Raw genomic sequence first — 57,671 nt, forward strand, 5'->3', positions numbered from 1 at the left:
GCCGCCGAACTGCACGATCACGCCAACCGGCTTTTCAACCGCGACGATCTCAAGGATGTCCTCGAGGGTCAGGGGCTCGAAGTACAGGCGATCGGAAGTGTCGTAGTCGGTGGACACGGTCTCCGGGTTGCAGTTGACCATGATGGTCTCGTACCCGTCCTCACGCATGGCCATGGCCGCATGGACACAGCAATAGTCGAATTCGATGCCCTGGCCGATCCGGTTCGGACCGCCACCCAGCACCATGATCTTCTTGTTGCTGGTGGGCTGCGCCTCGCACTCATCCTCGTAGGTTGAGTACAGATAGGCGGTGGACGTGGCGAATTCCGCCGCGCAGGTATCGACGCGCTTGAACACCGGGCGTACGCCGGCGGCATGACGATGCAGGCGCACGGAGGTTTCATCGGTGGCCAGCAGTTTGGCGAGGCGGCGGTCGGCAAAGCCCTTGCGCTTGAGCTCGCGCAGCTCGACGGCATTGATCCCTTTCAGGGAACGGCCGGTCAGGGATTTCTCGGTCTTGATGATGTCTTCGATCTGGACCAGGAACCAGGGGTCAATGCGGGTCAGCGCATGCACCTGCTCCAGGCTCATGCCCTCACGGAAGGCCTGGCCCACGTACCAGATACGCTGGGCACCCGGATCACCGAGTTCCCGCTCGAGGTCGTCCTGGTCGGCTTCGACCTCATCCAGGCCATACGCGCCGGTCTCGAGACCTCGCAGCGCTTTCTGGAAGGACTCCTGGAAGGTACGTCCCATGGCCATCACCTCGCCCACCGACTTCATCTGGGTGGTCAGGCGATCGTTGGCCATCGGGAACTTCTCGAAGGCAAAGCGCGGGATCTTGGTGACCACGTAGTCGATGGACGGCTCGAAGGACGCCGGGGTCGCGCCACCGGTGATGTCGTTCTTCAGCTCGTCGAGGGTGAAACCCACAGCCAGCTTGGCCGCCACCTTGGCGATCGGGAAGCCGGTGGCCTTCGACGCCAGGGCAGACGAGCGGGACACGCGCGGGTTCATCTCGATGACGATCATGCGACCGTCCGCCGGATTGATGGCGAACTGCACGTTGGAGCCACCCGTATCCACGCCGATCTCGCGCAGCACGGCGATCGAGGCGTTACGCAGGATCTGGTATTCCTTGTCGGTCAGGGTCTGGGCCGGGGCAACGGTGATGGAGTCGCCGGTATGCACGCCCATCGGATCGAGGTTCTCGATGGAACAGACGATGATGCAGTTGTCCGCCTGGTCGCGGACCACCTCCATCTCGTACTCCTTCCAGCCGATCAGGGACTCTTCGATCAGCAGTTCGTTGGTCGGGGACGCTTCGAGACCACGCTTGCAGATCTCGACGAACTCTTCGGAGTTGTAGGCGATGCCGCCGCCGGTACCGCCGAGCGTGAAGGACGGGCGGATGATCACCGGGAAGCCGATCTCGACCTGGGCTTGGTGCGCTTCTTCCATGCTGTGAGCAATGGCGGAGCGCGCCGAGCCAAGACCGATCTTGGTCATGGCATCCTTGAACTTGAGGCGGTCCTCAGCCTTGTCGATGGCCTCTTCCTTGGCGCCGATCAGCTCAACCTTGTACTTGGTCAGCACGCCATGACGGGCCAGGTCGAGGGCGCAGTTCAGCGCGGTCTGGCCACCCATGGTCGGCAGCACCGCGTCGGGGCGCTCCTTCTCGATGATGCGCTCGACCACCTGCCAGGTGATGGGCTCGATGTAGGTGACGTCGGCCGTTTCCGGGTCGGTCATGATCGTTGCCGGGTTGGAGTTCACCAGCACGACCTTGTAGCCCTCCTCGCGCAGGGCCTTGCAGGCCTGGGCGCCGGAGTAGTCGAATTCACAGGCCTGGCCGATGATGATCGGGCCGGCGCCAATGATGAGGATGGTCTTGATGTCTGTACGTTTGGGCATGGTTCTTCAGGGGCAGTAAAGCGGATGAGCGGAAAAAGGCGCGCACTGGCGCGCCCGAGCGACGATCTGCTTCAGCCCTTCGCCTCCATCAGCGCAATAAATCGATCGAACAGGTAAGCCACGTCATGCGGACCGGGGCTGGCTTCCGGGTGACCCTGGAAGCAGAAGGCCGGCACATCGGTGCGCGCCAGGCCTTGCAGGCTGCCATCGAACAGGGACACATGGGTGGCCCGCAGGTTGGACGGCAGATTCGCCGTATCCACCGCGAAACCGTGGTTCTGGCTGGTGATCAGCACCTGGCCGGAGTCCAGATCCTTCACCGGATGGTTGGCACCGTGGTGACCGAACTTCATCTTCAGCGTTTTCGCACCGGAGGCCAGGGCCAGCAACTGGTGCCCCAGGCAGATGCCAAAGGTCGGGATACGCTTGGCCAGGATTTCCTGGATGGCTGTGATGGCGTAGTCACAGGGCTCCGGATCACCAGGGCCGTTGGACAGGAACACACCATCCGGATTGAGTGCCAGCACCTCGGCGGCCGACGTCTGGGCCGGCACGACGGTCAGGCGGCAGCCGCGCTCGGCGAGCATGCGCAGGATGTTGCGCTTGACGCCGAAATCGTAGGCGACCACGTGGAAACGCGGCGCCGTCTGCTCGACATAGCCTTTGTCGAGCTGCCACTCGCCTTCGGTCCAGGGATAGGACCCGGCGGCCGAAACGACCTTGGCCAGATCCATGCCGGCAAGCCCGGGGAAAGCGCGAGCCTGGGCCAGCGCGGCCTCGACGTTCAGCTCGGCTGCCGTCGCTGCAGTGACGATACAGCCACTCTGGGCACCCTTTTCACGCAGGATGCGGGTCAACTTGCGGGTATCAATCCCCGCGATGGCGACGATGTTCTCGGACTTCAGGTAGGCATCCAGGCTTTGCTCACAACGCCAGTTGGATGCCAGCAGCGGCAGATCGCGAATCACCAGGCCGGCAGCATGGACCTTGCCGGCTTCGCCGTCCTCGGCGTTGATACCGGTATTGCCGATATGAGGATAGGTGAGCGTGACGATCTGGCGACAGTAGCTCGGGTCGGTGAGGATTTCCTGATAACCGGACATGGAGGTGTTGAACACCACCTCACCGGTCGTCGCTCCTACCGCCCCGATGCCTTTACCGTAAAACACCGTCCCGTCGGCAAGGGCAAGAATGGCGGGCGGGAAAGCTGACACGGCGAACTCCTCGAATCTTGTGATTGGACATCAGACATGCGCATCGGACTGCACCGGACTACACATGAAAAACGGGATCAGCCGCTATGGCTATCCCGCTGAGAAACTTTCTAATTATAGCCCGAGACGCGCTTTCGGGCAAACCAGTCACCACTCCGCTGACAAGACGCTGACAACGACACTCAGGAAGTCCTGGCCCTGCGCAGCACTCCAGCGAGCTTTCCGAGCTCATCCATCAGTACCGGAAACTCCCGGCGCACGGCCGCCACATCCGACTCCTTCCCTGCGATCTCGAGGCGCTGTGCCGACGCCACGACAGCGACCGCATTGAAGACCCCTGCAGCCCCCTTGATCGAGTGCGCGACATTGCGCACACTGGGACAGTCCTCGGTCCGCACAGCCACCTCCAGGGTCTTCCGGTTGCGATCCAGGTCGCCGAAAAACAGGCCGATCAGCTGCTGCAAGGCAACCTCGTCACCATCCAGCAACTCCCGCGTCGCCTGCAGATCAGCAATGGAGGTATCCGCGCCGAAGTCGATCACCGACTCCCGGCCGGCCTCTTCCGGAGCCTCGTCATCCGATCCGCCAGCCACCCGATCTATCACGCCGTACAACTCCACGGGCTTGATCGGCTTGGCGATGTAGTCGTCCATGCCCGCCATCAGGCATCGATCACGATCACCCTGCATCGCATGCGCAGTCATGGCGACGATCGGCGTCGCCCGCCACTGCCCTCCGGCAGCCCAGCTCCTGCGGGCTTCCCGCGCCCGGATGGCCTGTGTGGCCTCGAGCCCGCCCATGACAGGCATCTGCACGTCCATCAGGATGAGGTTGAAGCGCTCCCTGTCGAAGAACTCGATCGCCTCCTGCCCGTTGGCGGCCACCGTCACCGCATGCCCGGCCTTCTCCAGCATCTTCACCGCGACAGTCTGGTTGACCGGATTATCCTCGACGAGCAGGATCTTCAGCCTCTGCGCCGCCCTGGACAGGGACTGACGGGACGCTTGGGTCACCTCCGCCTCGAAGGCCAGGAAGCGCGCCTCATCCCCGGCCGTTCCGTGGAGGGACAAATTCAGGGCCTCGGCCAGGTCATTGCGGGAAAACGGCTTGATCAGCCGCGCCCCGACCTTGAGGCGCTCGCACTTGGTCGCATCACCCCGCTGGGTATTGGCATCAAGCAGCATGATCACCCGATCCAGCCTGGGCCACCCTTGAAAGAGCCTCTCGGCCAGCGCATAACCGCCCGGAGCAGGCATCGCCGTCTCCATGAGAATCCAGTCGAAGGGCGTGTTCGCCTTGCCCGCCGCAGCAAGCTTCTCTTCCAGCGCCACCCCTCCATCTGCCTCCTTTACCTCGAGCCCGATCTCACGCAACTGGCCAGCCAGCGAACGCCGGAGCGCCTGGTTGCGAACACCCAGCAAGGCCCGCCGCTTGCCCAGGATCGGCGAACGTGCAACCTGCCCCTTGCCGATACCCACGCGAACACTGAAGCGGAAGACACTCCCCTCCCCCGGCGCACTCTCAAGCGATATCACCCCCCCCATCAACTCGACGATTCGCCGGCTGATGGCCAGACCCAGCCCGGTACCACCATATTTTCGGGTCGTGGATTCATCCGCCTGGGAAAATGCATCGAAGACCGTGGCATGCTTGTCGGCGGGAATTCCGACACCGGAGTCGCGCACCGAAAACTGCACGGCCAGCTCCCCCCCCTCCTCGCGACCACGATCGACGCGAAGCTCGACCTCCCCGCTGTCGGTGAACTTGATGGCGTTCCCGACCAGGTTCGTCATTACCTGCCGCAGACGCGTGGGATCACCGATCAAGACAGGCGGCACGTCAGGGCCTACGGCATAGAAGCACTCCACCCCCTTCTGGTAGGCCCGCAGGGCCAGCGACTTCATCGTATCGCCCAGCAGGTCAGCCAGCGAAAACTCCACCTGCTCGAGACTGAGGTGCCCCGCCTCGATCTTCGAGAAATCCAGGACATCATTGATGATGCGCAGGAGAGAATCTGCCGAGCGCTTGACGGTCAGCAGGTACTCCTTCTGCTCACCATCCAGCTGTGTATCGAGGGCCAGCTCGGTCATCCCGATGATGCCGTTCATCGGGGTACGGATCTCGTGGCTCATGTTCGCCAGGAAGTCACTCTTGGCACGGTTTGCAGCTTCGGCCTGCTCTTTGGCGTTGAGGAGCTCCAGCTCCGACTCCTTGGTATGGGTGACATCCCAGTAGGTGCCCACCATCCGCGCCCAGCGCCCGTCCGCTCCGCGGCTCGACGCCTTGCCCCGGATCAGCATCCAGCGCCAGCCGCCCGACCTGGGAGCGACCCGGAACTGCGACTCGAAATACTCCAACTCGCCGTGAAAATGACGGATCAGCTGCTTGCGCACCTGCGCCAGATCTTCTGGATGAACCAGCGGTAGCCACGAAGAGAATTCGCTCGAACACTCCTCTGGCGAATACCCCAGACTCCGCCGCCAATAGTCGTCAATGACGATACCGCCCCCCACCAGATCCCAGTCCCACAGACCACCCTCAGTGTTCTGCAGGGCCAGCTCCAGACGCTCGCGGGTCTCCCGCAAGGTACGCTCGGTCTTGTCCCTGTCGGCAAGCTGATCCTCGATGAAGGCGATCAGCGCTGCAGGCTCCCCGACCCCGCCCGAGAATGTTCCGGGGCAACGCCCGTGCTCCGCCAATCCGGCCACGAGGACCCGCAGAGCCCTGCCAAGCTCGGCATCGGCAGACGAAACAGGATCAGGGGAATTCACTCGGGGTGCCGGACTCAAAGGTAGGAATGAAACAAGGCGCGCCAAACCCCGGCGCGCCTGCCTGGAGACACCCCTTCAACGGCATCCCCAAAATCATCTTGAGCGCCCACGAGCACTCAAACTCGGCTCACTTCAAGCCAAGCACGTCCTGCATGTCGAACAAGCCTGCATCCCGCCCCGCCAGGAAACGGGCCGCCCGCAGGCTGCCTGTGGCATAAGACATGCGGCTGGAGGACTTGTGAGTGATCTCGATACGCTCGCCGATCCCCGCGAAGAGCACGGTATGGTCGCCAACGATGTCGCCGCCCCGCACCGTGGCAAACCCGATGGTCTGCCCCTCACGCTCGCCGGTCACCCCCTCGCGGCCATAGATGGCGCACGATTCGAGGTCGCGCCCGAGCGCTTCGGCCACCACCTCGCCCATGCGCAGCGCGGTGCCCGACGGCGCGTCCACCTTGAGACGGTGATGCGCCTCGATGATCTCCACGTCGTAGCCCTCATTGAGAATGCGCGCGGCCATGTCGAGCAGCTTGAAAACCGCATTAACCCCGACAGCCATGTTCGGCGCAAACACAACCGGGATCTCACGGGCGGCGTCGGCGATGGCGGCCTTGCCCTCTGCCGAAAAACCGGTCGTACCGATGACCACCGCGCACTTCGCCTGGCGGGCCAGGGCGATGTGCTGCAGGGTTCCCTCGGGGCGGGTGAAATCGATCAGGCAATCCGCCTTCGACAAGCCCTCGAGCACATCGCCGGTAATGGGCACACCGCAAGAGACACCGGCGAATTCACCTGCATCGCGGCCGATGAACGGGCTTTCAGGATGCTCGAAGGCTGCGACCAGCAGCATGTCGTCCGCCTTCATGGTGGTTTCGATGAGCATGCGGCCCATCCGGCCGGAGGCTCCGGCAATTGCGATACGAATTTGACTCATTGTTACCCCGGAATTGATCTGGTGATGCTTGCAGCCCGCCACACGCGCAGCCCTCAGGGCTTGGCGGCGGGCGCCTTCTGCTGGGCAGGAGCCGCCTCTTCAGACTGGACATCCCCCTCTAGGCGAGCCAGCTTGCCATCCTCGAAAACCACTGCCAGCTTGCGCTCCTGCAGCGCCCCCTTGCCCGGCTGGAAGCGATAGACGTAATCCCAGCGATCGGCATGAAAGACGTCCGACAACAGCGGAGCCCCAAGCACGAATCTCACCTGATCCCGGCTCATCCCGGGCTTGAGCTGGGAAACCATCTCCTGGGTCACGTAGTTACCCTGACGGACATCGATCCGGTAGGGCTTCACGAAATCGGTTACTGTGGAACAGCCGCCCAAGGCGGAAATCAGGATCGCTGCTGAGAAAAGTGTGCGCATGACGTCTCGGGAAGGAGGAACCAGCCACAAGGGCCGCATTCTCAACGAAGGTCGGAAACTATATCATACGGGGCTGGCCACACTTTTGGCCTGCTTCTCCAGTTCTTCGGGGCTTCCATGTCCAGCAACTCTCAAAACCTCAAAAGCATCGGCCTCAAGGCGACCTTTCCGCGACTCAAGATTCTCGACCTGTTCCAGAAAGCCGAGAACCGCCACCTCACTGCGGAAGACGTGTATCGGCTGCTGATCGCCGAGGAAATGGACATCGGCCTGGCCACCGTGTACCGCGTCCTGACCCAGTTCGAACAGGCCGGGCTGCTCGAGCGCCACTACTTCGAGTCTGGCAAGGCGGTTTTCGAACTCAATGAAGGCCATCACCACGACCACCTAGTGTGTCTGCAGTGCGGTAAGGTCGAAGAGTTCTTTGATCCTGAAATTGAAGAACGCCAGAACCGCATTGCCACGGAACGGGGCTTCAGTGTGCGCGAACACGCCCTCTACCTCTACGTGGACTGCAAGAAGACCGACTGCCCGGGCAAGCCGGGCAACAGCTCCAGCTAGGCTTCCAGCCCCAGCATCTCGGCCGCGTGCCGGCGGGTGGTGTCGGTTATCTGCACCCCCCCCAGCATGCGGGCGATCTCCTCGATGCGCCCCCCGTCATCCAGGAGCGAAACCCTGGAGAGGGTTTCACCCTCGCGGGTCTCCTTGGCGATCGACCACTGCCAGTCGGCCTGCGCGGCAACCTGCGGCAAGTGGGTCACGCACAGCACCTGGCGGTCCTGGCCGAGCTGGCGCAGGAGGCGCCCGACGATCTCGGCAACCCGGCCGCCGATACCCACATCCACCTCATCAAAGATCAGCGTGGGGGTCGCCCCGTTGCGGCTGGTGATGACCTGAATGGCCAGCCCGATTCGCGACAGCTCGCCCCCCGAAGCCACCTTCGCCATCGGGCGCAGAGGCTGGCTCGCGTTGGCCGTCACCAGGAAATCAGCCAACTCCAGCCCCGAGCCACAACCGCCTTCCACGTCCTTCAGCGCAATCTCGAAGACCGCGCCGGCCATGGCGAGGGACTGCATCGCCTCGGTGACAGCGGCCGACAGTTCGGCGGCCACGTGACGACGGGCGCCGGACAAACGCCGTGCCACCTCCATGAAAGCCTCCCTCGCCACTGACTCTTCCCGCGCCAGGGCCTCGGGGTCCGACTGACGCACCAATCGTTCAAGGCGGCCGCGGCTTTCCGCCAGCAGCTCAGGCAATTCATCGGGTGCCACCCGGTACTTGCGGGCGGCTGCCGTCACGCCATTGATGCGCTGATCGATCTCGGCCAGGCGCCCCGGATCCAGGTCCAGCCTGTCCCGGTATCGCCGCAGGGCATGTACGGCCTCATCCAGCTGGATACCCGCCCCGCTCAGCAGCTCCTGGATATCGGACAGCTGCGCATCATGTCGCGCCATGTCGGCCGTCCGGCTGAGCAAGCGCTCAAGGCGAGGCAGAATGGCGTACTCGCCATCGGCAAGATCCTCCAGCACCTCCGCCCCACCCTCGAGCAGGCTGGCCGCGTGAGCCAGCCGGGCCTGCTCCTGGTTCAGGGCCACCCAGTCATCGGCGTTGAAGGCCAGCTCTTCGAGCTCCTTGACCTGCCAGCCCAGCAGCTCCCGCTCCCTTTCGGTTGAAGATGCGCCTTCCTCGGCCGCTTCGCGGGCACGCCGCCGGGCAGACCATTCACGATACAGGCCGGACACCTCCCGCGCCATCGGCAACAAGCCGCCATGGGCATCCAGCAGGGCCAGTTGCGCTTCGGTGCGCAGCAAGGCATGGTGGGCATGCTGACCATGGATGTCGGCCAGGAAATCACCTGCGGCCCGCAGCTGGGCAAGCACTACCGGCGTACCGTTGATCCAGGCCTTGGAGCGCCCCCCGCTTTCGACGACACGGCGCAGCAATACGGTCTCATCCTCCACCGCCAGGGCTTGTTCGACCAGCCACTGACGCAGCGGGCCATCGGCAGGCAGATCGAACTCCGCCACGATCTCGGCCCGAGCGCGGCCCGAACGCACGGCGCCAGCTTCGGCCTTGCTGCCCAGGGCGAGCCCCAATGCGTCAAGCAGGATGGACTTGCCCGCCCCGGTTTCTCCGGTAAGGGTGCCGAAGCCCGGCCTGAAATCCAGCGCGAGCTGGTCGACGATCACAAAATCGCGGATGGAGAGATGACGCAACATGGCGGGAAACGAGGTGAAAGACGCAACCGGTCAGGTATGCCGGGGCGTGGAACTCCAGTGCAGCTTTTCGCGGAGCATGGCGAAATAGCTATACCCCACCGGGTGGAGCAGGCGCACCCGGTAAGGCGAGCGGGTGATCTGGACAGTGTCGCCCGCGCGCGTGTCATAGCGGGTCTGGCCATCGAAATGGACCCGTGAATCGTGGGGCGGCAGCAAGACGATTTCGATGCGGCAGCGATCCGGCAGCGTGATCGGCCGGGCCGTGAGGGTGTGCGGACACATGGGAACAAGCGCGATGCCATCGACACTGGGGTGCAGGATCGGGCCGTTGGCAGACAGCGCGTAAGCGGTGGAGCCGGTTGGCGTCGACACAATCATGCCGTCCGAGCGCTGGGTGTACACGTACTCGCCGTCGATGCGCAGATCAAATTCGATCATGCGCCCCAGGTCGCCCTTGTTAACGACCACGTCGTTCAACGCCACGGTATGGAAGACCCTGCGCCCGTTACGCAGCACCTCTGCGTCGAGCAGCACGCGGGTTTCCTCGGTATAGCGGCCTTCGAGAATCTCCCCGACCTTCTCCAGCGCCACATCCCGCGAGATGTCAGTGAGAAAACCCAGCCGCCCCTGATTGACGCCCACCAGGGGCACATCGAATTCGGCCAGTCGGCAGGCGCTATTGAGAAGTGATCCGTCTCCCCCCAGCACGATGGCCAGATCGGCTCGCACGCCGATCTCCTCATAGCTGGCCACTGTGAAGCCGGATGTCAGCCCCGTGGAACTGGCCGTCCCTTGTTCGATCAGAACAGACAAGCCCGAGCCACGAAGATAGCTTGCCAGGCGCAGCACCGCTTCGGCCACCTCCTGGCTCTGGTATTTGCCGATCAGCGCAATGGTATTGAACTCGCAGGTCATGTGAATGATTAAACCACATTCTTTATTAAGACCGTGCGCCGCACCGGCAAAAGCGCTCATTCAGGTACTCTGGCGCTTCTCAGCGCGGCCTGCCTTCCTTAGAATCCGGTGGTAGCCCTGAATATAAAACCATGACCAGCCTCGACCAACGCTCGCAAATCCTGCTCAAGACCCTGGTGGAGCACTACATCGCCGACGGCCAGCCCGTGGGCTCGCGTGCCCTGTCCCGCCATTCGGGCCTCAAGCTCTCTCCGGCAACGGTACGCAACGTCATGTCGGACCTCGAAGAGCTCGGCTACATCACCAGCCCGCACACATCTGCTGGACGGATTCCGACCTCTCTGGGCTACCGTTTCTTCGTCGACAGCCTGCTGACCGTGCAACCGCTGGGTGTAGGCCAGATGCAGGAGATCAAGGGACACATCCAGCCAGGCGAACCCCAGCGGGTCATCAGCGCCGCGTCCCAGCTCCTTTCCGGGCTGACCCACTTTGCCGGCGTGGTCGTCTCTCCCAAGCAGGACGTCACCAAGATCCGCCAGATCGAATTCGTCAGCCTTTCCGAGAAGCGGGTGCTGCTGATCCTGGTCACCACCGCCGGTGATGTCCAGAACCGCATCCTGTTCACCAAGCGGGCCTACTCCGCCTCCGAACTCGTCAGCGCTGCCAACTACCTCAACCAGCATTTCGCCGGCCTGGCCTTCCCCGAGATACGCAACCGCATCCAGGACGAACTCAAGCAGTTGCGCACGGACATGACCGAACTGATGAGCGCGGCAGTCGAGGCCAGTTCGGAAGCCCTGGAGGAAACCCAGAGCACCTACGTCATCTCGGGTGAAACCAACCTTCTCGACGCAGAAGACCTCTCGTCCAACATGGCCCGCCTGCGCGAGCTGTTCAAGCTCTTCGAGCAGAAGACGGGACTGATGCAACTGCTCGACATCTCCAACCGCGCCCAGGGCGTCCAGATCTTCATCGGCGGAGAGAGCGGGCTGAGCCCGCTGGACGACTGCAGCGTCGTCACCGCCCCCTACGAAGTGGATGGCCACCTCGTGGGCTCGATCGGCGTCATCGGCCCCACCCGCATGGCCTACGAGCGTGTCATTCCCATCGTCGATGTCACGGCACGGCTCCTCACCAGCGCCCTGTCGGGCCAGAACACCTGACCCCGGAAGTTCATCCATGACACGATTCTGGCAAGAGCCAGCGTATACCCATGGCACGCCGCCCCGCACGGGCGTGCTGCTGGTCAATCTCGGCACACCGGCCGCCCCCACGGCGGCCGCGGTACGCCCCTATCTCAAGCAGTTCCTGTCCGACCCCCGGGTCGTCGAGATCCCCCGTCTGGTCTGGTGGCCCATCCTCAACGGCATCATCCTGCGCACCCGGCCGGCCAAGTCGGCAGCGAAGTACGCCAGTGTGTGGACCACCGAGGGCTCTCCACTCAAGGTTCACACCGAAAAGCAGACGAAGCTGCTGGCGGGCTTCCTGGCCCACGCCGGCCAAAGCACGCTGCTGATCGACTCCGCCATGCGCTACGGCGAACCGTCCATCCGCAGCCGCCTCGACGCCATGAGGGCTGCCGGATGCACCCGCATTCTCATCGTTCCGCTGTACCCACAGTTCGCGGCGAGCACCACGGCCACCGTAATGGATGAAGTCGCGGACTGCCTGCGGCACTGGCGCAACCTGCCAGAAATCCGCTACATCCGCAGTTTTGGCGACGACCCCGGCTACATCCAGGCGCTGGCCGCCTCGGTACGCGAGCATTGGCAGCGCAACGGCCAGGCCGACAAGCTGGTGCTGAGCTTCCACGGCATTCCCCGGCGCTCCCTCGACCTGGGCGACCCCTACCACTGTGAATGCCACAAGACAGCCCGCCTGCTGGGCGAAGCCCTGCAGCTACCCAAGGAACGCCTGATCGTCAGCTTCCAGTCCCGCTTCGGCAAAGCCGCTTGGCTGCAGCCTTATACGCAGCCCACCCTGGAGGCCCTGGGGCGCAAGGGCACGGCCTCGGTCGACGTGATGTGCCCCGGCTTCGTCTCCGATTGCCTGGAAACCCTCGAAGAAATCAACATGGAATGCCGCGAGGCCTTTCTTCACGCCGGGGGCAAGCGCTTCGAATACATCCCCTGCCTCAACGAACGGGAAGACTGGATCCACGCCCTGACCCGACTCAGCCTGAGCCACCTGGGCAACTGGTTGTCGGATGCCCCTGCCAGCCCGGAGGAAAGCGAACTTCAGCGACTGCGAGCCGTCGAACTCGGCGCTGCCCGCTAGACACACCGGACACAAGGGAAGGAAAGAAACGTGAGACTGATCCTGCGCTGGATCCTGAACGCCATCGCGCTGATGCTGATTCCCGGAATCCTCAGCGGCATCCAGGTCGAGAGCTACACCGCGGCCCTGTTCGGCGCAGTGCTGCTGGGCTTTGTGAACGCCATCATCCGGCCGGTTCTGATCCTGATTACCCTGCCGATCACGCTGCTCACCCTGGGCCTGTTCACCCTGGTGATCAACGCCTTGATGTTCTGGAGCGTATCCGGGATCGTCCAGGGATTCGTGGTACAGGGCTTCTGGACGGCTTTCTGGGGAGCCCTGATCTACAGCATCCTGACCGGCCTGGTCAGCCTTGCCCTCGGCGAAAAAGACTGAGGGACCGAGGGACCGAACACGAGCCGGCCGGCATCTCCGGTCAGCCTCAACCGCCGACAGCCGCAACCGCAGCCCGACGGCGAGGTGTGCGGCGCCGCACCGCCCCCGGATCAAAGGCGCCGACCAGCTTGCCCAAGGCCGACGAGCGTGCATCCATGGCCATGCGGAAGGCGCCGTCCTCACCGTACTTCTTCACCGAGAACTTGACCCGTTTGCGCCGGCCATCCGGCAGCGGCCACGAGGCCACCCAGAACCAGCGCTGCTTTTCTTCCGGCAAGTCGCGGGTTTCCGACGCGCAATAGCGGCACACACCAACCACGCCCGAACGGTTGTTCTTTTTGACGATGTTGGAGTACTCCTGCATCGACAAGGGAGGATGCTCGGCGATGATCTGGTCCCGGTACTCCTTGGCCGCGGCGAACGAACGCTGCTTGCCGCCGAAGATGCCATCACTGAAATGCTTGCGGTAGATCACGCCGCGCCGCTGGATGGTAACGAGCCACCCGTGAGTCCGACTGGTTTCGTTATCGACCCGGCTGATTCCATACGTACTGCCTCGGCTCACAGGCCACCTCCTGTCCGCTCCGCGAAGGCCTCGCGGCTTCAGGGGAGATTTCGGCCGTCCCGCGGGAAACTTTAGACAGATTCCGAGGGCGGCCAGGCTTCCGCAAGCTCGGATCACAAGGCCTTGAAAGCGGGTCAGGCGACCCCATGATGATCTCCACCCCCCTTTGCCACGGAAACACCATGAACCAGCCCCTGCTCGTGCCCTGTCCCCACTGCCATACCTTGAACAGGGTACCGGCGGAACGCCTCCAGGACGGAGGACACTGCGGACGCTGCAAGGCAGCTCTCGTTGTCGGCAAACCCTTGGCGCTGGACGACCAGCACTTCGACATCCACGCCCATCAGGGCGATCTGCCGCTGCTGGTCGACTTCTGGGCCCCCTGGTGCGGCCCCTGCAGGAGCATGGCACCGGCCTTCGAAGCCGCCGCCGCCGCCCTCGAACCCCGGGTCAGGCTGGCAAAGGTGAATACGGAAGAAGAGCAGCAGCTCGCTGCGCGGTTCGGGATCCGCAGCATTCCAACCCTCGTGCTGATCCACAAGGGCCGGGAGCTGGCCCGACAGAGCGGCGCCCTCGGACAGGAGCAAATCGTGCGCTGGGCGGAGGCCCACCTTCCCCGGCAGAGCTGAAAGCGGCAGCTCCGGCCGGTGTCGCGCTCAATTGTCGACCAGCTGGAGCTCCATGCCAAAACCGCTCACGGTGATGCGCTCCGCCGGTGGGCCATCCTTGGAGAGCTCCCGGTAAGCCTGCCCCAGGCGGCGGGCCACGATCGTGACCAGGCGGCTCCGGAAAGCCTCCTGGCACTCGTCCGTCGCCAATGACAGAGCGGCGGGATTGATCTCGAGATATACCGTTCCGGTCGTTGCAACCGAGGTACTCACCTGGCGATGATCCTGCTGGTCGAGATAGGCCAGTTCGCCGAAGACATCGCCGTAGGCCAGCTCGCAGACCCGGTGTCCATCCACCGACACCTCGACCCGCCCGTCGACGATGATGCCGAAGCGCTGGTCTGCATCCCCCTCCCGCACCAGCAGGGTGTTCGCCTCAACCTTGCGCCAACGGGAAATCCGCAGGATCTCCCAGATCTCCACATCCTCGAACTCGACGAAGAAGGGCATCTTGCGCAGCACCGCGAAGCGCGCCGTATCCACCGGCACCAGCTTGTCATCGAGGATCTTGTAGCGGACCGCGGACAAGTCCTTGGCAAAGTCTGCGCCATTCTTGTAGCGGGAATACAGGTCCTTCTCGAGCGCCCGCCGGATGACCCCGTCGAGCTGCTCCGGCAGCTCCGAGTTGATCTGCGAAACCTGCGGTGGCTCTGTGTTGATGATCTTGTAGATCAGCTGGGCGGGGTTCTTGGCCCGGAAAGGCAGACGCCCGGTCAGCATGTGGAAGAGCACCACCCCCAGCGAGAAGAGATCTGTCTTCTGGTTGAGCGGATAGCCCTTGATCTGCTCCGGGCTCATGTAGGCCGGAGAACCCACCCCCATGATGAAGGTCGAGTCGGAGGCGCTCTTCTTGCTGATGTTCAGCGCCAGCCCGAAGTCGGTGATCTTGACGTTGTCCTGCTCGTCGACAAGGATGTTGGCCGGCTTGATGTCCCGGTGCACGATCCCCTGCCGGTAGGCGTAATCCAGTGCCATGGCACATTTGAAGATGATGCCGATGACCCGGTGCAGCGGCAGCAGGTTCTGGAAGCCGCAGTACTGCTCTAGGGTTGTCCCCGGGAAGTACTCCATGACGATGTAGGCGTAGTCCTTCTCGATCGTGGAGTCGAAGATCTTGATTATGTTCGGATGATCGAGCTTGCTCGAGACGTCCTGCTCGGCCCGCAGCAGCTTCATCAGGCGCCGGTTCCACTTGGCCTCGTCCTTGGCCTTGTCGTCGAAGCGGATCAGCTTGAGGGCGACCGGCTCCGGATACTGGGGATGCTCGGCAAGATAGACCGTGGCCGTCGCACCGCGACCGACCTCACGGATCAGCTTGTACTTGCCGACTTTGTCTGGCGCCTTGTCCATTCCAGTTTCGCACCACAAAGATTGCACCGAAGGCCGGACTCAGCCCGGCAAACCCCGATTCTACACATGCCCGAAAGCGCGCCTTTCCGACTGCGCGCCTCCCCCCTTGAAATCTTACATTGCGCCCCCAGCTAGGGCGAGTCAAAAAACGGAGTCCTTACCCATGCAACAGCAAGACACCCCCCTGGGCACCGAAGGCACGACCGCGCCGGAACTCGTGGAGAGCATCTCCGGCACCGGCACCGGCGCCGACACCGCAGCCCCCGTCACCGACACCCCGGAAGCTGACATCATTCCGAGCCTCGCCGAGCAGCTCCGCAGCGCTGAACTCAAGGCCGCCGAGCACCACGACGCATGGCTGCGTGCCAAGGCAGAGACAGAGAACGTTCGCCGCCGCGCCCAGGATGACATCGCCAAGGCGAGCAAGTTTGCCGCCGAGAAATTCGCGCAGTCCATGCTTCCGGTCAAGGACAGCCTGGAAGCAGCCCTGGCCACCGAAAACGCCACCCTTGAAAGCCTCAAGCAAGGCGTTGAACTGACGCTCAAGCAGCTCGTCTCCGCCTTCCAGAGCGCCAATGTCACCGAAGTGAGCCCCGTGGGCGAGAAGTTCGATCCCAACAAGCATCAGGCAATCAGCGCCATCGAGGCCGACGGCGAACCCAATACCGTGATCAACGTGCTGCAAAAGGGCTACCTGCTCAACGAGCGCGTCATGCGCCCGGCCCTGGTGGTTGTCTCCAAGGCCAAACCTGCCGCTTGAAACCGGCGACAGCATCCCCATATCGGTAACAAGTGACAGGGCAGAGCACCTCCGCCCGACCGAACAACAGAATTCGAACTGAAGGAAAACTCATGGGCAAGATCATCGGCATCGACCTCGGCACCACCAACAGCTGCGTTTCCGTGATGGAAGGCGGCAAGCCCAAGGTCATCGAAAACTCCGAAGGTGCGCGCACCACCCCGTCCGTCGTCGCCTACGCCGACGATGGCGAGATCCTGTGCGGCGCCCCCGCCAAGCGCCAGGCCGTCACCAACGCCCGCAACACCCTCTACGCGGTCAAGCGCCTGATCGGCCGCCGCTTCGAAGAGAAGGAAGTGCAGAAGGACATCGACCTGATGCCCTTCACCATCACCAAGGCCGACAACGGCGACGCCTGGGTTGAAGTGCGCGGCAAGAAGATCGCCCCGCCGCAGGTCTCCGCCGAAGTGCTGCGCAAGATGAAGAAGACCGCCGAAGACTACCTCGGCGAAGAAGTCACCGAAGCCGTCATCACGGTGCCGGCCTACTTCAACGACAGCCAGCGCCAGGCCACCAAGGACGCCGGCCGCATCGCCGGCCTGGAAGTCAAGCGCATCATCAACGAACCGACCGCGGCCGCCCTCGCCTTCGGCATGGACAAGAAGCCCGGTGACTCCAAGATCGCCGTGTTCGACCTTGGCGGCGGCACCTTCGACATCTCCATCATCGAAATCGCCGACATCGACGGCGAGCACCAGTTCGAAGTGCTGGCCACCAACGGCGACACTTTCCTGGGCGGTGAAGACTTCGACCAGCGCATCATCGACTACATCGTCACCGAGTTCAAAAAGGAACAAGGCGTCGATCTGAAGAACGACGTGCTGGCCCTGCAACGCCTCAAGGAAGCTGCCGAGAAGGCCAAGATCGAGCTGTCCTCCGGCCAGCAGACCGAAATCAACCTGCCCTACATCACCGCTGATGCCACCGGCCCGAAGCACCTGGCGCTGAAGATCACCCGCGCCAAGTTCGAATCCCTGGTGGAAGAGCTGGTCGAGCGCACCATCGAGCCCTGCCGCGTGGCCCTCAAGGACGCCGGCGTGAAGGTCTCCGACATCGACGACGTGATCCTGGTCGGCGGCCAGACCCGCATGCCCAAGGTCATCGAAAAGGTGAAGGAGTTCTTCGGCAAGGATCCGCGTCGCGACGTGAACCCCGACGAAGCCGTGGCTGTCGGCGCCTCCATCCAGGGCGGCGTGCTGCAGGGCGAAGTCAAGGACGTGCTGCTCCTCGACGTGTCCCCGCTGTCCCTCGGCATCGAGACCCTGGGCGGCGTGATGACCAAGCTGATCCAGAAGAACACCACGATCCCGACCAAGGCATCGCAGGTCTTCTCCACCGCCGACGACAACCAGAACGCGGTCACCATCCACGTGCTGCAGGGCGAGCGCGAAATGGCCTCCGGCAACAAGAGCCTCGGCCAGTTCAACCTCTCCGACATCCCGCCGGCCCCGCGCGGCATGCCGCAGATCGAGGTCACCTTCGACATCGACGCCAACGGCATCCTTCACGTGTCCGCCAAGGACAAGGCCACCGGCAAAGAGAACAAGATCACCATCAAGGCCAACTCCGGCCTGTCGGATGACGAGATCCAGCGCATGGTGCGCGACGCCGAGGCCCACGCCGAAGAGGACAAGAAGGCCCACGAACTGGTCGATGCCCGCAACCAGCTCGACACCCTGGTGCACTCCGTGAAGAAGGCCGTGGCCGAACACGGCGACAAGATCGGCGACGACAAGGCCAAGATCGAAGCCGCCATCGCCGAAGCCGAGGAAGCCATCAAGTCCGGCGACAAGGCCGCCATCGATGCCAAGAGCGAAGCGCTGGCCACCGTCAGCCAGAAGCTCGGCGAGCACATCTACGCCCAGGCCCAGGCCGAAGCGGGTGCGGCCGGCGGCGCAGGTGCCGGGGCAGGCTCTGCCGGCAGCTCCAAGGCCAACGACCCTGACGTGGTGGATGCAGAATTCACCGAAGTGAAAGACAAGAAGTAAGTCTGTCCGGCCGAAAGCCGACCTGACCGACCCGGCCGAGCCATGCCGGCGCCACGTGCGCCGCTCGGCTCGGCCTTTCCGCAATATAGCCAGGGCACCCAAACATGGCGAAAAGGGATTTATACGAGATCCTCGGCGTCAATCGCGACGCTTCCGAGGACGAACTGAAAAAGGCCTACCGCAAGCTGGCCATGAAATACCATCCGGACCGTAATCCGGACAACAAGGAAGCGGAAGAGAAATTCAAGGAGGCCAAGGAGGCCTACGAGATCCTCACCGACGCCAACAAGCGCGCCGCCTATGACCGCTACGGCCACGCCGGCGTGGACCAGTCGATGGGCGGCGGCGGCGGTGGCGGCCAGGGCTTCGACGGCTTCGCCGACGCCTTCGGCGACATCTTCGGCGACATCTTCGGCGGTGGTGGCGGTGGTCGCGGGCGCTCCAACGTCTACCGCGGTGCCGACCTGCGCTACAACCTCGAGATCTCCCTTGAGGAAGCGGCAAGGGGCGCCGAAAAAACCATCCGGATTCCGGCCCTTGAGGAATGCGACAGCTGCCATGGCAGCGGCGCCAAGCCCGGCACCCAGCCCAAAACCTGCCCCACCTGCGGTGGCGCAGGCCAGGTTCGCATCCAGCAAGGCTTCTTCTCGATTCAGCAGACCTGCCCGAAGTGCCACGGCAGCGGCCGCGTCATCCCCGAGCCCTGCACCTCCTGCGGCGGCGCCGGCCGGGTCAAGCGTCAGAAGACCCTTGAGGTCAAGATCCCCGCCGGCATCGACGACGGCATGCGTCTGCGCCACAGCGGTCATGGCGAGCCCGGCGTGAACGGCGGCCCGTCCGGCGATCTCTACGTGGAAATCCACATCAAGCAGCACCCGGTCTTCCAGCGTGACGGCGACGACCTGCATTGCGAGATGCCGATCAGCTTCAGCACCGCTGCACTCGGCGGGGAAATCGAGATTCCGACCCTCGACGGCGCAGCCAACATCCGCATTCCCGCAGAGACCCAGAGCGCCAAGGTATTCCGCCTGCGCGGCAAGGGCATCCGCAATGTGCGCAGCCACGCCCCGGGTGACCTGATGGTGCATGTGGTGGTTGAAACGCCGGTGAAGCTCACCGACAGGCAGAAGGAACTGCTGCGGGAATTCGAAGAGATTGCCGCAGGCAATGCCGAGCGCCACAACCCCAAGGCAAAATCCTGGATGGATAAAGTGAAGGACTTCTTCAGCGCCTGATCCTTACGCAAACTGCTGCATTGCAACAACAAATTACTGGCCGGCCCTGTTTTGGGGCCGGCCAGTATGCTTTCCGAAACCCCTTCCTTTTGTCCTATACTCGCCCCGCTATTCCCACCGACACAGACAGAAGAACGAAACCCATGCTCAGCCACGCCATGAAGTCTCTGCTCGTCAACCTGGGGGCAGGAATGCTGTTTGCACTCGGCAATCCTGCCATGGCCGCCGATCCGGGCATCAGCGACAACACCATCACCCTGGGAATGTCCGCACCGTTTTCCGGACCCAACGGTGCCTACGGAAAGGAAATGAAGGAAGGCGCCCTGGCCTATTTCGCCCAACTCAATGCCAGCGGCGGAATCAATGGCCGAAAGGTAGAACTGGTGACCCTGGACGACGGCTACGAAACTGAAAAGACCGTCGCCAACACCCGCAAGCTGATCACCGAAAACAAGGTCTTCGCCTTGATGGCTTATTACGGTTCATCGCCAACCACCGAAGCCATGAAGGTCTTTTCGGAGGCCAAGGTCCCCCTGATCGGTACCATCAGCGGCGCCGGCACCCTGCGTACACCGGCAAACCGCTACATGTTCCACCTGCGTGCCAGCTATGCCGACGAGACGGAGGCCATCGTCAATCATCTGGTCGGCCTCGGCATCAACCAGATCGCCGTCTTCTACCAGAACGACGGTTTCGGAAAGTCCGGCCTCGATGGCGTGATCGCCACTCTCGCCCAGCACAAGCTCAAGCCAGTGGCAGTGGGCTCGGTCGAGCGCAATTCGCTGGACGTCGGCAACGCAGTCGCCCAGATCGCCAAGGCCACCCCCCAGGCAGTAATCATGGTGACGCTCTACAAGCCAACAGCGGAGTTCATCCGGCAGATGCGCAAGGCCGGCCAGATTCCCCAGTTCTCGACCCTGTCGCCGATCGGCGCGGATCTCCTGATTGCGGAGATGGGTGCAAAGGAAGCGCACGGCATCGGCATTTCCCAGGTGATGCCCTACCCGTGGAACGACACACTCCCGATCACCAAGGAATACCACAAGGCCCTGCAGACCCATGCGAAACACGGCAATTACAGCTATTACGGGATCGAAGGCTTCATCAATGCCAAACTGGTGGCGGAAGCCCTCAAGAAAGCCGGGCGCGACCCCAGCCGGGAGAAAGTCGTCTCCGCGCTGGAATCAGGTGCCTTCGACCTCGGCGGGTACAAGGTGAATTACTCGCCGGCCAATCACAATGGCTCGCGCTTCGTGGACCTCACCGTGCTTGGGCGCGACGGCAAGGTCCTGCGCTAGGCCATCGAGTTCAATCAGGCACGCCGCCAGATCGTTCCCTGCGGCGTGTCCTCCAGGGCAATTCCCTCCGCCAGCAACTCGGCCCGGATGCGGTCCGCCTCCGCGAAATCCCTGGCCTTCTTTGCCTCGATGCGAGCGGCGATGCGGGCTTCGATGGACTCTTCCTCGTCGCCCCCGGTGGCATCGGCCACCCCGCCCTGCAGGAAGCTCGTCGGATCCTGCTCGAGCAGGCCCAGCACCCCCCCCAGGGCACGCAGCAGCGCTGCCGCCTCGGCCGAGCGCTCACGGTTCACCTCGCCGGCCAGATCAAAAAGCACCGACAGGCCTTCAGCCGTGTTGAAGTCGTCATCCATGGCCAGCTTGAAACGCGCCGCGTAGGGCGAATTCCAGTCCACCCCCCCGCTCTCCCCGGCCGGCGGCGCATTGCGCAAGGCCGTGTAGAGGCGCGACAGGGCATTCCGCGCATCCACCAGGTGGGCGTCCGAATAATTCAGCGGGCTCCGGTAATGCGCACGCAGAATGAAGAAACGCACCACTTCCGGGGCGTATTCCTTCAGCACATCGCGGATGGTGAAGAAATTGCCCAGGCTCTTGGACATCTTCTCATCGTCCACCCGCACAAAGCCGTTGTGCATCCAGTAATTGACGAAGGTGCATTGATGGGCGCCCTCGCTCTGGGCGATCTCGTTCTCGTGGTGCGGAAACTGCAAGTCTGCCCCACCGCCATGGATATCAAACTGGGAGCCGAGCAGCTCCGAGCTCATCGCCGAGCATTCGATGTGCCAGCCAGGACGCCCTGTGCCCCAGGGAGACGTCCATTTGACCTCTTCCGGCTCATCGGCCCGCGCGCGCTTCCACAGCACGAAATCGAGCGGATCATGCTTGCCTCCCGCCACCTCAACCCGCTCGCCCGCACGCAGCTCGTCCAGCGACTTGCCCGACAGCTTGCCGTAGCCCTCGAACTTGCGCACTGCGTAGCAGACATCCTCGTTGTCCGCCTTGTAGGCAAGGCCGTTCTCGATCAGGGTGCCGATCAGCTTCTGCATCGGCGCCACGTATTCGGTGGCTCGCGGCTCGTGGTCCGGACGCAGCACGCCGAGGGCATCGGCATCTTCATGCATGGCCCCGATGAAGCGGTCGGTCAGAGCGCGGATGCTCTCGCCGTTCTCACCGGCCCGCCGGATGATCTTGTCATCGATATCAGTGATGTTGCGCACGTAGGTCACGTCATACCCATCCGCCCGCAGCCACCGCGACACCATGTCGAAGACCACCATGACCCGCGCGTGCCCCAGGTGACAGTAGTCGTACACCGTCATGCCGCACACATACATGCGCACCTTGCCAGGCTCGATGGGTTTGAACTGCTCCTTCTGACGGGACAGGGAGTTGTAAATTTTCAGCATGGGAGTGACCGAAATGAAGCGTTTGACGACGAACCACCCTCGCAGGCGGCCGAAACAGTAGGATTAACGCCGGACAAACGGGGAACGCTCATGGCCGGCGGCAGAGCTTCTTGATAAAATGTGGCGCTGGAAATCAACTCGGACCTGATCGCCTCAGCGTGCCCGTGCGCGCCGGCGGATGATACCACATGTCAAAACGCGCCCTGGCCGTAACCCTGCTCGTTGGAAGCCTGTTCTGCAGCCCCTTGCGGGCCGATCCCCTTCAGGACCTGCAAGCCCTCGTCAAGCAGGGCCAGTTTCCACAAGCCCTCGAGCGCGCAGACCAGATGCTGGCGAGCAAGCCCCGGGACGCCCAGGTCCGCTTCCTCAAGGGCGTGGTGCTGTCGGAGCTCAACCGCGGCAGCGAGGCCATCACCGTCTTCCAGAAGCTGACCGAGGACTACCCCGAGCTTCCCGAGCCCTACAACAATCTGGCCGTGCTGTACGCTCAGCAGCGCCAGTACGACAAGGCCCGCAACGCCCTCGAGATGGCCATCCGGACCCATCCAAGCTATGCCACGGCCCACGAGAACCTCGGCGACATCTACGCGCGCCTGGCCAGCCAGGCCTACGACAAGGCCCTGGCGCTGGACTCCTCCAACCTCACCGCCCAGAACAAGCTCGCGCTGATCCGGGAAATGATCAGCGTCGGTGGCAAGAGCGTGCGCCCGGTCACCCCGGCGGTTGCAGCCGCTCCGGCGCCCGCACCCGCGACAAAGCCGGCCCCGGCCCCGGCCCCGGCTGTAGCCAGCGCCCCGTCCGCACCCGCCAAGCCCGTTGCCGTCGCCCCTGCACTCGTGCCCGCCCCGGCACCTTCCGCCGCCAAGCCGGCGCCTGCAGCGCCCCCCGCCACGCCCGCTGCTGCCGTCGTCGCCGCAGCAAAGCCGGCCACGCCTGTCCCGTCCCCGGCACCGGCCGCTCTTGCACCCAAGGAAGAACCCAAGCCCGCCAAGCGCCCCGAGATCAGGGATGAAGTGCCGCCGCAGGCTGCCGCCGTCGCCAAGGCCGTGCAGAGCTGGGCGGGCGCCTGGTCCCGCAAGGACGTCAAGGGCTACCTGTCACACTATGCCCGCGAGTTTGAAACGCCCAAGGGGCTCAATCGCAAGGCCTGGGAAGAAGAACGCTCCCAACGCCTGACCAAGCCCGGCAACATCGAAGTCGAACTCGAGAACGTCAAGGTTGTCTCGGTGGAAGGCAACCGGGCCACCGTCAAGCTTCGTCAGCACTATCGCTCGCTCAACCTGTCCACCTCGTCCAACAAGACACTCAACCTCATCAATCAGGACGGCAAGTGGGTCATTCAGCAGGAGCGGGTTGGCGGTTGATGCGTGGCCTGTTGCAAGCAGCCAGCCGGGCCCTGCTCGTGCTGGCGTCCTCCTGGGCATGTCTCGGCATCGCCGCCGCGCCGCCAACCGCGCCGGCCACCGGCGATCCTGATCCCGCCTTGGCCGCGGTCATCCGTGACATCGAGGACGGCAGGCTCGACACCGCGCTCAAGAAGGTGGATGCGCTCATCGAGCGCTTTCCCAATTTTCGCCTGGCCCACCTGATCCGCGGCGACCTCCTGCTGGCACGGACACGCCCCATCGCCGCCTTTGGCAACCTGCCGGGCGCACCGGCCGACAAGCTGTCCGACCTCCGCGACGAGGCCATCGTCCGCCTCAAGGCCTATCGCAACCGCCCGCCGAGCAACTATGTACCCCGCTACCTGCTGCAGATGGAGCAGGAGCAGAAGTACGCCATCGTCGTCGACACCCAGCGCTCCCGTCTCTACATCTACCAGAACGACGCCGGGCGCCCGCGCTTCATCGCCGACTACTACGTCGCCCACGGCAAGCTCGGTGCAGAGAAGACCCGCGAGGGTGACAAGCGAACCCCGATCGGGGTCTACTACGTCACCGCCAACCTGCCCCGCCAGAAACTGTCCGACTTCTACGGCAGCGGCGCCTTTCCAATCAGCTATCCGAACGAATGGGACCGCCAGCAGGGGCGCAACGGCCATGGAATCTGGCTGCACGGGACGCCGAGCGACACCTACTCCCGCCCGCCACGGGCCTCGGACGGCTGCGTGGTACTGACGAACCAGGACTTCGACGCCATCGCCGGCTACATGCAGATCGGCCTGACACCCGTCATCATCAGCAACACCATCGAGTGGCTGAGCCTCGACGACTGGACCGCCGAGCGCACGGCCCTCAGCCGCCAGATCGAGGCCTGGCGCAAAGACTGGGAAAGCCGCGACGTCGAACGCTACCTGTCCCACTATTCCAAGTCCTTCCGCAACAACGAGGGAGACCTGGGCCAATGGGCCCGCCAGAAGCGCCTGGTCGGCGCGGGCAAGACCTGGGTCAAGATCGAACTGAGCAAGATGAGCGTCTTTCGCAACCCGGGTAAACAGGACATGATCGTGGTCACATTCGAGCAGGACTACCGCAGCAACAACCTCTCCAATGTTCTCCGCAAGCGCCAGTACTGGATGAAGGAAAGCGGACAATGGAAGATCATCTACGAAGGCTTCGCCTGAGTCTCAACCCCACGGAATCACCATGAAAAAATTCATTCTTGCCGCAATCCTGGCCGGCCAGGCGCTTGTCGCCGCGGCAGCCAACCCCCAGGTCGAACTGAAGACAAGCGCGGGCAACATCGTGCTGGAGTTGTATCCCGAAAAGGCCCCCAAGTCGGTGGCCAACTTCCTGGAATACGTGAAGAGCGGCTTCTATGACGGCCTGATCTTCCATCGCGTCATCGATGGCTTCATGATCCAGGGTGGCGGCATGAACACCAAGATGGAAGAAAAGCCCAAGCTGCGCCCGCCGATCGAGAACGAGGCCAAGAACGGCCTCAAGAACGACGCCGGCACCATCGCCATGGCCCGCACCCAGGACCCGCATTCCGCATCGGCCCAGTTCTTCATCAACCTCGAGGACAACCGCGCCCTCAACTCGCCCTCCCCGGACGGCTGGGGCTATGCGGTGTTCGGCAAGGTCACCGAAGGCATGGAGGTGGTGCGCAAGATCGGCAAGGAGCCGACCACCACCCGCGGCTTTCACCGGGATGTGCCCGCCACGCCGATCATCATCCAGTCCGCCCGGCAACTGCCTGAAAAGGCTGCCAAGTAAGACTGCAGCCCGCACATCCACCCACACCCCAATCCCATCAGGAGCACTCAAATGGCAGTCAAACTCACCACCAACCACGGCGACATCGTTCTCGAACTGGATGCCGAGAAGGCCCCCGAAACGGTCAAGAACTTCCTCGCCTACGTGGAGTCCGGCCACTACGACAACACCGTCTTCCACCGGGTCATCAACGGTTTCATGATCCAGGGCGGCGGTTTCCAGCCCGGTATGAAGCAGAAGCCGACCCTGGATCCGATCAAGAACGAAGCCGATAACGGCCTCAAGAACGACGCCGGGACCATCGCCATGGCCCGCACCAGCGACCCCCACTCCGCCACCGCCCAGTTCTTCATCAACGTGGCTGATAACGACTTTCTCAACCATCGCTCCCCCGACATGCAGGGCTGGGGCTATTGCGTCTTTGGCCGCGTCAGCGAAGGCCAGGACGTGGTTGAGAAGATCAAGGGCGTCAAGACCGGCTCCAGCGGCTTCCACCAGGATGTGCCCAAGGAAGACGTGGTCATCGAACGTGCCGAAGTGATCTGACCCCCGTGGGAAGGGCGTCCAGCGCATGCAAGTCCATTTCATCTCCGATCTGCACCTGACCGCTGATCGTCCTGCCCTGACCGTCGTCCTGGAGCGCTACCTCACGGGAAGCGCCAGGACGGCGGCGCATGTGTACATCCTCGGCGACCTGTTCGAATACTGGACAGGCGACGACGACACAGAAGACCCGCTGAACCACCACGTTGCCGACCTTCTGGCGGCGCTGGCCAGAACGGGTACGCAGCTCCATTTCATGCCGGGCAACCGGGACTTTCTCCTCGGTCGCGAATTTGCAGCCCGAGCCGGCCTTGAGATCCTGCAGGAGCCCACCCTGATCGATCTGGACGGACAGGCCGTCCTGCTCTGTCATGGCGATGCAGAATGCACCGACGATCTGGCCTACCAAGCCTTCCGGTCGCAGGTCCGCAGCCCCGCCTACCAGGCCCAGTTCCTGGCTCAACCCCTGGCTGCCCGCAAGCAGTTCATTGCGGGCGTACGCATGAAGAGCGAGCAAGCAAAGGCCGGCAAGCAGGCGGAAATCATGGATGTGAATGCCGCTGCGATTGCAGAACTGCTGCGGCAAAACGGCTATCCACGCCTGATCCATGGACACACTCACCGCCCGGCCCTGCACATCCACGAGGTGGACGGACATTCCTGCGAACGTTGGGTGCTGTCTGACTGGCGGGAAGACTCCCGCGGCGCTCATGGCGAAGTGCTGATCTGGGAAGACGGTCGCCTGAACCGGCTGCCTCTTGACTGAAGGGAAATGCTCCCTGCCCGCCATCAAGGCAGGCAGGGTATCGGGCACATCAGATGCGGGCCAGTCCCCGGGCCAGATCGGCCTTGATGTCCTCGATGGACTCTAGCCCGACGGCAACACGCAGCAGGCTTTCACGAATGCCGGAAGCTTCCCGCGCTTCGGGAGAAATCCGGCCATGGGTCGTGGAAGCCGGATGGGTCAGGGTCGTCTTGGTATCGCCCAGATTGGCGGTAATCGACACGATTTGCGTCGAATCCACCACCCGCCAAGCCTCCTCACGACCGCCCCTGACCTCGAAGCTGACGATCGCCCCGCCGCTGCCCTGCTGGCGCAGCGCCAGTTCATGCTGCGGATGAGACGGCAGGCCCGGGTAATACACCCGCGCCACCTGGGGCTGGGCCTCGAGCCAGGAGGCCAATTGGAGGGCGGCAGACGACTGGGCATCCATGCGGATCCGCAGGGTCTCCAGCCCCTTCAGGATCACCCAGGCATTGAAGGGCGAGATGCAGGGCCCCGCAGTACGCAAGAACTTGAAAACCTCATCCACCAGCTTCTTGCTACCACACACCGCTCCGCCCAGCACCCTGCCCTGACCATCCAGGTACTTGGTGGCCGAGTGGATCACCAGGTCGGCGCCCAGCTTGAGAGGCTGCTGCAGGGCCGGCGAACAAAAGCAGTTATCCACGGCCAGCAGCACGCCAGCGTCGTGGGCGATGGCTGCAACTGCCGCGATATCGACCAGTTCGGTCAGCGGATTGGACGGTGATTCAACAAAGATCAGCTTGGTCTTCGGCGTGATGGCAGCGCGATAGGCATCCAGATCGGTCGCCGGCACGAAAGTCGTCTCGATGCCAAAGCGGGACAGGATGTTGTTGAACAGTTGCTGGGTGGCGCCAAACAGGCCGCGGGAGGCCACCACGTGATCGCCCGCACTCATCAAGGCCATGACCATGGACATGATGGCCGCCATGCCGGACGCGGTGGCCACACAGGCTTCGGCCCCTTCGAGAGCGGCCAGACGCTGCTGCATCGCTGTAACGGTCGGATTGGTGAACCGGGCGTAGACGTTGCCGTCCTCCTCACCCGAGAAACGCGCGGCCGCCTGGGCTGCGCTGCCAAACACGAAACTCGAGGTCAGGTAGAGCGCCTCGGAGTGTTCGTTGAACTGGCTGCGCTCAATACCGGCGCGCACAGCCTGGGTGTCCAGGCCGAGTTCATCCATGGGCTGCATGCTCAACTCTCGCTCCGAGAGACCAGATTGAGATCCATCTGCCCCTGCCCGTCCTCGGTGGCCGACTTGCTGGCGGCGTCGTTGCGCTGCGTCTCGACGCCGGTCAGGTACTCGGCGGTAACGTCACCAGTCACGTAGGTGCCATCGAAACACGAGGTCTCAAACACCGAGATCGACGGATTGAGCGCCTTGACGGCCTGTTTGAGGTCGTCGAGGTCCTGGTAGATCAGGGCATCGGCGCCGATCTCGGCACAGATTTCCTCTTCGGTCCGGTCGCTGGCGATCAGCTCGCCCTTGGTGGGCATGTCAATCCCGTAGACGTTGGCATAGCGCACGGGGGGCGCGGCCGACGCCATGTAGACCTTGGTGGCACCGGCATCGCGGGCCATCTGGACGATTTCCCGGCTGGTCGTGCCACGCACGATGGAGTCATCCACCAGCAGCACGGACTTGCCCTTGAACTCCTGGTGAATCGTGTTGAGCTTCTGACGCACCGACTTCTTGCGGATCGACTGGCCCGGCATGATGAAGGTACGCCCGATGTAGCGGTTCTTCACAAAGCCTTCGCGGTACGGCACGTTGAGCTGGTGCGCCATTTCCATGGCGGAGGGGCGGCTGGAATCCGGAATCGGGATGACCACGTCGATCTTCAGGTGCGGCATGGTCGCGCGCAGCTTGCGGGCCAGGAACTCGCCCATCTTGATGCGTGCGTCGTACACCGAGATGCCGTCGATCAGTGAGTCGGGGCGGGCCAGGTAGACAAACTCGAACATGCACGGGGCGTGCAGGGTGTGGTTGGCGCACTGGCGACTATGGAAACGCCCTTCAGTGTCGATCAGGATCGCCTCACCCGGGGCCACGTCACGCACCAGCTTGAAGCCCAGCACATCCAGCGCCACGCTTTCTGAGGCGACCATCCACTCGGTGCCCTTGGGGGTGTCATTGCGGCCGATGACCAGCGGGCGGATGCCGTAGGGGTCGCGGAAGGCCAGCAACCCGGTGCCCGAGATCATCGCCAGGGTGGCGTAGGCGCCACGACAGCGGCGATGCACGCCCGCCACGGCGGTGAACACCGTCTCTTCGTCCAGCCGGAAGCCCTTGGCGGCGGCTTGCAGTTCATGGGCCAGCACGTTCAGCAACACCTCCGAATCGGAGTTGGTGTTGATGTGGCGCAGGTCCGACAGGAACATCTCGCGCTTCAGCTCCTCCGAATTCGTGAGGTTGCCGTTGTGGGCCAGCATCAGGCCGAAAGGCGAATTCACATAGAAAGGCTGCGCCTCCTCGGCTGCCGAAGCAGACCCGGCGGTCGGATAGCGCACATGGGCGATACCCCAGTTGCCCGGGAGATCACGCATGTTGCGGGTGCGGAACACGTCACGCACGAGACCCGAGGCCTTGTGCATGTGGAAACGCCCGCCCTCCGTCGTGGCAATCCCTGCCGCGTCCTGCCCCCGATGCTGCAGCACCTGGAGTCCGTCATAAAGGAGCTGATTGACGGGTGATGTCGCTACTACGCCAAGAATCCCACACATTTCAAACCACCTATCGGTATCTAAGTCTTTGTCCAACGAGCTCAGGAAGCCACGGTCGCGATGCCATCACCGCTGTCTCGAGGGGCGCCGCAACCTGCGCCTCCCGCCACCACGCTTCCCGGGCAAAGCCGCCGATGCCGACGAGCAATGCCACAACGAAAACAATTACACCGCCTCTCAGGATGCCAAAGCACGCTCCCAGGAAACGGTCCGCCACGCCCAGCCCAGCCGCCCGGATCAACTCACCGAGCAACCAGCGCACAAGCGCAACCATGATCAGTACGACAACAAAAATCGCCAGAAATGCCGCCACGCCCTGAAGAGCCGGCTCGCTCACCCAGCGCGCAACGACAGGCTGCACCTCACCCGTGAAGCTGCGGGCGGCAAAGAACGCCAGCACCCAGGCCGCCAGTGCAAGAACCTCCGACAAGAGGCCCCGCCAGAACCCCAGCAATGCGGAGAGCCCCACCAGGCCGACAACGATGTAATCCAGGATGCTCAAGGCTGCAGGATCACGACTTGGGCGAAACCGATGCGGCCACGCCAAGCACCTTGCTGATCCGGGCCGCAGCCTTGTCCGCCGCCGCCTTGTTCGGGAACGGCCCCGCCCTCACGCGGATCTTGTCGCCCAAGGGCTCGACGTAGGAAGAATAGCCCTCAGCTTTCAACTTTGCGCGCAGGCCGGCCACATTGGAGGCCTCCCGGTAGGCGCCGAGCATGACCACATGGGGAGCATTCGAGCCCCCCTCCTTAGCCGGAGCGCCGGCCAGCAGGGCCTTTGCCCGCTCGGCCTCGGCCCGCTCACGCTCGGCCTTTTCCTTTTCACGCTCCTTCTCCTTCTCCTTTTCCTTCTCCCGCTCCTTCAGCTTGGGATCAGGCTTCGGCTCAGGCTTGGGTGCCGCCTTGGCTTCCGGCTTCGGATCAGGCTTGCGGGCTTCCGCGCGCAGCTCGGCCTTCGGCGCATCGCCCTTGCGGGGCGGAGGCAGGAGCTCCTCGCCCGGCTTGAAGATCGGGGCGTCGACATCGGGATCCAGCTTGCCACGCTTCGGCGGCAGGTCATCCTGCTCCGGCGGCGCGCTCTCCTCGGCCACTGCACCGGCCACCGGTTGACTGGGCACCGGCCCCTTGCCGGTGATGACCCGGGAGGTGAAATTGCTGCCTTCCTGGCCGGGAATGCGGATCTGCACGTCTTGCGTCGGCGTCCGGGGCTCATGGTCCATCACCATCGGAAGGACGATGACCGCCGCCAGCGCCAACGCGGCCGACCCGACAAGGCGCCGACGGGCGCGCTTTTTCAGGTCGTCCTGGGAATCGTTATCCGCCATCTTGAAGCTATACCTGTTACGACGTCTTCCGCGCGGCGAGCACGTCCGCCACGGTCAGGAAAGAGCCAAAGACCACGATTCTATCACCCTCGGCAGCCCGCTCATGAGCCAGCCCGTAAGCCGCCTGTGCCGAATCGCACTCGACGATATCGCCGGACACGCCGCACTCGCGGATGATCTCCGCCAGCCGGGACGCCGTCAGGCCACGGGGTCCCGGCAGGGTGCAGGCCACCCAATGATCCACGCGGTCCCGCAGGAGGCGGATCACGCCGGCCACATCCTTGTCGGCGAGCATCCCGATGACCGCCCAGGTCTCGGGAAAGAAGCCCATGCTGGCCAGGTTCTCGGCCAGCACGCCGGCGGCCTGGGGGTTGTGGGCCACATCCAGGACCACCGTGGGACGCCCCGGCAACACCTGGAAGCGCCCGGGCAGATCCACCAGCATGAACCCCTGGCGGATCGCCTGCATCGGCACCGGCAGGATGTCGCGCACAGCCTCGCACGCCGCCATCACAGCCGCGGCATTGAGGAGCTGATTGACGCCACGCAGGGCGGGGTAAGCCAGGCCACCTCGGCGACTGCCGCCAGCCAGCCAGAACGCCCACTGCCCCTGATCCCCCGCAAAACCGAAATCCCGGCCACTGACCGACAAGCGGGCACCAATGGCTTCCGCATGCCGGACCAGGGTTTCGGGCGGCTGGGGGTCGCTGCAGATGGCCGGCTTGCCAGCCCGGAAGATCCCGGCCTTCTCGAAGCCGATGGCCTCCCGGGTGTCCCCCAGAAAATCCATGTGATCCATCGCCACACTGGTCACGATGGAGCAATCGGGCTCAAAGACGTTCACGGCATCCAGCCGGCCACCCAGGCCGACTTCGAGGATCACGGCATCCACGCCCGCCCGGCAGAAGGCCGCCCAGGCTGCCAGGGTGCCATGCTCGAAATAGGTCAGCGGCACCTCGCCGCGCGCCCGCTCGACCGCCTCGAAGGCTTCGACGAGGGCTTCATCGGAGGCATCGCGACCGTTGATATGAACACGCTCGTTGTAGCGCACCAGGTGCGGCGAGGTATACAGCCCGACCCGATAGCCGGCCGCCAGCAGCACGGCCTCCAGCATCGCGCAGGTGGAACCCTTGCCGTTGGTGCCTCCGACGATGAACACCGGGCAGGTCTGGGGAAGACCCAGGGCATCCCTGACTTTCCGCACACGATCGAGCCCGAGCTGGATTGCCTGGCCATGACGGGCCTCGAGCAGGCCCAGCCAGCCTTCCAAAGTTTCCGGCAGTTGCATGTCAGGCCACGGTCGCCACGGAAGCCTGCCGGGACAGCAAGGTCAGGACTTCGGACAGGCGGTCACGCAGTTCGCGCCTGTCGATGATCATGTCCAGCGCGCCCTTCTCGAGCAGGAACTCGGAACGCTGGAAGCCCGCCGGCAGGGTCTCGCGCACGGTCTGCTCGATCACCCGCGGGCCGGCAAAGCCGATCAAGGCACCCGGCTCGCCGATCACCAGATCACCCATGAAGGCAAAGCTGGCCGACACACCGCCCATCGTCGGGTCGGTGAGCAAGGTTATGAACGGAAGCTTGCGCTCGGACAAGCGGGTGATGGCCGCCGTGGTCTTGGCCATCTGCATCAGGGAGAAGAGCCCTTCCTGCATGCGGGCACCGCCGGTGGCCGTGATGCAGATGAAAGGCAGGCGCTGCTCGAGAGCAGCCTTCACGCCGCGCACGAAGCGCTCGCCCACCACCGAACCCATCGAACCGCCCAGGAATTCGAACTCGAAGCAGGCCACCACCACCGGCACGGTCTTGATCGCTCCCTGCACGACAACCAGCGCGTCGGCTTCGCCGGTGTCTTCGTTGGCCGCGGCCAGACGTTCCGGATAACGCCGGGAATCCTTGAACTTCAGCGGGTCAACCGGCACCACTTCGGCGCCGATCTCGAAACGGGCTTCCGCATCAAGCAGATAGTCGATACGCTGGCGGGCCCGGATGCGCTGGTGATGCCCGCACTTCGGGCAGACGTTGAGATTGCTCTCGAGGTCGGAGCGGTAGAGCACCGCCTCGCAGGCCGGGCACTTGCTCCACAGACCTTCAGGAATGGACTTTCGGGCCGATGGGGTATCCCGCTTGATCTTGGGTGGCAGGAGCTTCTTGAGCCAGCTCATCGGGCACCTCCCGCCGCATCCATGGCCTCACGCACTCCCCGCAGAAAGGCCGTGACCCGGGACGGAGCTTCACCCGGCGCGCTGCTTTCAATCTCTTCAATGATCCGGCTGCCGATCACCACGGCATCGGCCAGAGCGGCAATCTTTGCCGCCGTGGCACCATCGCGGATCCCGAAGCCCACCCCGACCGGCATGCCGACCTTCTCGCGGATGGCCGGGATGCGCCTGGCCACCTCATCCAGATCGAGGGTTGCGGAACCGGTCACGCCCTTGAGGGACACGTAGTAGATATAACCGCCACCCACTGCCGCGACATCCTCGAAGCGCTTCTCGGTGGAGGTCGGCGCCAGCAGGAAGATCGGATCGAGCCCGCCTGCCCGGCAGCTCTCGGCAAAACCCCGGCACTCCTCGGGCGGATAGTCCACCACCAGCACGCCGTCCGCCCCTGCTTCGGCAGTCGCCTTGACGAAGGGCTCGACGCCCATCGCCTCGATCGGATTGGCGTAGCCCATCAGCACCACGGGCGTCTGATCGCCGGTTGCGCGGAAGCTGCGGACGATATCGAGCACCCGCCGCATGCTCATCCCTGCCGCCAGGGCACGTTCGGAGGCACGCTGGATGGTGGGCCCGTCAGCCATCGGGTCGGAAAACGGCACGCCAAGCTCAATGATGTCGGCTCCCCCTGCCACCAGGGCCTGCATCAGCGGCAGGGTCATTTCCGGATTGGGGTCGCCAGCCGTGATGAAGGGAATCAAGGCCTTGCGCCCTTCCCCTGCGAGCCGCGTGAAAGTCTGTTGGATTCTGGACATGGGTATGTACGAATGGTCGGCGGCCCCGCCGGACTGACCGACGGGGCCGCGATGAATCAGAACTGGATGCCGGACTTCTCGGCGACGGTGTGCATGTCCTTGTCGCCACGACCGGACAGATTCACCAGAAGGACCTTGTCCTTCGGCAGCGTCGGAGCGAGCTTGGCCGCATAGGCCAGAGCGTGGGACGACTCCAGCGCGGGAATGATGCCCTCGAAGCGGCACAGGTTATGGAAGGCCTGGAGCGCCTCGGCATCGGTGATGCCGACATATTCGGCGCGCTGGATGTCCTTCAGCCAGGCGTGCTCGGGGCCGACCCCCGGGTAATCGAGACCGGCGGAGATCGAGTGAGTCTCGATGATCTGGCCATCCTCGTTCTGCAGCAGGTAGGTCCGGTTACCGTGCAGCACCCCCGGGCGCCCCGCGCTCAGGGAAGCGGCGTGCATGCCGGTTTCGATACCACTGCCGGCAGCCTCCACGCCGATCAGGCGCACATCCTTGTGCTCGATATACGGGTGGAAGATGCCCATCGCGTTGGAGCCGCCGCCCACACAGGCGATCACGTAGTCGGGCTGGCGACCGACCATCTCGGGCATCTGCTCGATGCACTCCTGACCGATGATTGCCTGGAAATCACGCACCATCATCGGATAGGGATGAGGACCGGCCACGGTACCAATGATGTAAAAGGTGTTGCCGATATGGGTGACCCAGTCACGCATGGCTTCGTTCAGCGCATCCTTGAGGGTCCGGGAGCCACTCTCGACCGGCACCACCGTAGCCCCGAGCAACTTCATGCGGTAGACGTTGGCCGCCTGACGGCGCACGTCCTCGGAACCCATGTAAACCACGCACTCCATGCCATAGCGCGCCGCCACGGTGGCAGTGGCGACCCCGTGCTGGCCGGCCCCCGTCTCCGCGATGACCCGGGGCTTCCCCATCCGGCGCGCCAGCATGGCCTGGCCGATGCAGTTATTGACCTTGTGGGCACCGGTGTGATTCAGATCTTCCCGCTTCAGGTAGATCTGGGCGCCACCGAGGAGCTCGGACCAGCGCTTGGCGTGATAGATCGGACTTGGACGGCCCACGTAGTGCTTGAGTTCGTAGTTGAACTCGGCGGCAAAGGCCGGATCAGCCAGCGCTGCCTCATAAGCCTGCCGCAGCTCGGTCAGCGCCGGGATCAGCGTTTCTGCTACAAAAACGCCACCATAGGGCCCGAAATGGCCGCGCGCATCAGGAAAATCGTAGGGGGCATCAGCCATGTGCATGTTCAACTCCGGCAACAAAATCGGTGATCAGGGCAGCGTCCTTGATGCCCTTCGCTGACTCGACGCCACTGGACACGTCCACCGCCCAGGGCTGTACCCGCCTCACGGCCTCTCCCACATTGGCCGCATTCAGACCGCCAGAGAGGATCAAAGGCATCGGCAGCCTGTCAGGGATCAGAGACCAGTCGAAGGTTTCGCCACCACCACCATAGCCTTCCACGAAGGCATCCAGGAGAAGCCCCTGGGCACCCGGGAAAGAAGCCGCGTATTTTAACAGATCAAGCCCCTGCCGCATCCGCGCCGCCTTGATGTAAGGCAGCCCGAAACCCAGGCAATCCGCCTCCGTTTCATCACCGTGGAACTGCAGCACCTGCAAGGGCACCGACTGCAGCGCAGTTTCGACGAAGTTCCGCCCCGGCTCGACGAACAGGCCAACAGTCGTCACAAAGGGCGGGATGAGGCGCGCCAGCTGTGCGGCCCGCTCGAACGGGACGAAACGGGGGCTGGGCGGATAAAACACGAAGCCGATAGCGTCGGCGCCGGCATTCACGGCTGCGCGAACATCCTCTTCGCGGGTCAGGCCACAGATCTTGATTCGGGTGCGATGCACGGCGCCTCGGGTATCAACAGTTGGGGAGGCGCGATGATACGCCCGCCGCCGGGCAGCGACCACCTCGGCGGATACTCCACACCGCAAAGATACAGGCCGTCAGGGGCAAAGGTCGGCGCGGCCAGGCTGCGATTGCGCAAGGTCAGCAGTTCCGCCATCCAACCAGGCGGCTGACGCCCCTTGCCCACGTAAACCAGCGCTCCGACCAGATTTCGGATCATGTGGTGCAGAAAGGCGTTGGCATGGAAATCGAACATCACCACATCGCCATGGCGCCTCACCTGGATGGAATGCATCGTCCTCACGGGTGATCTGGCCTGGCACTGGGCCGCACGGAACGAGGTGAAATCATGCTCACCCAGCAAGTCTCCCGCCGCCTGCGCCATCAGCGCCTCATCCAGGGCACCATGAATCCACCCGACCCGGCCAGCCAGGATTGCCGGCCTGACCCTCCGGTTCAGAAGAACATAACGATAACGTCGGGATTCTGCGCTGAAGCGAGCATGGAATTCGTCATCGACCTCCACCGCCCACAGCACCGACACGCCTGGCGGGAGATGGCTGTTGGTTCCACGCACCCAGGCCTCCAGAGGGCGTTTGGCGCAGGTATCGAAATGCACGACCTGTGCCGTGGCATGCACGCCGGTATCGGTCCTCCCGGCGCACACCACGCTGACAGGCGCCTGCGCCACAGTGGAAAGCGCCTGCTCGAGGCGATTCTGCACCGTCCGGCCATGCGGCTGGATCTGCCAGCCCTCGAACAACTCGCCGGAATACTCGACACCGATTGCGACCCTCACCAGCCCTCCCAGAAAGCAATCACCAAACCCGTCACCGCCAGGCCTGACAGCAGCCAGTCCCGCCAGCACCAGGGCAACTGGCGAATGGCAGGAACATGCTGATCCGGCGGCAGCGCCGAATCCTGCAATAAAGCACGCCAGCCACCGGCCGGCGGATTTTCCACGTATTGAAAAACGAGAAGAAATCGGACGATCAGGCGCTCCGGGGAGACGCCTGTCCAGCCCAGAGGCCGACAAAGAAGATCAATTCCGGCGGCCAGGGCTGATGCGTCGAGACCTTCAAGCAGGATGGCCGCCAGCACCACCACCAGAATCAGCCGGCCACCATGCACTGCGGCCAGCACAAGACCTTCAAGACTTGGACTGCCGGGAAAACCCGAGAACAACAGTTCTCCCGGCGTAAACCACGCAAACAGCACCAGCAGCACCAAGAGCAGGTAACGCACGCGGCGCAACAGCCGCCGGACGCGCTGGTGGGCACAGAAAACGGCAACCAGGCCTATCACCAGCCCAAGCCACAGCAACCCCTGCCCTCGCATCAACTGGACAGCCAGAACGAGGCTACCCCAGACGATCAGCAGCGACGCGGGATGAAAACGGAAGCGCGCCCCTGCCCCAGACAAAGCCCGGTGAATCAACAAGCCCCTCAGACGAGGCGGGCGAGAATGGCCTGGGCTTCGTCCTTCTGGCGCCCGTTACCTTCCTTCAACACCTCCTCGACCAGCTCCCTGGCGCCATCCTTGTCGCCCATTTCCTCATAGGCCCGCGCCAGTTCAAGCTTGGTCGCCACCTCCTGATGCAGGTCGAGATCGAGGGGAGGCTCGGTCGGCGGGCCTGGATCCGGCAGCTCGAGCTCGAACGGCGCCGCCGCAGACTTGCCAAGTTCCAGGTCGATGGAGTCCAGGGAGGAGATCGGCGCCATCGGTCGGGTGCTCGTCAACTCCTCACCCGCCTTGTCGTCGAGTTCGAAATCGAAATCGAGCAGGCTGCTGTCAAAGCTGGTTTTCTCGAGATCGACGGTTGCCGTGTCAACCGGCATGCCAATGGCTTCATCAGCCAGCGTTGCAGTGAGATCCACATCAACCGTGGGTTCAGCACGTGCGATGGGCTGATGCTCACCAAATTCGGAGCTGATCTCAAAATCGAGATCGCTGGGATCAGGCAGGCTGAAATCGGCACCAACCCGCGGGGCCTGGGTCGACGTGGCCTCGAGATTCAGGGGAAAGTGATCCCCCGCCACCACCGTCGCCCCAAGAGGCGGCTGCTGGGCGGACGGCATGTCGAAGCCGAGATCGAAATCGAGGCCTCCACTGGCCGCCTCACCCACCGAGGTGGGCTTGTTGGCCGATGCCGCCTCGACGGTACCCGCTGCACTCAGGTCCAGATCGAAATCCAGAACAGAGGTATCCGGCATGGCCGGAGAAATGGTGGCCGGGCCGGACGAGGCAACCGCCCTGTCAATATCTTCAAGGCTTGCATACTGATTGAGTTCGCCAGGCAGCGCCCATGTATCCTTGAGCTGGGACGGAGACTCCAGCGGATCATCGCTGAGGGAGGCCGGCATGGGATCGCGGACCGGCTCCAGCGGCGCCGGCCGGGCTTCGGCCTGAGCAAAGCTGGCTGCCGCCGCAACTGCCGGCGCAGCCGCTGCGACAGGCGCAGCTCCCGGCACCGGAACGCGGTACAGCGGACTGTCTGGATCAAACTTGCGCCCGAGGGCTGCCGCTTTCTCCCAATCGGGGCCATTGCCGCCGGTCAGTGAATACAGCTCGGTTGCCGTGGTCTCGAACTGCTTGAGGTTCTTGCGCTGAGCATAGATCTCGAGCAGCTTCAAATGCACCCCGGTACGACCGGGATCGGTCTTGAGCGCATCGAGCAGGATCTCCTCAGCCTGGGCATCGCGCCCGTAAGCCATGTAAACATCGGCCTCTGCAACCGGATCCACACCTTCATCCGTATCGATGGACGACAGGCCCGACTGGCTGAAGTCGGTCTGGATCAGGCTGCTGCTTCCGGTATCCACGCTCTGCCCGCCCGCGCTGCTGAACACGGAGTTCGCGCCTTCATTGAACTCGGACAGCACAGGCGTGGTGGTCGGAGCTCCGGCCGCATTCCGGCGCTGCCGGAACTTGTAGGCGCCCCAGCCCAGCAGCAGGGCCAGGATCCCGCCACCGCCGAACAGCAGGGACATGTCCTCTGGCGCGGCAGCCGGGGGCTCGGGGGCCTTCGGCGGCTCGGGAGGCGGCACCGGCTTGGGCTCGGGGGCAGGCTTGGGATCGGCAGCCGGCGCCTCGACGGGCTTCGGAGCTTCGGCTTTCTCGGGGGCCTCGGCAGGCGGCTGAGCAGCCGCCGGAACCGGATTCGCAGCAGCCGGAGCAGCGGCAGGAGCTGCAGCCTCGGGCTGGATCTGGGCCAGCCCCTGGCTCTTCAATTCGACGAGACGCTGGAGCTCCTTGATGCTCTTTTCCAACTCGGCCAGACGGGTGTTCGCTTCACGCAGGGCCTTGTCGCGTGAGACAAGATCTTCCTCAAGAGCCTGCAGACGCGCACCGGACTTGTCGCTGCCCGCAGCAGCGCCGGACTTGCCCCCCTCCTCGCTCTTGGAGACCTTGAGCTGATCGGAGGCGCCCAGCACGGCGGGCGCCCGGTCTTCAACCTTGGCGCCGATACGGCCCCCGCTACCCTGCTGCGCCGGCGCTTCCTTGGCCGGAGCGGCAGCCGCCTGCTCGGCCAGACGGCGGCGATAACGCCCGAAATCAGCCGAATGTGCAACGACCTGCTGCCGGGAAGCATCACCTGCCACCTGCCGGACGGTGTCGGCATCGGGAATCCGGAGGATCTTGCCCGCCTGCAGGCGGTTCATGTCATCGGCTTCGAAGGCCCCGCGATTACCCTGGAACAGTGCCAGGAGCATCTGCTCCATCGAGACACCTTCGGGGCGATTCTCGGCCGCGATCCGGTTGAGGGTATCCCCCACCTGCACGGTGTAGGAGCGCCCTCCGGCAGGCCCCTGGGCTGCAGGCCTTGCCACGCGGGGAGCTGTCGCCCTCGCAGGCCGTGCCACCGGCATAGCCTGCGGCCCCTGGCGCAGCTCGGGACTCGCAACCGGTACAGCGGCCACCCGCCCACCACCCACATCGGGAGGATCGAGCAGGAATGTATATTCGCGAATCAGGCGACCCGCCGCCCAATTGAGTTCGACCAGCATATCGACGAAGGGCTCATTGACCGGTCGTTCACTCGTGACCCGGACAATGGCACCACCCGCCCGCCGCTCGATTGACATGCGCAATCCGCTGACGGATGGCGAGAAATCAATACCGGCCTGCCGGAAAGCCTCTGAAGACGCCAAGCGCGCCGTCATGTTCTGAAGTTCTTCCGGCGTGGCAGAGATTTCGACCTCCGCCCGGAGCGGCTGTCCCAGCCCGCTGAGAACAGTGATTTTCCCTAGGCCAGCGGCATGGGCGCCCAAAGAGAGCGCACCGATGGAAGCCGCGAGGAGGGTGCGTTTGAGCCGACTTTTCACAAGGTTCTTATGCACGAATGCGGGTCATCGAAATCGAGTTGGAGATGAACATAACATCATGGGTTTGGGGAGGCAAGTTCAAGGTATTTTTGAAGTTCCCCACCAACGCGAAATAAATTAAAAATGGCGGCCGAAGCCGCCATCTTTAATTACGTCAATCCTCGAGGAGGACTCGCAGCATACGCCGCAGGGGCTCGGCCGCCCCCCACAGCAGCTGGTCGCCAACCGTGAAGGCGGACAGATACTCACCGCCCATGGCCAGCTTGCGCAGACGACCCACGGGCACCGTCAGGGTGCCGGTCACGGCGGTCGGGGTCAAATCGCGCATGGTGATGTCGCGCTGATTCGGCACAACCTTGACCCAGTCATTCGCCGTTGCCAGCAGGCCTTCGATTTCGTCGATGGGGATGTCCTTGCGCAGCTTGAGCGTCAGCGCCTGGCTGTGGCAACGCATTGCGCCGATCCGCACGCAGAGTCCGTCGATGGGCACGGCGGGCGTGCCGAAGCCGTCCCCCCGACCGAGGATCTTGTTGGTTTCGACGCCGCCCTTCCACTCTTCCTTCGACTGACCATTACCGAGATCCTTGTCGATCCAGGGAATCAGGGAGCCGGCCAGCGGCACGCCAAAGTTGGAGGCCGGGAAGGCATCGTCACGCATGGTGCCAGCCACTTCGCGGTCGATATCGAGGATCGCGGAGGCGGGATCGTCCAGCAGCTCCTTGACCGAGCGGTTGAGTTCGCCCATCTGGGACAGCAGTTCGCGCATGTTCTGCGCACCGGCGCCGGAAGCCGCCTGGTAGGTCATGGAGGTCGCCCACTCCACCAGGTCACGCTGGAAAAGGCCGCCCAGGGCCATCAGCATCAGGGACACGGTACAGTTGCCGCCAACCCAGTCACGACCGCCCTTGGCCAGGGAATCCTTGATCACGTTCATGTTGACCGGATCAAGGATGATCACCGCCTGCTTCTCCATGCGCAGGGTCGAGGCCGCATCGATCCAGTGGCCGGCCCAGCCGGCAGCGCGCAGCTTGGGGTAGACCTCGCTGGTGTAGTCGCCGCCCTGACAGGTGATGACGATGTCCATCGCCTTCAGCTCGTCAATGCTCTTGGCATCCTTGAGCGCAGGAGCCTCCTTGCCAAAGTTCGGCGCCTTGCCGCCCGGATTGGAGGTGGTGAAGAACACCGGCTCGATCAGTGCAAAGTCGTTCTCTTCACGCATGCGCTGCATGAGCACGGAACCGACCATGCCACGCCAGCCAACCAGACCCACTCTTTTCATATTGATCCCCGATCAGACTCGATAGTTTTCTAGTAATGACCTACAGCGCAGCGATGACCGCGTCGCCCATTTCCCTGGTGCCGACCTGGCGGGTGCCCGCCTCGTAGATGTCGCCGGTGCGATAACCGGCGGCCAACACTTTCTTCACGGCATTTTCGATACGCAGCGCCTGGGCCTCCAGATTGAAGGTATAGCGCAGCATCATCGCGGCAGACAGAATGGTGGCCAGCGGATTGGCCAGACCCTTGCCGGCGATGTCGGGCGCAGAACCGTGGCTGGGCTCGTACAGGCCCTTGTTGTTCGCGTCCAGCGAGGCGGACGGCAGCATGCCGATGGAGCCGGTGAGCATGGAAGCCTCGTCCGACAGGATGTCGCCGAACATGTTGCCAGTGACCATCACGTCAAACTGCTTCGGCGCCCGCACCAGCTGCATGGCGGCGTTGTCCACCAGCATGTGGGAGAGCTCCACGTCCGGGTAGTCGGCGGAGATCTCGATCATCACGTCGCGCCACAGCTGGGTGGCTTCGAGCACGTTCATCTTGTCCACCGAGCACAGCTTCTTGCCACGCTTGCGGGCAGCCTCGAAGGCCACCTTGCCGATACGGCGGATCTCGGACTCCGAGTACACCATGGTGTTGAAGCCGACGCGCTCGCCATTCTCTTCACGCACGCCACGAGGCTGGCCGAAATAGATGTCACCGGTCAGCTCGCGCACGATCAGGATGTCCAGGCCGGCCACGACCTCGGGCTTGAGGGTGGAGGCGTTGGCCAGTTCGGGATAGAGGATCGCCGGGCGCAGGTTGGCGAACAGGTTCAGCTCCTTGCGGATGGCCAGCAGGCCGCGCTCGGGGCGCTGCTCGCGGGGCAGCGTGTCCCACTTGGGACCACCCACCGCACCCAGCAGGATGGCATCGGCAGCCTTGGCGGCCTTGCTGGTGGCTTCGGGATAGGGCGTGCCGGTGGCATCCACGGCGCTGCCGCCGATCAGGGCGGTCTCCACTTCGAAGTTGAAACCGTCGCCACGCAGGGCCTCGAGCACGCGCAGGGCCTGCTCCATGATTTCGGGACCAATGCCGTCACCCGGCAGAACGCAGATCTTCATTATGTCTTTCTATTTTTTCTGGTGGTTGGCGCCGGCCCGGGGGCCGGCAGGCGGTCAGGCAAAGAGCCAGGGCTGCTCGATGCGACGACGGGCTTCGTACTCGCGGATCTTGTCGGCGTGACGCAGGGTCAGGCCGATGTCGTCCCAACCATTGAGCAGACATTCACGGCGGAAGGGGTCCACGTTGAACGGAATCGCCTTGCCGTCGGGCCGCGTGATGGTCAGGGCCTCCAGATCGACCGATAGGCGATAGCCTTCGGTGCCGAGGCACTGGGCAAACAGCCACTCCACTTCGGCCGCGTCGAGCTTGATCGGCAGCAAGCCGTTCTTGAAGCAGTTGTTGAAGAAGATGTCGGCAAAGCTCGGGCCTATGAGCACCCGGAAACCGAAGTCTTCCAGCGCCCAGGGGGCGTGCTCGCGGGAGCTGCCACAACCGAAGTTGTCACGGGTCAGCAGGATCTGGGCACCCTGGTAGCGCGGCTGGTTGAGCACGAAGTCCGGGTTGCGGGGACGGTGGGTGTTGTCCTGCCCCGGCTGACCGACATCCAGGTAGCGCCACTCATCAAAGAGGTTGGGGCCGAAGCCGCTGCGCTTGATGGACTTCAGGAACTGCTTCGGAATGATTGCGTCGGTATCCACGTTGGCGCGGTCCATCGGCGCCACGAGACCGTCGAGTTTGCGGAAGGGATTCATCTTACTTCGCTACCTTCTGGATGGCTTCACCACCCTTTTCAATATCCTTGCCAAGGCCCTGGACAGTATTGCAACCGCCCAGGACAACCACGGCACACACGCCAAGCAGCATCATGAATGCACGCATGCTCTCGTCTCCACGCTTCAGGCCAGTTCGCGCACGTCGGCGAAATGCCCGGCGATCGCCGCAGCCGCAGCCATGGCCGGACTGACCAGGTGAGTACGCCCACCCGCGCCCTGGCGGCCTTCAAAGTTGCGGTTGGAGGTGGAGGCACAGCGCTCGCCCGGCTCCAGCCGGTCGGCGTTCATGGCCAGGCACATGGAGCAGCCCGGCTCCCGCCACTCGAAACCGGCGGCGACGAAGATCTTGTCCAGGCCCTCAGCCTCGGCCTGACGCTTGACCAGGCCGGAGCCCGGCACAACCAGCACCAGCCTGACGTTGTCGGCCTTGCGGCGCCCCCGCGCCACAAAGGCGGCGGCACGCAGGTCCTCGATGCGCGAGTTGGTGCAGGAGCCGATGAAGACCTTGTCGATGGCGATGTTCTTGATCGGCGTACGCGGATTGAGGCCCATGTACTGCAGCGCCCGCTCCATGCCCTCGCGCTTGACCGGATCCTTCTCGAGGGTGGGGTCCGGCACGATGCCGTCGATCGGGGCGACCATCTCGGGTGAGGTCCCCCAGGTGACCTGCGGCTTGATCTCGGCCGCATTCAGCTCGACGACACAGTCAAACACCGCACCCGCGTCGGAGTGCAGGGTACGCCAGTAGGCGACCGCCCGGTCCCACTGCTCGCCCTTCGGCGAGAAGGGCCGATCCTTGAGGTAGGCAACCGTCTGCTCATCCACGCCCACCAGCCCGGCGCGCGCACCGGCTTCGATGGCCATGTTGCAGATGGTCATGCGGCCTTCCATGGTCAGGGCACGGATGGCACTGCCGCCGAACTCGATGGCGTAGCCGGTGCCGCCCGCGGTGCCGATCCTGCCGATGATGGCGAGGACGACGTCCTTGGCGGTGACGCCCGCACCCAGCTGACCATCAACACGGATCAGCATGGTCTTCGACTTCTTCTGCAGCAGGCACTGGGTGGCCATCACGTGCTCGACCTCGGACGTGCCGATGCCATGAGCCAGACAGGCAAAGGCGCCGTGGGTCGAGGTATGGGAGTCACCGCAGACGACCGTCATGCCCGGCAGGGTGGCGCCGTTCTCAGGTCCGATCACGTGCACGATCCCCTGACGCTCGTCCTTGAAGGGGAAATAGGCCAGTGCGCCGACTTCACGGATGTTGCTGTCCAGGGTTTCCACCTGCTGACGGGAAACCGGATCCAGGATGCCCTGCTCCCAATGGTCGGTCGGGGTGTTGTGGTCCGCCGTCGCGACGATGGAGTCCACGCGCCAGGGCTTGCGGCCGGCCAGCTTGAGGCCCTCGAAGGCCTGCGGGCTGGTGACTTCGTGGACCAGGTGGCGGTCGATGTAGATCAGGGCCGTGCCGTCATCCTCGACGTGCACCACGTGACTCGACCAGAGTTTTTCGTAAAGCGTTTGCGCTTGCATGGGCGAAAGGACTGAGAGGGGCGGAAAAACCTTAATTATTTCACAGGCTTCGTGTGCTGAGTAGCTTGCTCGTAGAGGGGCATCACGCGAGCGGCGTACTGGGCAAGATCCTGCTGACGACTTTGATTGGACGGATGGGTAGACAACCACTGGGGCGGCTGGTTGCTGTTGGCCTTCGCCATCTTCTGCCAGAGGACGACCGCCGCACGCGGATCGTAGCCACCACGGGCCGCCAGCTCCACGCCGATGCGGTCCGCCTCGGTCTCGTGCTCCCGGCTGTTGGGCAGCTCGAAGCTCACCTTGGCGACCGAACCGATCAGGTCGGTCCCGGCCTGCCCTACCCCTAGCGCCGCACCCAGCACGGCCACTCCGAGATTGGTCACCATCGCCTGGGAGGCGCGTTCCCGCGCGTGCTCCCGGAGGGCATGGGCGATCTCGTGGCCCATGATGGCGGCGATCTCGTCGTCGGTCAGGTCCAGCTTCTCGATGATGCCGGAGTAAAAGGCGATCTTGCCGCCCGCCATGCACCAGGCGTTGAGATCGTTCGAGGACAGGACATTGACCTCCCAGCGCCAGTTGGGCGCATCCGGCCGGAAAGCCCCCGTTGCCGGAATGAGGCGGCGCGCCACGGCACGTACCCGCTCCACCTGCTCCTTGTCGCGGTTGAGGGCGTTCTTCTGGCCCGCCTGCTGGATGATCTTCTGGTAGCTCTGACTGGCGGCGGACTCCATCTCCCTGGAGCTCACCATCATCATCTGCGAGCGCTCCACGCCCACATTGCCGGTCTGGGTGGTCCGGACCGTCTGGCAGGCCGTCATCAGGCCCACGGCAAAAACTGCGGGCAACAGCCCCGACAAGCCCTTCAATCGGTACTTCATGCGCGTCACGTCTTCCTCACTCGAATTGTGCCCGGGGCGGCTCGCCCACGCCCCGCCGCCACCCCCATGCCAGCACTAGCAAGCCCAGCAGGGCAAACAGGGAACCTAGCGTATATGTCCAGGCCGGCCCGACAGACTCCCAAGTGTAGCCGCTGACCAGCCCGCCGATCATCCCGCCGGCACCAAAAGAAATACTTCCGTACAGCGCCTGACCACGAGCCTGGTGCTGCACGCCGAACCAGCGATTGACCGCCGCAACGGCCGCCGCGTGGTAGGCGCCGAAGGTTGCACCGTGCAGAAGCTGGGCCAGCAGGAGAAGCCACAGGGAGTCCGCCCCCCAGCCGATCAGCACAAAGCGCAGCACCGCCGCGGCAAAACTCCAGATCAACAACCCCCGCAGGGAAAACGCCTTGAGAAGCTGCGGCATTCCCATGAAGACCGCGATCTCGGCAACGACTCCCAGCGCCCACATCCAGCCCACCAGTGCCTTGCTGTAACCGTGGGCAACAAGGTGCAGGGAATAGAACACGTACAGCGCCCCATGGGCGGCCGACATGAAGAAACAGGCGGCAAACAGGGCCCGCACTTCCGGACGGCGGAGAATCTCGCCGAGGGCTACCGGTACGGCAGGCGTGCGTGGCCGCCCCGCCTCCGGGATCGTCAATGCACAAAACAGGATACCGGCCAGCACGGCCAGGGTGATCCACAGCAGCGCCCGCACCGGCAGGCCATCGAGCAGGTAGCCCAGCCCCAGCACGGCCAGAATGAAACCGACCGAGCCCCACACCCGGATATTCCCGTAGAGCCCCGCCCTGCCGTTCAGGTGGGCAAAGGTCAGCGTCTCAACCAGCGGCAGGGCCGCGCTCCAGAAGAAGGCCAGCAGGGCCATGCTGACGAACAGCCAGGCATAGGCATCGGTGAGCAGGAAACCCGAGAAACCCACCAGGGAAAGGAGCGCCGACAAGCGCACGATGGGCGTGCAGACGCCCATGCGGTCCGCCAACCAGCCCCACAGCGTCGGCGCTACCATCCGCATCACCGACATCAGGGACATCAGCACCGCGATCTGAGCCGCGCTCTGCCCGATGGACTGGAGGTACAGGCCGAAATACGGCGAGAAGGCCCCGACGAAGGCGAAATAGAAGAAGTAATAGCCGGACAGCCGCCAGTAGGGAATCATCGTTCGGTGTCTCACCCGCCTCCAAAAAGAAGAGCGCCCTGAGGCGCTCTTTGACACAACCCGGATACAGCGTTCAAACGGCAGCAACAGCCTTCAGCATGCCGTGCAACTCATCCTTCAGCTTCAGGCGGCGCTTCTTCAGCTCTTCCAGCTCGAAATCCGTGGCGACATCTTCGTTGATCTCGACGCGGACGACCTGACGATTCAGGATGTGATAGTCATCGAACAGTCTTGCGAAGTGCCCGTTCGACACCTTGAGTACGTGAATCTGATCCCGGTATTCGGGAAACTCGTGATGCAGATCGTGTTGCTCCATGCACTTCCTCCAGCTTCGTCAATCGGATCCCGTTTGAAATCCACTCTACGCCGCTGAGGCATGGCCAAAGTTGACCCTCGTCAATCCTTGGACCGGGGGGACGGCACGCTCTGGCGGGCTCCCGGCGCAAGCCCCGCGATACGGGGCGTTGGGCATTCGACATCGGCGTTCTGTGCCCGATGGCGCAGGGCATGATCCATCAGCACGATGGCCAGCATGGATTCTGCAATGGGCGTCGCCCGGATACCCACACAGGGATCATGGCGCCCGTGGGTATTTACCACCACCGCCTCGCCGGCCTTGTTGATGGACTGGCGATCGAGGCGGGTGCTGGAGGTCGGCTTGATCGCCATGCTGACCAGGATGTCCTGGCCCGTCGAGATGCCACCCAATACACCGCCGGACTCGTTGGACAGAAAGCCCTCGGGGCTCATCTCGTCGGAATGCTGGGTACCGAGCTGGGACACGCTGGCAAAGCCGGCACCGATCTCCACACCCTTGACGGCGTTGATGCTCATCATGGCGTAGGCGATGTCCGCGTCCAGGCGGTCGTAAACCGGCTCGCCCCAGCCTACCGGCACACCGGTCGCCACCACGTTGATGCGGGCACCCACGGAATCGCCCGACTTGCGCAGGTCGTCCATGTAGGACTCGAGCTGGGGCACGATGGCCTGATTGGGGGCGAAGAAGGCATTGCCATCGACCTCGTCCCACGACGCAAAGGGAATCTCGATGGGGCCGAGCTGGGCCATGTAACCGCGGATCACCACGCCGAAGCGCTCGAACAGCCACTTGCGTGCAATCGCGCCAGCCGCCACGCGTACCGCAGTTTCCCGGGCGGAGGAACGGCCACCACCACGGTGGTCGCGGATCCCGTACTTTTGCCAGTAGCCATAGTCGGCATGCCCCGGGCGGAAGCTCTCGGCGATGTTGCCGTAGTCCTTGGAGCGCTGGTCCTGGTTACGGATCAACAGCGCGATCGGGGTACCGGTGGTGACGCCTTCGAAGACACCGGACAGGATCTCCACCGCATCCGGCTCACGCCGCTGGGTCACGTGGCGCGAAGTGCCCGGCTTGCGCCGGTCGAGCTCGGCCTGGATGTCCGCCTCGCTGATGGCCAGCCCCGGCGGACAACCATCCACCACGCAACCGATGGCCGGGCCATGGGATTCACCGAAGGACGTGACACAGAACAGCGTACCGAGGGAGTTACCGGACATGGGAAGACTCGCGAAGACGAAAAGGAGAAAGACAAACCGACGCCGAGGTCAGGCGCCGGAGTCTATCACGCCGCCGGCACGGGGCCGGCGGCGCACTGCAGCCGCTTACTGGAAGAACTCGTCGAGCCTGCCAAAGACCGGGTGCTCACCGGCATGCTGATTAACATAGAGCACATCCTCCAGCTTCTCGACCTGCTTGATCATCTTGGACAGACGCTCGTCCTCGAAGATCAGCAGCCAGATGCGGCTGGTTTCACCCGTTCCCACCGGCATGCACAGGATGCCTTCAACGTTGAAGGCACGGCGGGCAAACAGGCCACAGATATGGCTCATCACCCCCGGGTGGTTGGCCACACCCAGCTCGAGCACGACCTTGGTGAAGCCGTTGTGCTCGGGAACGTCGGGGATGAATTCGGAAAGGTTGGTGTTCTGTTCGGACATCGTGTTATCTCCTCGGGCTCAGCCGATCATCTCGGAGTTGGCGGCACCCGGCGGCACCATCGGGTAGACGAATTCGTTGGGATCGATCGTGGCGTGGATCAGGCAGGGGCCCGGGGTATTGAGAGCCTCGGCCAGGGTCACACGCGGGTTCGGCGCCGGATCCAAATCCACTGCGCGCATGCCGAAGCCGTCAGCGATCTTCAGGAAGTCGGTCGGACGCTCATAGCGGGACGCCATGATGCGCTTGCCGTAGAACAGGTTTTGCTGCTGGTGCACCAGCCCCAGGGACTGGTTGTTCATCAGCACGATCTTGACGTTGACGTTCTCCTGGGCAGCTGTCGCCATCTCCTGGATGTTCATCTTCAGGCTGCCGTCACCGGAGAAGCACACCACCGTGCGGTCGGGCGCCGCCAGCGCCGCACCGATGGCCGCCGGGAAGCCGAAGCCCATGGTGCCGAGGCCACCGGAGTTGAGCCATTGGCGGGAACGGCGGAAGGGATAGGCCTGGGCCACCCACATCTGGTGCTGACCCACATCGCTGGTGATGATCGCGTTGTCGTCCAGGCAATTGGCGACCGCGTGGATCAGGCCATAGGGCGAACGCGGATTGTCGACACCGGGCATCGCCAGCGGGAAGCGCCCCTTGAGGCTCTCCACGTGGGACAGCCAGCGCTTGCGCAGTTGCGGCTTGACGCGCGGCAGCAGCTCGGAGAGCACCTGACCCACATCGCCAGCAATGGCCACATGCGCGTTCTTGACCTTGTGCAGCTCGGAGCGGTCGATGTCGATATGGATGATCTTCGCGTTCGGACAGAACTCGGCGGTCTTGCCGATGGCACGATCATCAAACCGCGCGCCGACGCAGATCAGCAGGTCGGCCTCTTCCAGAACGTAGTTGGTGTAGCGGGCACCGTGCATGCCCAGCATGCCCAGGGACAGCGGATGGTCCATGGGCATCGCACCCAGTGCCATCAGGGTCATGGTGGTCGGCAGGGAGGCCTGCTCCGCCAGGGTGACCGCCATGTGGGCTGCGCCGGAGTGGATCACGCCGCCGCCCAGGTACAGCACCGGACGCTCCGCCGACTCGATCATGCGGGCAGCCTCTTCGATCGCCGCGATGTCGAAGCTGGGCGCCGCATCGGGCACCACCACGTCGGGGAACTCCTCGAAGCTCACCATCTGGTTCTGGACATCCTTAGGCACGTCGATCAGCACCGGCCCCGGACGATCGGACATCGCGATGCGGAAGGCGGACGGCACGGCCGTCAGCAGCTCCTTGGCCGAACGGACCAGGAAATTGTGCTTGGTGATGGGTATGGTCAGACCATAGGTATCGACCTCCTGGAAGGCGTCGGTACCGATCATGGACAGGGGCACCTGGCCGGTCAGCGCGATCATGGGGATCGAATCGAGCTTGGCGTCGGCGATGGCGGTGATCAGGTTGGTGGCACCCGGGCCACTGGAGGCCAGGCACACCTCGGGACGGCCGGAGACGCGGGCCATGCCCTGGGCAATGAAGCCGGCGCCCTGCTCGTGACGGCACAGCACGTGATGGATCTGTTCGCTCTTCGACAGGGCGTCGTACATGGGCAGGGCCGCACCGCCAGGCACGCCGGCAATGGTGTTGATTCCCTGCCGCTCGAGCAGCTTCACGATCAGGTCTGCTCCAGTCATTTGATACATCGATTTCTCCTTGGACTTGAAAGCCGATGCGCTTTTCCGGCCTGTGGGGTGTGCCTAAAAGACAAAACCCCCGCCGGTTGCGCGCCGGCGGGGGTCTGAAATTCCTAACTCTTGACTGCCTTGGACCCTTACGACGCGCGCCTGCCTACGCTTACTACGCGTACTACTACGACGTCGACAGGAAGGGCGAAGGCGAAAATGGTCATGAGGTCATCTACAAGACTAAGCATTGATTATTCGCATGTCAGCTCCAAAACACAAGCCCTTTTTGCATCGCAGCACCCTGCCCCGGGCAATCGATCACACACATTAACCATCCCTCAGCACCCGCCGCAGGATCTTGCCCACGTTGCTCTTGGGCAACTCGTCGCGAAACTCCACGAATCTCGGCACCTTGTAGCCCGTGAGGCCTTCCCGGCAATGGGCGAGCAAGGCCTCTGCCGTCAGGGCTGGATCCTTGCGCACCACGAAGATCTTCACTGCTTCACCCGAGTGCTCATCAGGCACCCCCAGCGCAGCCACCTCCATCACTCCGGGATGGCTGGCCACCACATCCTCGACCTCGTTCGGATACACATTGAAGCCCGACACCAGGATCATGTCCTTCTTGCGGTCGACGATCCGCACGAAGCCCTCAGCATCGATGGTCGCCACATCCCCCGTGCGCAGATAGCCATCATGGGTGAACGCACGTGCCGTGTCCTCGGGGCGATTGTAGTAGCCCTTCATCACCTGCGGCCCCTTGACGCACAACTCGCCGGGCAGCCCCATAGCCACCTCATAGCCCTCATCGTCGCGCAGGCTGACGTCGGTCGAAGAGATCGGCAGGCCGATGGAGTGATTGAACTCGGGCAGATTCAGCGGATTGATGCAGACCGCCGGCGAAGTCTCCGTAAGGCCATAGGCCTCCGCCAGAGGCTTACCGGTAACCGCCTTCCAGCGATCCGCCACTGCCTGCTGGACAGCCATGCCGCCACCGAGGGCAACCTTCAGCCGGGAGAAATCCAGCTTTGCAAATTCGGCATTGTTCAGCAGCGCATTGAACAGGGTATTGACCCCCGTGATGACGGTGAAGGGGTGCGCGGCCAGCTCTGCAACAAACCCCGGAATATCCCGTGGATTGGTGATGAGCACATTCGCCGCGCCAATCTTCAAGAAGGTCAGGCAATTCGCCGTGAGGGAAAAGATGTGATAAAGCGGCAAGGCGGTGACGATGACCTCCTCACCCTCCTTCACGCAGGGACTGATCCAGGCGTGGGCCTGCTGCAGGTTGGAGACGATATTGCCGTGTGTCAGCATGGCCCCCTTGGCCACACCGGTCGTCCCGCCCGTGTACTGGAGGTAGGCCAGATCATCGTGCGTCAGCCTGACCGGTTGCAGGGCATGAGCCTGCCCCCGGGAGAGGGCATCCCGAAACCCGACATGGCCGGGCAGATCCCAGGCCGGCACCATCTTCTTGACGTAGCGCAGCACAAGATTGACCAGCAGGGACTTTGGAAAGCCCAGCAGATCTCCCAGCCCCGTCACCACCACATGCCGGATCTGCGTATGGGCGCGCACCTCCTGGAGCGTATGCGCGAAGTTCTCCATGATGACGATGGCTTCGCACCCAGCGTCACCGAGCTGGTGGGCAAGCTCCCGCGCCGTGTACAGCGGATTGACATTCACGACGACAAACCCTGCCCGCAGGATCGCGAACATCGCAATCGGGTATTGCAGGCAATTGGGCATCATCAGGGCAACCCGCGCACCCGGAGCAAGCCCCAGTTCTCCCTGGAGATAGCCGGCGAACTGCCGCGACAGTACATCCAGTTCCGCATAGGAAATGGACTTGCCCATATTGATGTAGGCAGTCCGCCCGGCAAACTTCGCAACGCTCTTGTGGAACAGATCGGCGAGGGAAGCGAACTCCCCGGGATCGATCTCGGCGGGCACACCAGGGGGATAGCTTTTCAGCCAAATCTTGTCCATCGTTTGTCTCCTTTGTAGTTGGTGATCGGACCTGCAACACCTGACCACATGCGTGGCACAGCCATCGGCAGGATCCCGCCCTCCCCGGCGGCCCGGCATGCATCACATGCCGGCTCCCAACATACCTTTCGACAGGCGCTTTCCGCGCCTTGTTCTTCAGGCCGCCCGCCCCCTGCGCAGCGCGGCCATCTTTACTGCAAACTCCCGGGGACCGGCTCAAGCCGTCCCCGCACATCAGGCCTGATCTTCAGCGGGCCAGTTCCTGATGTAGTTCTTGAGCATCCGGTTCTCGAAACTCTGCTCTTCGAGCACAGCCTTGGCTACGTCGTGGAAAGACACCACGCCCATCAGCACGGAATCATCCATGACAGGAAGATAGCGCTGATGATGTTCAACCATCTGGCGACGCAACTCGTCCATTTCCATGTTGAGCGCCGCGACCACGGGATCCTTGAGCATGGCCTCCTCGACCGGCAAGGCCTCCCAGGCCGCTCCAGCACGCTGGGTTGCCAGCAACACCTCGCGGAAAGTCAGAAGGCCCACCATGCGCCCCCGGTCAAAGACCACCAGCGAGCCCACATCCTGCTCCGTCATGATGGAAACAGCCTCGGCGAGGGTCTTGTTGGAGGCAACCGTAAACAGCACCTTGCCCTTGATCGCGAGAATTTCACTGACCAGCATTTTCTTTTCCTCTTGGTGGCACGGATCGGCCGAAATAAATCCTGCACCGGATGGTATTCGATTGCGCGCTGCCCGCAAAGCCTTTCGGAATCAGGACTTACCCCATGTCAAAGGGAAAAGGTCCGCCAAAAGAGGGATCCAGGGCAAAGAGCATTCACAATGCGAAAGTCGATTTCGACACAAGAAATACCAGACCTTATAAGCGCGAATGAGGATGCAAAACAGCACTGACCATCCAACCCCCCCGCGCCACACCAAAAGCACAAAAGCAAAAGGGGGACTTCCGTCCCCCTTTTGTTGCAATCATGCCTGCAGCGATCAGTTCTTGGACTGGTCGACCAGCTTGTTTGCCTTGATCCACGGCATCATGTCACGCAGCTGACCACCGACCACTTCGATCGGGTGGGCGGCGTTCAGACGACGACGGGCGGTCATGGCCGGGTAGTTGGTCTTGCCTTCCAGGATGAACATCTTGGCGTATTCACCGGTCTGGATGCGCTTCAGGGCATTGCGCATGGCAACGCGGGACTGCTCGTTGATCACTTCGGTGCCGGTCACGTACTCGCCATACTCCGCGTTGTTGGAGATGGAGTAATTCATGTTGGCGATGCCGCCTTCGTACATCAGGTCGACGATCAGCTTCAGCTCGTGCAGACACTCGAAGTAAGCCATTTCCGGAGCGTAGCCGGCTTCGGTCAGGGTCTCGAAGCCCATCTTGACCAGCTCGACAGCGCCGCCACAGAGCACAGCCTGCTCGCCGAACAGATCGGTTTCGGTCTCTTCGCGGAAGTTGGTCTCGATCACGCCACCCTTGGTGCCGCCGTTGGCAGCAGCGTAGGACAGGGCGATGTCACGGGCCTTGCCGGACTTGTCTTGGTACACGGCGATCAGGGTCGGCACGCCGCCGCCCTTCAGGTACTCGGAGCGCACGGTGTGACCGGGGCCCTTGGGGGCAACCATCACCACGTCCAGGTCGGCGCGGGGGACGATCTGGTTGTAGTGAACGTTGAAGCCGTGAGCAAACGCCAGGGTGGCGCCCTGCTTCATGTTCGGGGCGATGTCATTCTTGTAGACGTCGGGCTGGGATTCGTCCGGCAGCAGGATCATGACCACATCGGCGGCCTTGACGGCTTCTGCAACTTCCTGAACGTTGTGACCGGCATTGACGGCCTTGTTCCAGGAGGCGCCATCCTTGCGCAGGCCGACGGTCACATTGACGCCGGACTCCTTCAGGTTCTGGGCGTGGGCATGGCCCTGGGAACCGTAACCAACGATCGTCACCTGCTTGCCCTTGATCAGGGAGAGGTCCGCATCCTTATCGTAAAAAACCTTCATTTCATGCCTTTCTGACACAAAGAGTCGCAAATCGCGGGAGGGCGCCAGCCTCTGGCCGGCACCGTCCCCCGCATCACACTTTCAATACCCGATCGCCTCGGCCGACACCGCAGATGCCGGAGCGCACGGTTTCGAGAATCAGCCCGGCGTCGATGGCGCCGACGAAGGAATCGAGCTTGGCCTGGTTGCCGGTCAGCTCGATGACGTAACTGGTGTCAGTCACGTCGATGATGCGCCCGCGGAAAATGTCCGCCATACGCTTCATTTCTTCACGATCCTTGCCGGTTGCGCGCACCTTGACGAGCATCAGCTCGCGTTCGATGTGGGCGGACTCGGAGAGATCCACCACTTTCACCACTTCCACCAGCTTGTTCAACTGCTTGGTGATCTGCTCGACGACGTCATCGGAACCGCTGGTCACGATGGTCATGCGGGACAGGGAGGCGTCCTCGGTCGGCGCCACCGTCAGGGATTCAATGTTGTAGCCCCGGGCCGAAAAAAGCCCCGAGACGCGCGACAGTGCGCCGGCTTCGTTCTCGATCAGGAGGGAGATGACGTGTCTCATAATTGTCTTGTTCTGGATGGCCAACAACCCACGCAGCCAGTGGGCATCAAGCGCCGTGGAAGGGTCGGAAGCCTGCCGGATCTTCCCCACGGCAAACTCCTGCGATTCAGAGGTCCTCGGCCGACAGGATCATGTCCGTCAGGCCCTTGCCACCCTGCACCATCGGATACACGTTTTCGGTGGCATCCACCTGGAAATCGAGGAAGACCAGATCGTTCTTCTGCTTGAAGGCCTCACGCAACGCCCCTTCGACATCACCCGGCTTGTCGACCCGGATGCCCACGTGACCATAGGCCGCGGCCAGCTTCGGAAAATCGGGCAGCGCGTCCATGTAGGACTCGGAATAACGGTTGCCGTGGAACAGCTCCTGCCATTGCCGGACCATGCCCAGGTAGCCGTTGTTCAGCAGGATCACCTTGATGGGCAGGCGGAACTGCTTGCAGGTTGACAGCTCCTGGATGTTCATCTGGATGGAGCCCTCACCCGTGACGCAGGCCACCGGTGACCCCGGATGGGCAAGCTGAACGCCCATCGCTGCAGGCAGGCCGAAGCCCATGGTGCCGAGACCACCGGAATTGACCCAGCGACGGGGCTTGTCGAACTTGTAGTACTGGGCGGCCCACATCTGGTGCTGGCCCACGTCCGAAGTCACGAAGGCCTCGCCGGAAGTGACTTCCCAGAGCTTCTGGATCACGTACTGGGGCTTGATCAGACCTTCGCCCTGGGTGAACTTGAGGCAGTCGCGGCGACGCCATTCGTCGATCTGCTTCCACCACGACCCCAGGGATTCCTGGTCCGGCCGCTGCGAGGTCGCCTCGAGCTGGGCGAGCAACTCACCCAGCACCTCAGCCACGTCGCCGACAATGGGCACATCCACCTTCACGCGCTTGGAGATGGAGGACGGATCGATGTCGATGTGGATGATCTTGCGCGGCTCGGACGCGAAATGGTCCGGACTGCCGATCACGCGGTCATCGAAACGGGCACCCACGGCGAGCAGCACATCGCAGTAATGCATGCCCATGTTGGCTTCGTAGTTGCCGTGCATGCCGAGCATGCCGACGAACTGCGGATCGGTGGCCGGATAGCCGCCAAGCCCCATGAGCGTGTTGGTACAGGGGAAACCGAGCTTGCGCACCAGGGCCGTCAGCTTGTCGGCCGCGTCGCCCAGCACCACCCCGCCGCCGGCATAGATCATCGGCCGTCGCGCTTCGAGCAACAGTTGCAGGGCCTTCTTGATCTGCCCCTGATGCCCCTTGACGACGGGGCTGTAAGAGCGGATCGAAACCGTCTGCGGGTACTCGAACTCACACTTCTGAGCTGTGATGTCCTTGGGAATATCGACCAGGACAGGACCAGGACGACCCGTCCTGGCCAAGTAGAAGGCTTTCTTGATGGTGGGCGCGATGTCGCGCACGTCACGCACCAGGAAGTTGTGCTTCACGCAGGGACGCGTGATACCCACGGTATCCACTTCCTGAAAAGCATCCTGACCGATGGCGGCGGACGGGACCTGCCCGGAAATCACCACCATCGGGATCGAATCGCAGAAGGCCGTCGCGATGCCGGTCACCGCGTTGGTCGCGCCGGGACCGGAGGTCACCAGGGCAACACCCACCTTTTCGGTGGAACGGGCGTAGCCGTCGGCAGCATGGATCGCCGCCTGCTCATGACGCACGAGCACATGGCGGACCTTGTCCTGCTTGAAAAGCTCGTCGTAGATATACAGTACAGCCCCACCCGGATAGCCGAACAGATAATCGACCTTTTCTTCCTGGAGGCACCTGATTACAATTTCCGCACCGGTCATGACCATCACTGCACCCGAAGCTATATCGGCGATGTAAAACGTTGAACCATACCGCCGCCCCGCGGATTGGTCAAGGAAGCCGTTGGGCTGCCCTGCATTCACCTGCGCCAGCGGTTGCGCCATCCCTGCCCCCCGGCAGCGACAAACAGTCGGGCCAGGCGCGCCCGGACCACAAAGGATTTACCCCTGTCATCCCGCCTAGAACTATCGGATTTTCTTGCCAGCGTCGAGAGACGGGCCCTCAAGCAGGCCCTCTTTGCGGTCCGCAATGAAGAGTCGGCGCTGGATATCGTTCAGGACGCGATGATGAAGCTCGCCGAGAAGTACGGGGACAAGCCGCCGGAGGAGTTCCCCATGCTCTTCCAGCGCATCCTGCAGAACACCATCCGCGACTACTATCGCCGACAGAAGGTCCGCAGCATGTGGACCACCCTGCTGTCAGCCTTCTCCGGCCCCGAAGATGACGAACACGATCCGCTCGACACCCTCGAATCTGCCGACAGCGACTTCAAGAGTGAATCGCCTCAAGCTCAACTGGAACAAAGACAGACTCTGGTTGCCATAGAAAAGGAAATCGAAAGGCTTCCTCCACGTCAACGCGAAGCCTTCCTGATGCGTTACTGGGAAGAAATGGATATCGCTGAAACGGCTGCAGCAATGGGTTGCTCCGAGGGCAGTGTCAAAACACACTGTTCCCGTGCCACGCACACCCTTGCTGCTGCACTTGCTGCAAAGGGCATCAAACCATGAACGAACGGGAACTCCAGATCAGGATCCGGCAACATCTGAACATGTCTGCCCGGGAAATCTCCCTGCCGGCGGCCAATCGTCTGGCCGAAGCGCGACAAAAGGCCCTGTCGCGACAGAAGGTACGCGT

Annotated in this window: 54 protein-coding genes (2 of these 54 only partly in view); 16 read left to right on the forward strand and 38 right to left on the reverse strand. The window is 63.3% G+C overall.

Features of this window, described 5'->3' with window-relative positions:
• The 5 genes from carB to HHL15_RS06980 form a co-directional block, all read right to left on the reverse strand.
• Window positions 1-1,914, reverse strand: partial view of a carbamoyl-phosphate synthase large subunit gene (gene carB / locus HHL15_RS06960; RefSeq protein ID WP_169145107.1) — the 5' portion only. Its footprint begins 1,311 nt before the window's first position; 1,914 of the gene's 3,225 nt are visible here — the first part of the coding sequence; the start codon lies at window positions 1,912-1,914; its stop codon lies off the left edge, out of view.
• Window positions 1,915-1,985: 71 nt separating this feature from the next.
• On the reverse strand, window positions 1,986-3,128 hold the full coding sequence (gene carA, locus HHL15_RS06965) for a glutamine-hydrolyzing carbamoyl-phosphate synthase small subunit (protein WP_169145108.1): 1,143 nt from the start codon (window positions 3,126-3,128) through the stop codon (window positions 1,986-1,988).
• A 182-nt stretch (window positions 3,129-3,310) separates the two neighbouring features.
• Window positions 3,311-5,899 carry a PAS domain-containing hybrid sensor histidine kinase/response regulator gene (locus HHL15_RS06970; protein ID WP_169145109.1) on the reverse strand — a complete coding sequence of 863 codons (2,589 nt, stop codon included), beginning with the start codon at window positions 5,897-5,899 and terminating at the stop codon, window positions 3,311-3,313.
• A 127-nt stretch (window positions 5,900-6,026) separates the two neighbouring features.
• Window positions 6,027-6,833: a 4-hydroxy-tetrahydrodipicolinate reductase gene (gene dapB / locus HHL15_RS06975; RefSeq protein ID WP_169145110.1), complete on the reverse strand. Its 807-nt coding sequence runs from the start codon at window positions 6,831-6,833 to the stop codon at window positions 6,027-6,029.
• Between the two features lie 53 nt (window positions 6,834-6,886).
• Window positions 6,887-7,258: an outer membrane protein assembly factor BamE gene (locus tag HHL15_RS06980; RefSeq protein ID WP_169145111.1), complete on the reverse strand. Its 372-nt coding sequence runs from the start codon at window positions 7,256-7,258 to the stop codon at window positions 6,887-6,889.
• A gap of 117 nt (window positions 7,259-7,375) precedes the next feature.
• Here HHL15_RS06980 and fur point away from each other — a divergent pair, with 117 nt between their 5' ends.
• The gene (fur, locus tag HHL15_RS06985; RefSeq protein WP_169145112.1) at window positions 7,376-7,819 is read left to right on the forward strand and encodes a ferric iron uptake transcriptional regulator; all 444 of its coding nucleotides are present in this window, start codon (window positions 7,376-7,378) and stop codon (window positions 7,817-7,819) included.
• Here the strand turns inward: fur and recN are convergent.
• Both recN and HHL15_RS06995 read right to left on the reverse strand, forming a co-directional pair.
• Entirely contained in the window at window positions 7,816-9,477 is a 1,662-nt protein-coding gene (gene recN, locus HHL15_RS06990; RefSeq protein ID WP_169145113.1) for a DNA repair protein RecN, read from the reverse strand. The genes fur and recN overlap by 4 nt on opposite strands.
• Window positions 9,478-9,507: 30 nt before the next feature.
• A complete protein-coding gene (locus tag HHL15_RS06995) occupies window positions 9,508-10,392 on the reverse strand; it encodes an NAD kinase (protein ID WP_169145277.1) in 885 nt (294 codons plus the stop codon).
• 131 nt (window positions 10,393-10,523) lie between these two features.
• Between HHL15_RS06995 and hrcA the strand changes: the two genes are divergently transcribed.
• The 3 genes from hrcA to HHL15_RS07010 are packed head-to-tail and all read left to right on the forward strand — an operon-like array spanning window position 10,524 to window position 13,044.
• Complete coding sequence (gene hrcA / locus HHL15_RS07000) at window positions 10,524-11,555, forward strand: heat-inducible transcriptional repressor HrcA (protein ID WP_169145114.1); 1,032 nt, start codon at window positions 10,524-10,526, stop codon at window positions 11,553-11,555.
• A gap of 16 nt (window positions 11,556-11,571) precedes the next feature.
• Window positions 11,572-12,669: a ferrochelatase gene (gene hemH, locus HHL15_RS07005; RefSeq protein WP_169145115.1), complete on the forward strand. Its 1,098-nt coding sequence runs from the start codon at window positions 11,572-11,574 to the stop codon at window positions 12,667-12,669.
• A gap of 30 nt (window positions 12,670-12,699) precedes the next feature.
• A complete protein-coding gene (locus tag HHL15_RS07010; protein ID WP_169145116.1) occupies window positions 12,700-13,044 on the forward strand; it encodes a phage holin family protein in 345 nt (114 codons plus the stop codon).
• 46 nt (window positions 13,045-13,090) lie between these two features.
• Here HHL15_RS07010 and HHL15_RS07015 read toward each other — a convergent pair whose 3' ends face one another.
• Complete coding sequence (locus HHL15_RS07015) at window positions 13,091-13,519, reverse strand: AP2 domain-containing protein (RefSeq protein WP_328825001.1); 429 nt, start codon at window positions 13,517-13,519, stop codon at window positions 13,091-13,093.
• A gap of 272 nt (window positions 13,520-13,791) precedes the next feature.
• Here HHL15_RS07015 and trxC point away from each other — a divergent pair, with 272 nt between their 5' ends.
• Entirely contained in the window at window positions 13,792-14,238 is a 447-nt protein-coding gene (trxC, locus tag HHL15_RS07020; RefSeq protein ID WP_169145118.1) for a thioredoxin TrxC, read from the forward strand.
• Window positions 14,239-14,265: 27 nt separating this feature from the next.
• Here the strand turns inward: trxC and HHL15_RS07025 are convergent, their stop codons facing one another.
• The gene (locus tag HHL15_RS07025) at window positions 14,266-15,627 is read right to left on the reverse strand and encodes a protein kinase domain-containing protein (RefSeq protein ID WP_169145119.1); all 1,362 of its coding nucleotides are present in this window, start codon (window positions 15,625-15,627) and stop codon (window positions 14,266-14,268) included.
• A 163-nt stretch (window positions 15,628-15,790) separates the two neighbouring features.
• Between HHL15_RS07025 and grpE the strand changes: the two genes are divergently transcribed.
• From grpE to HHL15_RS07045, 4 genes are all read left to right on the forward strand, one after another.
• Window positions 15,791-16,387: a nucleotide exchange factor GrpE gene (gene grpE / locus HHL15_RS07030; protein ID WP_169145120.1), complete on the forward strand. Its 597-nt coding sequence runs from the start codon at window positions 15,791-15,793 to the stop codon at window positions 16,385-16,387.
• A 92-nt stretch (window positions 16,388-16,479) separates the two neighbouring features.
• Window positions 16,480-18,414 (forward strand): molecular chaperone DnaK, encoded by a 1,935-nt coding sequence (dnaK, locus tag HHL15_RS07035; protein ID WP_169145121.1) that lies wholly within the window; start codon window positions 16,480-16,482, stop codon window positions 18,412-18,414.
• 104 nt (window positions 18,415-18,518) lie between these two features.
• Window positions 18,519-19,649 carry a molecular chaperone DnaJ gene (gene dnaJ / locus HHL15_RS07040; protein ID WP_169145122.1) on the forward strand — a complete coding sequence of 377 codons (1,131 nt, stop codon included), beginning with the start codon at window positions 18,519-18,521 and terminating at the stop codon, window positions 19,647-19,649.
• A gap of 143 nt (window positions 19,650-19,792) precedes the next feature.
• Complete coding sequence (locus HHL15_RS07045; RefSeq protein WP_235943272.1) at window positions 19,793-20,947, forward strand: ABC transporter substrate-binding protein; 1,155 nt, start codon at window positions 19,793-19,795, stop codon at window positions 20,945-20,947.
• 14 nt (window positions 20,948-20,961) lie between these two features.
• Here HHL15_RS07045 and cysS read toward each other — a convergent pair whose 3' ends face one another.
• Window positions 20,962-22,353, reverse strand: coding sequence for a cysteine--tRNA ligase (cysS, locus tag HHL15_RS07050; RefSeq protein ID WP_169145123.1), 1,392 nt, complete (start codon window positions 22,351-22,353; stop codon window positions 20,962-20,964).
• 188 nt (window positions 22,354-22,541) lie between these two features.
• On the opposite strand from cysS, the gene HHL15_RS07055 reads away from it, so the two are divergent.
• The 5 genes from HHL15_RS07055 to HHL15_RS07075 are packed head-to-tail and all read left to right on the forward strand — an operon-like array spanning window position 22,542 to window position 26,820.
• Entirely contained in the window at window positions 22,542-23,717 is a 1,176-nt protein-coding gene (locus HHL15_RS07055) for a L,D-transpeptidase Cds6 family protein (RefSeq protein WP_169145124.1), read from the forward strand.
• The gene (locus HHL15_RS07060; protein WP_169145125.1) at window positions 23,717-24,916 is read left to right on the forward strand and encodes a L,D-transpeptidase family protein; all 1,200 of its coding nucleotides are present in this window, start codon (window positions 23,717-23,719) and stop codon (window positions 24,914-24,916) included. Before HHL15_RS07055 ends, HHL15_RS07060 begins: the two co-directional genes overlap by 1 nt.
• Before the next feature lie 22 nt (window positions 24,917-24,938).
• Window positions 24,939-25,511 carry a peptidylprolyl isomerase gene (locus HHL15_RS07065; protein ID WP_169145126.1) on the forward strand — a complete coding sequence of 191 codons (573 nt, stop codon included), beginning with the start codon at window positions 24,939-24,941 and terminating at the stop codon, window positions 25,509-25,511.
• Window positions 25,512-25,562: 51 nt separating this feature from the next.
• Complete coding sequence (locus HHL15_RS07070) at window positions 25,563-26,057, forward strand: peptidylprolyl isomerase (protein WP_169145127.1); 495 nt, start codon at window positions 25,563-25,565, stop codon at window positions 26,055-26,057.
• A 25-nt stretch (window positions 26,058-26,082) separates the two neighbouring features.
• Window positions 26,083-26,820, forward strand: coding sequence for a UDP-2,3-diacylglucosamine diphosphatase (locus tag HHL15_RS07075; protein ID WP_169145128.1), 738 nt, complete (start codon window positions 26,083-26,085; stop codon window positions 26,818-26,820).
• A 49-nt stretch (window positions 26,821-26,869) separates the two neighbouring features.
• Here the strand turns inward: HHL15_RS07075 and HHL15_RS07080 are convergent, their stop codons facing one another.
• The 28 genes from HHL15_RS07080 to HHL15_RS07215 form a co-directional block, all read right to left on the reverse strand.
• A complete protein-coding gene (locus tag HHL15_RS07080) occupies window positions 26,870-28,051 on the reverse strand; it encodes an O-succinylhomoserine sulfhydrylase (protein WP_169145279.1) in 1,182 nt (393 codons plus the stop codon).
• Between the two features lie 2 nt (window positions 28,052-28,053).
• Entirely contained in the window at window positions 28,054-29,583 is a 1,530-nt protein-coding gene (gene purF, locus HHL15_RS07085; protein ID WP_169145129.1) for an amidophosphoribosyltransferase, read from the reverse strand.
• A 10-nt stretch (window positions 29,584-29,593) separates the two neighbouring features.
• Window positions 29,594-30,085: a CvpA family protein gene (locus HHL15_RS07090; RefSeq protein ID WP_169145130.1), complete on the reverse strand. Its 492-nt coding sequence runs from the start codon at window positions 30,083-30,085 to the stop codon at window positions 29,594-29,596.
• Between the two features lie 10 nt (window positions 30,086-30,095).
• Window positions 30,096-30,839: an SPOR domain-containing protein gene (locus HHL15_RS07095; protein WP_169145131.1), complete on the reverse strand. Its 744-nt coding sequence runs from the start codon at window positions 30,837-30,839 to the stop codon at window positions 30,096-30,098.
• A gap of 85 nt (window positions 30,840-30,924) precedes the next feature.
• Window positions 30,925-32,196: a bifunctional tetrahydrofolate synthase/dihydrofolate synthase gene (gene folC, locus HHL15_RS07100; protein WP_169145132.1), complete on the reverse strand. Its 1,272-nt coding sequence runs from the start codon at window positions 32,194-32,196 to the stop codon at window positions 30,925-30,927.
• Window position 32,197: 1 nt separating this feature from the next.
• Window positions 32,198-33,073, reverse strand: a complete 876-nt coding sequence (gene accD, locus HHL15_RS07105; protein ID WP_169145133.1) for an acetyl-CoA carboxylase, carboxyltransferase subunit beta — start codon at window positions 33,071-33,073, stop codon at window positions 32,198-32,200.
• Window positions 33,070-33,882 carry a tryptophan synthase subunit alpha gene (gene trpA, locus HHL15_RS07110; RefSeq protein WP_169145134.1) on the reverse strand — a complete coding sequence of 271 codons (813 nt, stop codon included), beginning with the start codon at window positions 33,880-33,882 and terminating at the stop codon, window positions 33,070-33,072. Before trpA ends, accD begins: the two co-directional genes overlap by 4 nt.
• Before the next feature lie 56 nt (window positions 33,883-33,938).
• Window positions 33,939-35,150, reverse strand: coding sequence for a tryptophan synthase subunit beta (gene trpB / locus HHL15_RS07115; RefSeq protein ID WP_169145135.1), 1,212 nt, complete (start codon window positions 35,148-35,150; stop codon window positions 33,939-33,941).
• Window positions 35,137-35,760, reverse strand: coding sequence for a phosphoribosylanthranilate isomerase (locus HHL15_RS07120; protein ID WP_169145136.1), 624 nt, complete (start codon window positions 35,758-35,760; stop codon window positions 35,137-35,139). Before HHL15_RS07120 ends, trpB begins: the two co-directional genes overlap by 14 nt.
• Window positions 35,727-36,563, reverse strand: coding sequence for a tRNA pseudouridine(38-40) synthase TruA (gene truA, locus HHL15_RS07125; RefSeq protein WP_169145280.1), 837 nt, complete (start codon window positions 36,561-36,563; stop codon window positions 35,727-35,729). Before truA ends, HHL15_RS07120 begins: the two co-directional genes overlap by 34 nt.
• Entirely contained in the window at window positions 36,557-37,201 is a 645-nt protein-coding gene (locus tag HHL15_RS07130; protein WP_169145137.1) for a CbiQ family ECF transporter T component, read from the reverse strand. Before HHL15_RS07130 ends, truA begins: the two co-directional genes overlap by 7 nt.
• Window positions 37,202-37,206: 5 nt before the next feature.
• A complete protein-coding gene (locus HHL15_RS07135) occupies window positions 37,207-40,101 on the reverse strand; it encodes a FimV/HubP family polar landmark protein (protein WP_456243184.1) in 2,895 nt (964 codons plus the stop codon).
• 139 nt (window positions 40,102-40,240) lie between these two features.
• Complete coding sequence (gene asd, locus HHL15_RS07140; RefSeq protein ID WP_169145139.1) at window positions 40,241-41,365, reverse strand: aspartate-semialdehyde dehydrogenase; 1,125 nt, start codon at window positions 41,363-41,365, stop codon at window positions 40,241-40,243.
• Between the two features lie 40 nt (window positions 41,366-41,405).
• Window positions 41,406-42,467, reverse strand: a complete 1,062-nt coding sequence (leuB, locus tag HHL15_RS07145; protein WP_169145140.1) for a 3-isopropylmalate dehydrogenase — start codon at window positions 42,465-42,467, stop codon at window positions 41,406-41,408.
• Window positions 42,468-42,521: 54 nt separating this feature from the next.
• Window positions 42,522-43,160 carry a 3-isopropylmalate dehydratase small subunit gene (gene leuD, locus HHL15_RS07150; RefSeq protein ID WP_169145141.1) on the reverse strand — a complete coding sequence of 213 codons (639 nt, stop codon included), beginning with the start codon at window positions 43,158-43,160 and terminating at the stop codon, window positions 42,522-42,524.
• Window position 43,161: 1 nt separating this feature from the next.
• On the reverse strand, window positions 43,162-43,287 hold the full coding sequence (locus HHL15_RS07155; protein ID WP_169145142.1) for an entericidin A/B family lipoprotein: 126 nt from the start codon (window positions 43,285-43,287) through the stop codon (window positions 43,162-43,164).
• Window positions 43,288-43,304: 17 nt separating this feature from the next.
• The gene (leuC, locus tag HHL15_RS07160; RefSeq protein ID WP_169145143.1) at window positions 43,305-44,714 is read right to left on the reverse strand and encodes a 3-isopropylmalate dehydratase large subunit; all 1,410 of its coding nucleotides are present in this window, start codon (window positions 44,712-44,714) and stop codon (window positions 43,305-43,307) included.
• A 35-nt stretch (window positions 44,715-44,749) separates the two neighbouring features.
• A complete protein-coding gene (locus tag HHL15_RS07165) occupies window positions 44,750-45,592 on the reverse strand; it encodes a M48 family metallopeptidase (RefSeq protein WP_235943274.1) in 843 nt (280 codons plus the stop codon).
• 16 nt (window positions 45,593-45,608) lie between these two features.
• Window positions 45,609-46,772, reverse strand: coding sequence for an MFS transporter (locus tag HHL15_RS07170; protein WP_169145144.1), 1,164 nt, complete (start codon window positions 46,770-46,772; stop codon window positions 45,609-45,611).
• 73 nt (window positions 46,773-46,845) lie between these two features.
• Window positions 46,846-47,088, reverse strand: a complete 243-nt coding sequence (locus tag HHL15_RS07175; RefSeq protein WP_169145145.1) for a YdcH family protein — start codon at window positions 47,086-47,088, stop codon at window positions 46,846-46,848.
• Window positions 47,089-47,168: 80 nt separating this feature from the next.
• Window positions 47,169-48,308 carry a chorismate synthase gene (gene aroC / locus HHL15_RS07180; RefSeq protein WP_169145146.1) on the reverse strand — a complete coding sequence of 380 codons (1,140 nt, stop codon included), beginning with the start codon at window positions 48,306-48,308 and terminating at the stop codon, window positions 47,169-47,171.
• Window positions 48,309-48,413: 105 nt separating this feature from the next.
• The gene (ilvN, locus tag HHL15_RS07185) at window positions 48,414-48,749 is read right to left on the reverse strand and encodes an acetolactate synthase small subunit (RefSeq protein ID WP_169145147.1); all 336 of its coding nucleotides are present in this window, start codon (window positions 48,747-48,749) and stop codon (window positions 48,414-48,416) included.
• Between the two features lie 18 nt (window positions 48,750-48,767).
• Window positions 48,768-50,432: an acetolactate synthase large subunit gene (gene ilvB, locus HHL15_RS07190; protein WP_169145148.1), complete on the reverse strand. Its 1,665-nt coding sequence runs from the start codon at window positions 50,430-50,432 to the stop codon at window positions 48,768-48,770.
• 309 nt (window positions 50,433-50,741) lie between these two features.
• Window positions 50,742-52,403 carry a long-chain-fatty-acid--CoA ligase gene (locus HHL15_RS07195; RefSeq protein WP_169145149.1) on the reverse strand — a complete coding sequence of 554 codons (1,662 nt, stop codon included), beginning with the start codon at window positions 52,401-52,403 and terminating at the stop codon, window positions 50,742-50,744.
• Window positions 52,404-52,637: 234 nt separating this feature from the next.
• On the reverse strand, window positions 52,638-53,084 hold the full coding sequence (locus HHL15_RS07200; RefSeq protein WP_169145150.1) for a CBS domain-containing protein: 447 nt from the start codon (window positions 53,082-53,084) through the stop codon (window positions 52,638-52,640).
• A gap of 318 nt (window positions 53,085-53,402) precedes the next feature.
• Window positions 53,403-54,419: a ketol-acid reductoisomerase gene (gene ilvC / locus HHL15_RS07205; protein WP_169145151.1), complete on the reverse strand. Its 1,017-nt coding sequence runs from the start codon at window positions 54,417-54,419 to the stop codon at window positions 53,403-53,405.
• A 73-nt stretch (window positions 54,420-54,492) separates the two neighbouring features.
• Window positions 54,493-54,984, reverse strand: coding sequence for an acetolactate synthase small subunit (gene ilvN / locus HHL15_RS07210; protein WP_169145282.1), 492 nt, complete (start codon window positions 54,982-54,984; stop codon window positions 54,493-54,495).
• A 106-nt stretch (window positions 54,985-55,090) separates the two neighbouring features.
• Window positions 55,091-56,917, reverse strand: coding sequence for an acetolactate synthase 3 catalytic subunit (locus tag HHL15_RS07215; RefSeq protein WP_169145152.1), 1,827 nt, complete (start codon window positions 56,915-56,917; stop codon window positions 55,091-55,093).
• On the opposite strand from HHL15_RS07215, the gene HHL15_RS07220 reads away from it, so the two are divergent.
• On the forward strand, window positions 56,861-57,544 hold the full coding sequence (locus HHL15_RS07220; protein ID WP_235943276.1) for an RNA polymerase sigma factor: 684 nt from the start codon (window positions 56,861-56,863) through the stop codon (window positions 57,542-57,544). The two genes, HHL15_RS07215 and HHL15_RS07220, sit on opposite strands and share 57 nt — an antisense overlap.
• On the forward strand, window positions 57,541-57,671 hold the 5' portion of the coding sequence (locus tag HHL15_RS07225; RefSeq protein WP_169145153.1) for a DUF3619 family protein. 244 nt of this gene lie beyond the right edge of the window; only the first 131 of its 375 coding nucleotides appear in the window; it begins with the start codon at window positions 57,541-57,543; its stop codon lies off the right edge, out of view. Before HHL15_RS07220 ends, HHL15_RS07225 begins: the two co-directional genes overlap by 4 nt.

The sequence above is a fragment of the Zoogloea dura genome, from assembly GCF_012927165.1.
GTDB lineage: Bacteria > Pseudomonadota > Gammaproteobacteria > Burkholderiales > Rhodocyclaceae > Zoogloea > Zoogloea dura.

What these genes read in the sequence shown, in the direction of transcription:
- HHL15_RS07025 (WP_169145119.1), bottom strand. Translation starts at nt 15,627, where the DNA reads ATGGACAAGGCGCCAGACAAAGTCGGCAAGTACAAGCTGATCCGTGAG.
- folC (WP_169145132.1), bottom strand. Translation starts at nt 32,196, where the DNA reads ATGCAACTGCCGGAAACTTTGGAAGGCTGGCTGGGCCTGCTCGAGGCC.
- HHL15_RS07155 (WP_169145142.1), bottom strand. Translation starts at nt 43,287, where the DNA reads ATGCGTGCATTCATGATGCTGCTTGGCGTGTGTGCCGTGGTTGTCCTG.
- ilvN (WP_169145282.1), bottom strand. Translation starts at nt 54,984, where the DNA reads ATGAGACACGTCATCTCCCTCCTGATCGAGAACGAAGCCGGCGCACTG.
- dapB (WP_169145110.1), bottom strand. Translation starts at nt 6,833, where the DNA reads ATGAGTCAAATTCGTATCGCAATTGCCGGAGCCTCCGGCCGGATGGGC.
- aroC (WP_169145146.1), bottom strand. Translation starts at nt 48,308, where the DNA reads ATGTCCGGTAACTCCCTCGGTACGCTGTTCTGTGTCACGTCCTTCGGT.
- HHL15_RS07070 (WP_169145127.1), top strand. Translation starts at nt 25,563, where the DNA reads ATGGCAGTCAAACTCACCACCAACCACGGCGACATCGTTCTCGAACTG.
- ilvC (WP_169145151.1), bottom strand. Translation starts at nt 54,419, where the DNA reads ATGAAGGTTTTTTACGATAAGGATGCGGACCTCTCCCTGATCAAGGGC.
- trpB (WP_169145135.1), bottom strand. Translation starts at nt 35,150, where the DNA reads ATGCACATGGCTGATGCCCCCTACGATTTTCCTGATGCGCGCGGCCAT.
- HHL15_RS07080 (WP_169145279.1), bottom strand. Translation starts at nt 28,051, where the DNA reads ATGCAGCCCATGGATGAACTCGGCCTGGACACCCAGGCTGTGCGCGCC.
- leuB (WP_169145140.1), bottom strand. Translation starts at nt 42,467, where the DNA reads ATGAAGATCTGCGTTCTGCCGGGTGACGGCATTGGTCCCGAAATCATG.
- accD (WP_169145133.1), bottom strand. Translation starts at nt 33,073, where the DNA reads ATGAGCTGGCTCAAGAAGCTCCTGCCACCCAAGATCAAGCGGGATACC.
- fur (WP_169145112.1), top strand. Translation starts at nt 7,376, where the DNA reads ATGTCCAGCAACTCTCAAAACCTCAAAAGCATCGGCCTCAAGGCGACC.
- HHL15_RS07165 (WP_235943274.1), bottom strand. Translation starts at nt 45,592, where the DNA reads ATGAAGTACCGATTGAAGGGCTTGTCGGGGCTGTTGCCCGCAGTTTTT.
- asd (WP_169145139.1), bottom strand. Translation starts at nt 41,365, where the DNA reads ATGAAAAGAGTGGGTCTGGTTGGCTGGCGTGGCATGGTCGGTTCCGTG.
- HHL15_RS07060 (WP_169145125.1), top strand. Translation starts at nt 23,717, where the DNA reads ATGCGTGGCCTGTTGCAAGCAGCCAGCCGGGCCCTGCTCGTGCTGGCG.
- HHL15_RS07200 (WP_169145150.1), bottom strand. Translation starts at nt 53,084, where the DNA reads ATGCTGGTCAGTGAAATTCTCGCGATCAAGGGCAAGGTGCTGTTTACG.
- leuD (WP_169145141.1), bottom strand. Translation starts at nt 43,160, where the DNA reads ATGAATCCCTTCCGCAAACTCGACGGTCTCGTGGCGCCGATGGACCGC.
- HHL15_RS06980 (WP_169145111.1), bottom strand. Translation starts at nt 7,258, where the DNA reads ATGCGCACACTTTTCTCAGCAGCGATCCTGATTTCCGCCTTGGGCGGC.
- ilvB (WP_169145148.1), bottom strand. Translation starts at nt 50,432, where the DNA reads ATGTATCAAATGACTGGAGCAGACCTGATCGTGAAGCTGCTCGAGCGG.
- trxC (WP_169145118.1), top strand. Translation starts at nt 13,792, where the DNA reads ATGAACCAGCCCCTGCTCGTGCCCTGTCCCCACTGCCATACCTTGAAC.
- leuC (WP_169145143.1), bottom strand. Translation starts at nt 44,714, where the DNA reads ATGCAAGCGCAAACGCTTTACGAAAAACTCTGGTCGAGTCACGTGGTG.
- cysS (WP_169145123.1), bottom strand. Translation starts at nt 22,353, where the DNA reads ATGCTGAAAATTTACAACTCCCTGTCCCGTCAGAAGGAGCAGTTCAAA.
- HHL15_RS07045 (WP_235943272.1), top strand. Translation starts at nt 19,793, where the DNA reads ATGCTCAGCCACGCCATGAAGTCTCTGCTCGTCAACCTGGGGGCAGGA.
- HHL15_RS07195 (WP_169145149.1), bottom strand. Translation starts at nt 52,403, where the DNA reads ATGGACAAGATTTGGCTGAAAAGCTATCCCCCTGGTGTGCCCGCCGAG.
- purF (WP_169145129.1), bottom strand. Translation starts at nt 29,583, where the DNA reads ATGTGTGGGATTCTTGGCGTAGTAGCGACATCACCCGTCAATCAGCTC.
- hemH (WP_169145115.1), top strand. Translation starts at nt 11,572, where the DNA reads ATGACACGATTCTGGCAAGAGCCAGCGTATACCCATGGCACGCCGCCC.
- HHL15_RS07215 (WP_169145152.1), bottom strand. Translation starts at nt 56,917, where the DNA reads ATGGCGCAACCGCTGGCGCAGGTGAATGCAGGGCAGCCCAACGGCTTC.
- dnaJ (WP_169145122.1), top strand. Translation starts at nt 18,519, where the DNA reads ATGGCGAAAAGGGATTTATACGAGATCCTCGGCGTCAATCGCGACGCT.
- HHL15_RS07075 (WP_169145128.1), top strand. Translation starts at nt 26,083, where the DNA reads ATGCAAGTCCATTTCATCTCCGATCTGCACCTGACCGCTGATCGTCCT.
- HHL15_RS07175 (WP_169145145.1), bottom strand. Translation starts at nt 47,088, where the DNA reads ATGGAGCAACACGATCTGCATCACGAGTTTCCCGAATACCGGGATCAG.
- HHL15_RS07065 (WP_169145126.1), top strand. Translation starts at nt 24,939, where the DNA reads ATGAAAAAATTCATTCTTGCCGCAATCCTGGCCGGCCAGGCGCTTGTC.
- dnaK (WP_169145121.1), top strand. Translation starts at nt 16,480, where the DNA reads ATGGGCAAGATCATCGGCATCGACCTCGGCACCACCAACAGCTGCGTT.
- trpA (WP_169145134.1), bottom strand. Translation starts at nt 33,882, where the DNA reads ATGTCCAGAATCCAACAGACTTTCACGCGGCTCGCAGGGGAAGGGCGC.
- hrcA (WP_169145114.1), top strand. Translation starts at nt 10,524, where the DNA reads ATGACCAGCCTCGACCAACGCTCGCAAATCCTGCTCAAGACCCTGGTG.
- grpE (WP_169145120.1), top strand. Translation starts at nt 15,791, where the DNA reads ATGCAACAGCAAGACACCCCCCTGGGCACCGAAGGCACGACCGCGCCG.
- HHL15_RS07170 (WP_169145144.1), bottom strand. Translation starts at nt 46,772, where the DNA reads ATGATTCCCTACTGGCGGCTGTCCGGCTATTACTTCTTCTATTTCGCC.
- recN (WP_169145113.1), bottom strand. Translation starts at nt 9,477, where the DNA reads ATGTTGCGTCATCTCTCCATCCGCGATTTTGTGATCGTCGACCAGCTC.
- HHL15_RS06995 (WP_169145277.1), bottom strand. Translation starts at nt 10,392, where the DNA reads ATGACCTGCGAGTTCAATACCATTGCGCTGATCGGCAAATACCAGAGC.
- HHL15_RS07055 (WP_169145124.1), top strand. Translation starts at nt 22,542, where the DNA reads ATGTCAAAACGCGCCCTGGCCGTAACCCTGCTCGTTGGAAGCCTGTTC.
- ilvN (WP_169145147.1), bottom strand. Translation starts at nt 48,749, where the DNA reads ATGTCCGAACAGAACACCAACCTTTCCGAATTCATCCCCGACGTTCCC.